Origin of the sequence: Amycolatopsis sp. lyj-346 (assembly GCF_046548975.1) — a bacterium.
Classification (GTDB): domain Bacteria; phylum Actinomycetota; class Actinomycetes; order Mycobacteriales; family Pseudonocardiaceae; genus Amycolatopsis.
This window is the reverse complement of the sequence record NZ_JAJPWT010000025.1, coordinates 1-54,149: the sequence shown is the minus strand read 5'-3', so window position 1 is coordinate 54,149 and position 54,149 is coordinate 1. Positions and strand designations below refer to the sequence as shown.

Here is a 54,149-nt window from a genome sequence, read left to right as displayed (position 1 = left end):
GATCCGCCGCCTGGCCCCGCTGGCCGGCCAGGACACCGCCGAAGTCCTCGCCGAACTGGCCTGACCCACCCCGAGCTTTCACGTGAAGGCTATCCGGAGGCACCTCCTCCGGAACACTTTCTCGGGGAAAGTGGCGTAAAGGAAGTGTGAAGTCATGAGTGCAGTGCGTACTGAACGGGTCGGCAGCACCCTGCTGATCACGATCGATCGGCCGGAGGCTCGCAACGCGGTCGACGCCGCCGTTGCGGCCGGGCTGGCCGCCGCCCTGGACGAGCTGGAGAACGATCCGACGCTCCGGGCAGGCGTCCTGACCGGCGCCGAGAACACCTTCAGCGCCGGCATGGACCTCAAGGCCGCGCTGAAGGGCGAGTCGCCGGAGATCCCGGGACGCGGGTTCGGCGGCCTGACCGAAGCCGAGCTGTCCAAGCCCCTGATCGCCGCCGTCGAAGGGTTCGCCATGGGCGGCGGGTTCGAACTGGCGCTGGGCTGCGATCTGATCGTCGCCGCCGAAAACGCCCAGTTCGGCCTCCCCGAGGTCAAGCGCGGCCTGATCGCCGCCGGTGGTGGCGTCATCCGGCTGCCAAAGCGGATCCCGCACCACCTGGCGATGGAGTTCCTGCTCACCGGCGAGCCGGTGAGCGGCCGCCGCGCCGGGGAGCTGGGCCTGGTCAACCGCGTGACGCCGAGCGGGGACGCCGCCGCGGTCGCACTCCAGCTGGCCGAGAAGCTGGCGGAGAACGCGCCTCTCGCGCTCGCCGCCGTCAAGAAGATCGTGCGCGGCTCGGAAGCCGAGGCGTTCGCCGTGCAGCGCGAAGAGACGAAGAAGCTGATGCAGTCCGCCGACGTCCGCGAGGGCATGACCGCCTTCGCCGAGCGCCGCGCTCCGAAGTGGACAGGCGAATAACCATGAAGATCGACGAAGTCCGGCAGCACGTGACGACCCCGCTGACCGCCCCGGCGTTCGCACCGGTGGTCCCGAGGTTCACCAACCGCGAGTACCTCAACATCGTCTACCGCACCGACGCCGCCGCCCTGCGCGCGGTCGTCCCGGAGCCACTGCAGGTCGAGGAACCGCTGGTGCGCTTCGAGGTCATGAAGATGGGCGACGTCTCCGGGTACGGCCCGTACACCGAGTCCGGCCAGGCGATCGAGGTCAGCTTCGACGGCGAGCGCGGCGAGTACCTGCACGCGATGTACCTCGACAACTTCCCGGCCACCGCGTCCGGGCGCGAAGTCAGCGCCTACCCCAAGACCGTCGGCAGCCCGAAGCTCTACGTCGACAACGGCGTGCTCGTGGGCACTCTGGACCACGGGACCCTCCGGGTGGCCACGGCGACCATGGGCTACAAGCACCACGAGCTGGACGCCCGCGAAGCCGAACGCCAGATCACCGTCCCGACGTTCATGCTCAAGACGATCCCCGGCTACGACGGCGCCCCGCGCGTCCAGGAGCTGGTCCGCACCGAGATCACCGACGTCGTGGTCAAGGAGGCCTACACCGGCCCCGCCCGGCTGCAGCTGTTCCAGCACGTCCTGGCCCCGCTGGCCGACCTGCCGGTGCTGGAGGTCGTCTCCGCGAGCCACCTCCTCACCGACCTGACGCTCGCCCCGGTCAAGCCGGTCTTCGACTACCTGAAGGGAGCGCGATCATGACCTTCCGCAACGCCGCCGTCATCGGCGCCGGCACGATCGGCCTGTCCTGGACGGCGCTGTTCGCCCACCACGGCCTGACCGTCCGGGTCACCGACCCCCGCCCCGACCTCGAAGAGGCCGTCTCGCAGGCACTGGCCCAGTTCGCCCCGCACCTCGGCACCACCGCCGAAGAACTCACGAGCCGCGTCCACCTCGCCGGAGACGTCACTGAATCAGTGAAAGATGCGGATGTGGTGCAGGAGAACGGGCCGGAGAACGTCGAGTTCAAGAAGGACCTGTTCAAGCGGCTGGTCGAGGAAGCGCCGGAGCACGCGCTGCTGCTGAGCTCGTCGAGCGCCATTCCCTCGACGGCGTTCACCGGGGAGATCGACGGCAGCCGGGTCCTCATCGGACACCCGTTCAACCCGCCGCACCTGATCCCGCTGGTCGAGGTCGTCCCCGGCGAGCGCACCAGCGAGGAATCCGTGCAGCTGGCCGTCGGCTTCTACACGTTCCTCGGCCGCACGCCGGTCGTGGAGCGCAAGGAGATCCCCGGGTTCGTCGGCAACCGGCTGCAGAACGCGCTGAGCCGCGAGGCCATCTACCTCGTCGAGCAGGGCGTCGTGACGCCGGACGAGCTCGACCGGGTGATCACGAATTCGCTCGGCATCCGCTGGGCCACGGTCGGGCCGTTCCTCGGTTCGCACCTGGGCGGTGGCCCCGGTGGCTACCGGCACATGGCCGAGCACATCGGCAAGTCCATGAAGAAGATGTGGGCCGGCCTGGGCACCCCCAGCCAGAGCCCCGAAGAGCAGGAGCGGCTCATCGAAGCCGTCGAAAAGGCTTACGGCTCCTCCACGTACTCGGAACTCGCCGAGACGCGCGACCGCAAGCAGCTCGCAGTGTTGACCGCAGTGGAGGAGAACTGACATGGAACCGCTCAAGGACAAGCTGGCCGCCGACTTCTACGACTTCGAGGCGCTGCTGCCGGACGAGGAGCGCAAGCTGCTGGTCCAGGCCCGCGAGTTCATGACCAACGACGTCAAGCCGCTGGTGAACGACAACTGGGAGGCCGGCACCTTCCCGAAGGAACTCATCGGGATGTTCCGCGACAGCGGCCTCGCCGGCCTGCCCTACGAGGGCTACGGCGAGCACAAGCCCGCGGTCAGCAACCTGCTCACCGGCATGATGGCGATGGAGATGAGCCGCACGGACGCGTCCGTGGCGACGTTCTTCGGTGTCCACAACGGACTCGCGATGTACTCGATCCACAGCGGTGGCAGTCAGGAGCAGCGTGACCGCTGGCTGCCCGAAATGGCCGCGATGGACAAGATCGGCGCGTTCGCGATGACCGAACCGCTCGGCGGCTCCGACGTCGCGGGCGGCATGCGCACCACGGCCAAGAAAGACGGTGACGCCTGGATCCTCAACGGCGCCAAGAAGTGGATCGGCAACGCGACCTTCGCCGACTACGTCGTGGTGTGGGCGCGCGACGTCGACGACAACCACGTCAAGGGCTTCGTCGTCGAGAAGGGCATGCCCGGCTTCGTGCCGGAGAAGATCCAGGGCAAGACCGCGTTCCGGATCGTCGAGAACGCCGAGATCACGCTGACCGACGTCCGCGTGCCGGAGGCGAACCGCCTGCAGGGCATCAACTCCTTCCGGGACGTCGCCGAGATCCTGCGTGCCACCCGCGGCGGCGTCGCCTGGCAGGCACTGGGCGTGATGATCGGCGCCTACGAAGCCGCACTCGCCTACGCGAAGGAGCGTCAGCAGTTCGGCCGCCCGATCGCGCGGTTCCAGCTGGTGCAGGACCTGCTCGTGAAGAGCCTCGGCAACATCACCGCGTCCTGGGGCATGCTCGTGCAGCTCGCCCGCCTGCAGGACGCCGGGATCTTCAAGGACGAGCACTCGTCGCTGGCCAAGGCGTTCGTCACGTCGCGGATGCGCGAGGTCGTCGCCTGGAGCCGGGAGATCTTCGGCGGCAACGGGATCGTGCTGGGCTACGACGTCGCGCGGTTCTTCGCCGACGCCGAGGCGATCTACTCCTTCGAGGGCACGCGCGAGATGAACACGCTGATCGTCGGGAAGGCGATCACCGGGCAGTCCGCGTTCGTGTGATCGGCTAATTGACGCAGCCGGCGGCCGTACTGGCCGCCGGCTGTTTCGCGTCCGGAGTGCCCGCGGTCCCCGGCGCCTTCGTGCCGGTGGCGGCCACCGGCTTGACGCCGCCGCTCGTGTCGTCACCGGAGGCCTGCACCGCCGGCGTGCTGATCGCCGTGCGGACGAACTGCTGGACCTGCGCCGGGTCGACCTTGACCGCGTCGCCGTCGGACGGCGTCGGCAGCGACAGGCTCTGCACCGGGATGGTGGCGAAGGCGATCGCGCCCGAGGTCATCCCCCGCAGCTGCTGCGCGAAGCTCAAGATGTCCCAGCCCTTGTCCAGCACCACCGAGCCCTGCACCGCGCTGACCAGCGAACCCAGCTTCGACGGGTCGGTGAACGTCCCCGCGCTCAGCACCTTCTTCGCCATCCCGGACAGGAACGCCTGCTGCCGCGCGATCCGGTCGAGGTCGCTGGTCAAGCCGTGGCGCTGCCGGACGAAGGCGAGCGCCTGCGCGCCGGACAGCGTCTGCGGGCCGGCCGCGAAGTTCGCGCCGGAGTAGCGGTCCTGCACCGGCGCCTTGAGGCAGACCTCGACGCCGCCGACGGCCTGCGACAGTGCGTCGAAGCCGGCGAGGTTGATCGCCGCGTAGTGGTTGATGGTCAGCCCGGTGAACTTCTCCACGGTCTGGATCGCCGTCTTCGCGCCCGCCTCGTTCGCCGCCACCTCCAGCTGGGCGCCGGAGAGCCCTTGAGCCCGCAGACCGGACATCGCGGCGTTCTTCCCGCGGCTGTACGCCGAGTTGATCTTGTGCTTGCCGTACCCGCCCGCGATGTCCACATAGGAGTCACGCGGGATCGAGATCGCGGTGGCCGCCGCGCCGCCTGCCGGGATGTGGACCACGATGATCGTGTCGGTGGTGTCACCGCCGTCGTCACCGCCACCGGCGTGGAGGGCGTCGAGCACGTTCTGCGGCAGGGGGTTGCCGTACGTGTCGGTCCGCGCGTCGATCCCGACGAGCAGGAGGTTCTGGGCGACCTTCAGCGGTTCGCCGGGCGGGGTGTCGTCGTTGTCGACCTGCGCCGCCGGCGGGATGACGTCGGCGGTGACGATGCCGTCGTCGAGGGAACTCAGCTGCGTCCACAGGTAGCCGGTGGCGCCGAGCACCACCGTCGAGACGACGCCGAGCGCGACCCGGCCGCCGATCCGGCGCCCCCGCGACGACAACAGCACGACGTTCCCCTTGCTTCCCTGGTGGTTCCCCTCTTCGAGGATCACCGGGTTTGCTGGGAATCAGCTGAGAAAGTTGTCGGAAACCTGTGACGCTGCCCGATCGGCCGAGCGGAATCGGGCCTATCGGCCGGTTTTGCCACGCACCGTAGGGAGGTGCGCACAGCCGCGTGCTGTGGCACCGGCCACAGTGGCCCGGCGCTTTCGCGTCACCGCGGCAGTTTGCGCCAGATCGCGCGCGGCAGAAGGCGCATCGCGAAGAAGACCGGACGGAGCATTCCGGGCACCCAGACGACGCCGCGGCCGCGGCGCAGCGCCGCGACCGTCGCCTCGGCGACCTGGTCCGGCGTGCTGGAGAACGGCGCGGGCGTCATGCCTTCCGTCATCCGGCCGATCACGAAGCCGGGGCGGACGAGCAAAAGGTGGACGCCGGAGCCGTGCAGGGCGTCGGCGAGGCCGCTCGCGAAGCCGTCCAGTCCGGCTTTGGCCGAGCCGTAGACGTAGTTCGCCCGGCGCACGCGCACCCCGGCCACCGAGGAGAACACGACCAGGCGGCCGTGTCCCTGCGCGCGCAGCAGGTTCGCGGCGTGGGTCAGCACGCCGACCTGGGCGACGTAGTCGGTGTGCACGATGGCGGCGGCGTGCGCGGCGTCGCGCTCCGCGCGGGCCTGGTCGCCGAGGATGCCGAAGGCGAGCACGACGGTGTCGAGTGGCCCGTGCTCGGCGGCCACCTTCTCCAGGAACGGGCCGTGCGCGGCGAGGTCGTCGGCGTCGAACTCGGTCGTTTCCACCGTCTCGGCGCCGGCCTCGCGCAACGCGGCCACCTCGCCGGTCAGGTCAGCGCCCGGCCGCGCGGCCAGCACGAACCGCCGGACGTCGCCGCTGACCAGGCGTTTCGCCACGGCCAGGCCGATTTCACTGCGTCCGCCGAGTACCAGCACCGTTCCGCTCACCGCCACATCCTGTCAGCCCGGGTGCGCTAGCGTGCCGGGGTGGGCCACGCTCCGGACTTCGAGACGCTCGTCGAACGGCACCGGCGGGAAATCCAGGTGCACTGCTACCGGATGCTCGGTTCGCTCGCCGACGCCGAAGACCTCACGCAGGAGACGTTCCTGCGCGCGTGGAAGGGCCGGGACGGGTTCGAGGGCCGGGCGAGCGTGCGCACCTGGCTCTACCGGATCGCGACGAACGCGTGCCTCGACGTCCTCGCCCGTCGCCCGCGGCGCGTGCTGCCCGATCAGCTCGGCCCGGCCGGGGAGCCCGCCGGGCCGATCGCGGCCGCCGACCTGCCGTGGCTCGAGCCGTACCCGGACCGGCTGCTCGACGGCGCGGCTCCCGGCGGAACAGACGACACGGGTGCCGCCGTCATCGAACGGGAAACCATCGAGCTGGCCTACCTCGCCGCCGTCCAGTACCTGCCGCCGCGCCAGCGGGCGACGCTGATCCTGCGGGACGTGCTCGGCTGGCCGGCGAAGGAGACGGCGGCGTTGCTGGAAACGAGCGTGGCGTCGGCGAACAGCGCCCTCCAACGGGCGCGTGCGACGTTGCGTGAGCGGTTGCCCGCGCGGCGTGCAGAGTGGACGGTCGGCAACGCGACGGCCGAGGAAACGGCGCTGGTCAAGCGGTTCATCGCCGCGTACGAAGCCGCCGACCCGGGCGCGGTGGCCCGGCTGCTGCACGAAGACGCCCAGGCGATCATGCCGCCGTACACGCTGTGGTTCGGCAACCGCGCTTCGATCGTCCACGCGCTCTCGCTGTCGCTGGATCCGGCGTCACCGGACTGCGTGGGACGGTTCCGGATGCGGCCGGTGCACGCCAACCGCCAGCCCGCGGTGGCCGCCTACCTGCGGCGCCCGGAAGAGCACGATCATCGGTGGTTCGGGGTCACCCTCCTCACGATCGAGGACGGGCTGATCACGGCGATGGCCGCGTTCGAGTCGCTCACGGCGGCGGCGTGGGGCCTGCCGGAGACGTGGCCCGCCGGGCACGACGACCACGCGTCGACGGCGAAGATTCAAAGCGGCGCATAAGTATTACGCCAATAAAAGCCCGGGTGGGTGATTCACGAGGAATCACCCACCCGGGCGCGCGCACACGGCCGGAATCGATTTCTTCCGGATTCGGTGTGGTGCTCGGGTCCGCCGGGAAGAGGTCACCGGGCGGCGCGTTCAGGCTGCTCGGTGCCGCTCAGGCGCGGTGCGCACCAGCCGGCGGCGTTCGTCCGCGGTGATGCCGCCGAAGACGCCGTGGTCGAGGCCGTTGTCGAGCGCGTAGCCGAGGCATTCGGCGCGCACGGGGCAGCGCGCGCACACGGCCTTCGCCTGCGCCGTCTGCCGGGCGCCGGGACCGACCTCGGAGATCGGGAAGAACAGTTCCGGGTCCTCGTCCTTGCAGGCCGCGAGTTCCGCCCAGCCCGTCATCGTGGCTTCCATTTCCTTCGTTCACCTCCTCGCTCTACTCTTACTGCTTCCCATTGTTGGGGCGCGTCAACCGACTTGATCCCGGCGGGCGCGCGAGCGTATCCGCCTGGGTCAAGGGGGTTTTGGCTTCGGTCCCCGGCTCACCCTCCGGGCAACCAAGACTGCAACACATGAGAGTACGCCTTTCTTCCGGGGATCTCGATGTCGATCACGTCACCCGATCGGCGAAGCCCGGGCGCGGCAACCGCCCGCCAACCGGTACCGGGCCGGCCGTCACCGGTCCGCTTCTGCGTTGTCCAGTGGGGGTTTCCGGGTCGGCGGAGATCGAAACACGATGGCCGGGGGCCGCGCCTGCCGCGTGTCCGGAATCCGCCGTTCGCGGACCTGGAGGTCGTCGATCGCCGACCTCCCTCGATCATCTTCGCGGCCATCGTCACCAGCCGTCACCAAGGCAACGCGGTCCATTACTCCTACCGGGCAGTCTTGATCGAATCGTTACACGTAGCGGTCGCCTCAGTGCACCTGTCCTAGTGAGGGCGAGGGGTGGTGGGGATCCGTGTGCGGTCATGACGAGTTCGACGCGTTCTTCCGCGCCGACTTCCCGGCCCTCGTGGCGTTCCTCTGCAAGGCCGGGTTCGAGGTCGAGACGGCACGCGAAGTCGCCGCCGAGACGATGCTGCACGCGCTGGAGGCGTGGCCGACCACGGAGGATCCGCGGGCGTGGGTGCGCCGGGTCGCCGGGCGGCTGATCGACGCGCCGGGTGACGTGCGGGCGGACTGGCCCACGGCGGGCGACCCGCCGGAGGACGAGGAGCTCGCCGGCCTGGTCGAGCAGCACGCGGGGCTGATCGACCTGCTCGCCTCCCTGCCGGGGAAGCAGCGGATGGTCCTGGCGTGGTCGCTCGACGGGTTCACGCCGTCCCAGATCGCGGAGGCGCTCCGGATCGCCCCCGCGACCGTCCGGTCCACCCTCCGCCACGTGCGGGAACGCCTCAGGCGACTCCAGGCCGCTCGGCCCGGAGACGAGCGGGACAGGGAAAGGTGAGCGAAATGCCGGCAACCGAGTACGGGGATCGGGTGATCACCGAGCAGCTGCGGGAGTCCAACGCCGCCCTGTACGACTCGCTGCGCACCGGGCTCGACGTGGAGGGCACGCTGCTGCGCGTGCGCAGCCGGGCGCTCGTCCGGGAGATCGCCGCGACGCAGCCCGCCGAAGCGTTCCCGCCGCACTGGCGGCGCCACGACGAGCCGGTCGCCGCCGCGATCGCCGGGGACGACGCCGCCACCGCGCGCCTGCTCGCCACCATCCGGCCGCTGGTGGTGCGCTACTGCCGGGCCCGCGTCGGGCGGCAGGAGCGGTCGTTCGCTTCGGCGGACGACGTCGCCCAGGAGGTCTGCCTCGCCGTCCTCACCGCGCTGCCGTCCTACCACGACCAGGGCCGCCCGTTCCTCGCGTTCGTCTACGGCATCGCCCAGCACAAGGTGGCCGACGCGCACCGCGCCGCGGCCCGCAACCGCGCCGACCCGGTGCCCGAGGTGCCCGACGGGGTCAGCGACACGGCCGGCCCGGAACAGCGGGCCCTGCGCTTCGAGCTGAACGAGCGGCTGGCCCGGCTGCTGGACGTGCTGCCGCCGAAACAGCGGGAAATCGTCGTGCTGCGGATCGTGGTCGGCCTGTCGGCGGAGGAGACCGCCGCGGCGGTGGGCTCGACGCCCGGCGCGGTCCGCGTCGCCCAGCACCGCGCGCTGGGCCGCCTGCGCCGCCTGCTCACCGGGGAAACAGGGGTGACAGGGGTGACCGGCAGCGAACGCTAGCGCCGGACCCGCTCGAGGATGAACTCCGCCAACGCCGCCGCCGGGCCCTCCATCGACTCCCGGGCCAGCAGCATGAACTCGATTTCACCGGGTTCGGGCAGGCCGTCGAGCTCGGTCAGGTCGGCCGGGACGAGGCTGCGCGCGTGCAGGGTGACGCCCAGGCCGGCCGCCGCCGCGGCGCGGAGGCCGGTGAGGCTGGACGTCTGGCACGCCGCCCGCCACTCGAGGCCCGCGCGCTCGAGGACCTCCACCGCCAGCTGCCGCGTGATCGACGGCATCGGGTACTGCACCAGCGGCACCGGCCGGCCGGGTTCCAGCACGGTGGCGGCCGACCCGATCCAGACCAGCGGCTCCCGCCAGAGCAGCCGGCCGTGGTGCGCGCCCGGGCGGCGTTTGCCCAGCACCAGGTCCAGCTGCCCGGACCGCAGCCGCTGGGTCAGGACGTCCGACAGCTCGACGGTCAGCTCGACGTCCACCAGCGGGTGACTGCGGCGCAGCCGGTGCAGGATCTCCGGCAGCTCGCCGAGCGCGAAGTCCTCGGAGACACCGAAGCGCACGCGGCCGCGGAGTTCGGCGCCGCGGAAGTGCCGCTGCGCGCGCTCCTCGGTGTCGACGACGGTCTGGGCGAACCCGAGCATCGCCTGCCCGCGCGCGGTGAGTTCGACGGTGTGGGTGTCGCGGGCGAACAGCAGCCCGCCGGAGTCGCGCTCGAGCCGCCGGACGTGCTGGCTGACGGTCGGCTGGCCGACTCCCAGCCGCCGCGCGGCCGCGGTGAAGCTGCGCGCCTCGGCGACGGCGAGGAACGAACGGCACAGGCGGGGGTCCAGCACCGGGTCAGCTTATCGCGATCCGCGATGACAGTCAGTTCGGTCATCGGGGTTCACAATGAACGTGGGGGCGCCGAGAATTGCCGTGGAAGGAGATCCATGTCCCGGTTACGTCTCGACCCGTTCGTCCTCGCCATCCTCGCCACCGTCGGCGTCGCCACCCTCCTGCCCGCCTCGGGCGCGGTGGCCGGCGGCTTCGGGGTGGCCACCACGCTCGCCGTCAGCCTGCTGTTCTTCCTGTACGGCGCCCGGTTGTCGACGCAGGAAGCCCTCGACGGGCTGCGGCACTGGCGGCTGCACGCGGTGGTGCTCGCGGTGACGTTCGTCCTGTTCCCCCTGCTCGGCCTGGCGCTGTTCCTGCTGCCGGCGTCGGTGCTGCCCCCGCAGCTGGCGGCCGGGGTGCTGTTCCTGGCCGTGCTGCCCTCGACGGTGCAGTCGTCGATCGCGTTCACCTCCGTCGCCCGCGGCAACGTCGCCGCGGCGATCTGCGGCGCGTCGCTGTCCAACCTGGCCGGGATAGTGCTGACGCCGCTGCTGGTGGCCCTGCTGCTGGCCGGCGACGGCGCGGGCGTCGACGGTTCGGCCGTGCTCGGGATCGTGCTGCAGCTGCTGGCGCCGTTCGTGGCGGGCCAGCTGGCGCGCCGCTGGATCGGCGGCTGGATCAAGCGGCGTTCCGCGCCGCTGAAGCTGGTCGACCGCGGTTCGATCCTGCTGGTGGTCTACACGGCGTTCAGCGCGGGCATGACCGAAGACATCTGGCACCGGCTCGACCTCGGTCACCTGCTGGTGCTCGTCGTGGTGTGCTGCGTGCTGCTCGCGGCGGTGCTGGCCGCGACGGGCCGGGCCGCTCGCCTGCTGGGCTTCGCCCGCGCGGACCGGATCACCATCGTGTTCTGCGGGTCGAAGAAGAGCCTGGCCAGCGGCCTGCCGATGGCGACCGTGCTGTTCGGGCACGCGCAGGTGGGGCTGATCGTGCTGCCGCTGATGCTGTTCCACCAGATCCAGCTGATCGTCTGCGCCACGCTGGCACGGCGTTACGCCGCCGAGGCGGAGCGGGAGCTCGTGCCGGCCTGATTCCCGTGTGGACGGAGAGAAATCACCCCACCAGGACGTTCTTGTAGAAGAGGTTGGCGTAGCGGTTGGCGTTGTCCATGCTGCTGCGCGAACCGAACCCGAGGAACAGGCGCGTCTCGCCGTCGGCGGTGCGGTAGACCGCCAGGCCCTCGGGTTCGCGGAAGACGAGCGTCGAGCCCGCCCTGGTGATGTCGCGGGCCTGCACCGTTCCGGTGTTCATGTCGATGCGCGTCACGTACGAGTCGATGTCCGCCGGATCCGCGTGACCCGAGCCGTCCAATGTGTACAGGCTGCTGCCGAGGATCGTGTAGCCCTGGAAGACCACGCTCGTCGTGCTCAGGGCGGGCTGCGGGAAGTGCGCCAGCGGCTTCGAGAAGTCTCCGGCGGCCGCGCTCGCGAGCGGGTACACGCTGTACCACATCCGGCCGCCTTCGCTGCGGCGCACCGCTATCCGCTGGTACACCGGGTCGGTCGCGCAGGTGATCGTCTTGCTGCCGGTGAGGAACTTCTTCATCGACGGCGTCCCGCCGTTGACGAACTTGAAGCGCGCCAGCGCGGTGCCGCGGGCGTCGGTGGTCGTTCCGTCGGCGTCGCACTCCAGCCAGATGTAGGACGCGGTCCCGACCGGCTCCACGCCGATCGACACACCGTGCCCGGCGTGGGGCACGTGCATCGAGCCGAGCAGCTCGCCACCGAAACCGAGCTGGCTGATGCACAGGTCGTCGCCGGAGGTGCCGTTCTGCAGCTGGACGACGAAGAGGCGCCGGTTCACGTTGTCGAAGGCGAAACCCTGCATCACGTGGTGCGACTCGTGCAGCATCTTGCTGCGGAACAGGTCCGAGGACGGCTTGGTGATGTCGATGTGGGGCGACACCGGAATGCCGTCGCCCTCGGCCGCGGCGGTGCCGGTGAGCAGGACACCGGTCCCCAGCGCGGCGGCGGTCGCGGCTCCCGCGCGGAACAGCGAGCGCCGGGAAAGCGCTCTCGAAGTGAAGCACTGGACGGGGTTCTGCGGCACGGCTCGCCTCCTGGTTCGAACGTCGGGCGAGAGCGTCCACCGGCGGCGTACAGAGGCCGTACAAAGCGGGATCCCGGGTAACGGCGGAGACCGGTGCGGCGATGCCGGGTGCATCACCACTCAGGAAGGATCTTCATGGGGAACAAGACTCGTGCCGCGCTCGCCGCGCTGGCCGGCGCCGCGGCGGTCACCGCGGGCGCAATCGCCTTCGCGGACGCGTCGGCCGCCGCCGGCCCGTCACCGGCACCGCTCGTCCAGGCGGGGCTGGCGAGCTGCGTGACCGACGGCAGCGGCTACTGCACGGTCCCGCACCACCTCGGCCTGGTGCCGGAGGCGATCCTGGTCTCGGCGGTCACGCCGGCCGCGGCCAACAGCTACCTCCTCAGCACGGTGCAGGGTTCCTACACCCCGGCGACGTTCCGGGTGCGGGCGATGGTCAGCCAGGCCACGCCGAAAACGGCCGGTCAGATCTGGTTCAACTACGCGGCCTATGTCCCGGCGTCCGCGCAGGGCTCCCCGACGCCCACGCCGCCGCCCCACACCTCCGAGACGCCGACGTCACCGCCCTACACCTCGGTCGACCCGACGCTGCCCACCCACACATCGGTCGACCCCACGCCGCCGCCCCACACATCTCTGGAGCCCACTCCCGCCCCCAGCAGCCGCTGAGCGGAATCCGCGGTTTCGCCTCGCCCGCCAAGACTTTCCGTCACGGCGGGCGGGGCGAAGGCTTTTTTCCCAGCTCGTCCGCGAAAATGGCGTCGATGCGCGAATTCGCGCGGCGCAACGCCCGCAGGGCCATGCGGACCAGGTAACCGGAGGCGAACACGAGCAGCAGCGTCAGGCCGATGATCCCGGGGTTCGCCACGACGACCTCCCGGTACTCGTGCGCGAGGTAGCCCAGGCCCGCCCCCGCGGTGAACGCGTCCAGCAGTGCCAGCCGGGTCGCCCGGGAACGGGACGAGGTGGCAGGCCCCATCGCTTCCTCCCGCCGTTCCGGTCAGCGGTGACGCCCTTGCAACCTAGACGAGCCTGCGCCGGACGGCGGTCACTTCAACCTGTTTGGCCTACCGGATCTGCCCGGATGGCCGCTGTGATAACTTGAAGCGAACTGAGTGTTCTGTGCACATGCAAACCTCGGCTTGCTTGTGCACGCCGAGGCGAGGGGGCGGTAGCTCAGTTGGTTAGAGCAGGGGACTCATAATCCCTTGGCCGCGGGTTCGAGCCCCGCCCGCCCCACCTTTCGTCAGCCGGCGAAACGTCACCCGGCGCAGAGGCAGCGTCCCGCTGGTAGATCCGCGCGTTGCCCCGCGGAAAGCAGCACGAGGCCCAGCCCGGAACCGACGGCTTCGAAGGATTCCTCGGCCGTTTCGGCCTCGGCGACGACCCGCGCCGGTGCCGCACGCCGGTCGTTCCCCAGCCAGAATTCCCGGAGCGGTCCGGCAGCGCGATGAACGGCTCTTCGGCCAGCTCGCTCAACGGGACCGCTTCCCAGCAGGCGAGCCGGTGCCCGGACGGCAGGGCGACCCAGCGGTCTTCCGCGGCAACGACCTTCCGCGCGAGCCCGGCCGGGACCGGCAGCGCTGGGCCCGGCCGAGACGGTCCGGCCGGGCTCGACGACCTGCCCCGCCACCTCGCCGGGCTGCGGCGGGCCGCGGAGGAGGTCGGCCGCCCGGCCCGGCCCGAGATCAGGTACCAGCCCTCGATCCGGTGGAGGTGACCTCCCGCGACGCCGAGCGCTACGCCGCCCTCGGCGTCGACCGGCTCGTGGTTTACCCGCTGCCGCTGGAAGATCCGTCCGACGTCGCCCGCTTCCTGGAACGCCACGCCACGATCCGTTAGTGCCCGCCGTGGCCGGGCATGCCCGGGTGGTGGCCGGGGTGGGGGTGGAACCGGCTGACCTCCGGCGGGTGGACGACGAACGGGCGCATCATGCCGTCGTCCTCGTGGTCCAGGATGTGGCAGTGGTACATGAACTGGCCGGTCGCGCCCTCGAAGCGGCCGGCGACGCGGAGCCACTCCCCCGTCCACACGGCGAACGTGTCCTTCCAGCCCTCTTCGTGCTTCTGGATCGGGGGGCCGTCGGACGGCACGGGCAGGGGCCGGACCGTGCCGCCCGCCGCGATGTCGAACGCCGTCAGGTCGGCGAACTTCCGCCGCGTCAGCAACTGGAAGCGCGCCATGTGGATGTGCATCGGATGGGGCGCCCCGCCGAGCAGGAGCAGGTTCCACACCACCCACCGGCCGCGGTCGATGAAGATCGTCGTCGTGTCGTCGAAGAGGCTGGCCACCTTCCGGAACGTCCGCACGTGCCCCGTCGCCGGGTCGGTGAGCTGGATGACACCCTCCGCCGGGAAGTGCGCGGGCAGCTGCGCCGGCTCGGTGATCTCCGCCAGCTCCCACATCTCCGGGTGCGCCCGGCCCGCCACCCCCGCCGGAGTCGTCACCACGAACACCTCGTCGTGGTCCTCCGGCACGTTCACCCTCTCGGCGAGCCGGACGTAGGAAGCGGACAGCCGGGCCGGCGGCCGGAACGGTTCGGGGCGGCGGCGGCTCTCGACGCGGAACTCCATGATGTCCGGCTCGATCGAGGCACCCGTGTTGACCAGCCGCAGGCGCTGCCCCGGGAACCGGCTGAAGTCGATCAGCAGGTCGGCGCGTTCGGCCGGGGTCAGGGTCAGCCCACCCGGCGGCACCGCCGCCGGCGCGGGCAGCAGGCCGGCGTCCGTGCCGGCGATCCGGACCGCGTCGTTGTGCACGGTGCCCGCCTCGTCGACCAGGTCGAGGCGGAAGAACCGGCCGTTCGCCATGTTGAGCACCCGGAAGCGGTACCAGCGCGCGTCGACGTCCAGGTGCGGCCAGACGACGCCGTTGACGAGCGTGAACGGGCCGGTCACCGGCGCCGTCGTGCCGGATGCGGGCAGGTACTGGAACTTGAACAGCAGCCGGCCGGTGAGCGCGCCGGTCGCCGGGTCGGTGTCGAAGTTGCGGTCGGCGAGGATCAGCGGGATTTCGTGGTCACCGCCGGGAAGCCGCAGGCGGTCCTCTTCCTCGTCGCGGATCAGGTACAGCCCCGCGAGTCCGGAGTGGACGTTGAAGCGCGTCACGGCCATCGCGTGGTCGTGGTACCAGAGCGCGGTGGCGGCCTGGCGGTTCGGGTACTCGGTGAGCTGCGTGTCCCCCGGCGAAATCCCGTTGTGCGCCCAGCCGTCGTTGCCGGCGTTCGTCAGCGCGCCGTGCAGGTGCACGACGTTCCACGGCGGCAGCTCGGCCACGCCTTCGATCAGCTCCACCCCGGCGGGCAGGCTGCCGTCGGCGGCGCGGTAGCCGGGCCGGTTCGCCGGCGTCGGCACCGCGTACGGTGCCCGCACCGCCACGAGCGGGACCGTGCCGCGGAGCTCGTTGGCCCACGCGACCCGCAGCCGCTGGTCGGCGCGCACCTCGATGGTGGGGCCGGGGAAGTGGCCCTCGTACGTCCACAGTGCGGTCTCCGGCAGCTGTGAGTGCAGCCGCCTCCGCGCGGTGGTCATGGTGATCGTGAGCTCGCCCCGGTACCGCCGCGAATGCGCCTGGATCACCGGCGGGATCCGCAACGGGTCGAGGAACTTGGTGAGCCCGAAGGTCGGCGCGGCGGACGACGCCGGCGCGCCGGTCGCCGCCGACGCCGACGGCGGAGCACTCGGACCGAGCAGGTTCACCCCCGCCACGACGCCCGCGGAACCGAGCGCCGCGGCGGCGAGGAAGGTGCGCCGGTCGACGGAATCGTCCACTTTCCCCTACCAGGCAACCGGGAGTTCGTTCAGCACGTGGAAACCCGCGGTGGGGTTGAACGGGATCTCGTCCGCGGGGACCGCGAGCCGCAGGCCGGGCAGGCGCGCGAGCAACGTGCCGATGGCGATCTCCATCGTGACGCGGGCGAGGTTCTGCCCGAGGCACTGGTGGGCACCGAAGCCGAACGAGACGTGGTCCCGGGCGGTGGCGCGGTGCCAGCCGAGCGAATCCGGTTCCTCGTGCACGTCTTCGTCGCGGTTGATGAGCGAGGTGATGAAGAACACGCCGTCGCCCTTGCGGATGGTGGTTCCCGCGACCTCGATGTCGTCGATCGCCAGCCGGGAAACGCCGTCCGGGATGGACAGCACCCGCAGCAGCTCGTCCACGGCGATGGGCAGCAGGGACGGGTCGGCGCGCAGTTCGGCGAGCCGGTCCGGGTTCTGCAGCAGGACGAACGTGCTGAGCGAGATCATCGTCCCGGTGGTGCCGTGGCCGCCTGCCACCTGCAGGACCAGCGTCGAGATCAGCTCGTCGTCGGTACCGCCCTTGGCGCCGCGTTCGGCGACGAGGTCGTCGAGGACGCTGTCGCCGGGGTTCCGCCGCTTCGCCGCGATCAGTTCGGCCATGTAGGGCATGAGCTCGTCGTAGGCCGCATTGGCGTCCGGGCCGGCCGCGAGCTGGTACGTCTTCTTCTCGAAGTACTCGTGATCGCTGTCCGGGATGCCCATCAGCCGGTACAGCACGGTCACCGGCACCGGCCCGGCGAACGCGGGGATCAGGTCCGCGGGCGGCCCGGTCGAGACCAGCTCGTCCAGCTGCCGGTCGACGATGGCCTGGATCTGCGGGCGCATGGCGTTGATCCGCCGGGTGGTGAAGCTCGGGATCAGCAGTTTGCGCCGGGCGTTGTGCACCGGGCCGTCCACACCGACCAGCGCGGTGACGATCTTCATCACCTTCTGCTGGACGTCGCTGACGGTGGCGGCGATGCTCGCGAACATCATGGGCCACGCCGGATTGGTGCGGTCACTGGAGATCCGGGGATCGATCAGGAGCCGGCGGGCCACGTCCCGGCTGGTGATCGCCCAGACGCGCCGTCCATCGTAGAGCGCGACCTGGGCGAGCGGCTTCTGGTCGGCCAGCGGCAGGTAGGCCGGCGCGGGCCGGTAGGGGCAGGTGCGGTCCTGTGGGAACACAACGGTCTCGGTCATGCGGGAACCCTCCGGGCGCGGGGAATACCGGCGATCCGCACGACGTGGAACCTCATCGTTGCGGCTCGGATCCGGAACGTTAGCCAAGCCCCGGCCGCGCGCGCATCCCCTCACTTGGTATTCCTCGCCGGCCCGGCGCGCCGGGCCGGCACCGGGGCGCGCAGCAGAAACCCCGCCGCCGCAGGGGCACTTCCTGCGGAAACCGCTGCCTCAAGTCCTCAGTGGACGGTAGCAGTGGTGCGTGGACGCCGGGTCCACGCGCAGGATTTTCCTGCGGACGGCGGGGTGCCGAGCGTCCCTAGTTCGTGAAGTCCGCCTTGTGGTCCTCCGCCCACTCGGCGAAGGTGCGGGCCGGCTTGCCCAGGACCTTCTCGACCGTGCGGTCGATCTCCTCGGGCCCGTCGAGAGCTTCTTCGTAGTAGCGGATCCGCGTCTCGATGATGCTCGACGCGTCCCCGCGGCCGACGGTCCCCTCGGCGACCAGCTCTTCGAACCGCCCGCCGATCCGGGCCCGGAAGTCGGCACGCGCAGCGTCGCCGGTGAGGTCCACGAAGGCCAGTTCACGGCCGATCGCCCGGCCGATCAGGGCGAGTTGCTCGGCCTGGGTGATGCTTTCACCCCCGGTGATGTGGTATTTCGCGCCGGCGTGGCCGTCCTGGAGCAGCGCGCAGGTGCTCACCTCGGCGATGTCCCGCTCGTGGATCGACGACAGGTAGGAGTGGGCGTAGAGGATCGGCACCGGCTCCCCCTTCTTGACGAACTCGGCCCACTGCAGGGAGTTCACGGCGAACGCGCCCGGCCGCACGAACGTCCACGCCAGCCCGGACCGCTCGATCGCCGCCTCTTCGGCCAGGTGCCACCGCGCGATCCAGTGGTCCGGATCCCGCCCGGCGGCCGCCAGCGAGGACAGGAGGACGACGTGCCCGACCCCCGCGGCCTTCGCGACGTCCAGCACCCCTTCGACCCCGGCCGGCTGGGTGTACAGGAAGAGTTTGTCCACGCCCTGCAGGGCTTGCTCGAAGGTCTTCGGCTCGGCGAGGTCCGCCCGGCGGACGTCGACGCCGGCCGGCACGTCGAGCGCGTCCGGGTTGCGCGAGGTCGCGCGGACGTCGGCACCCGCCCGCACCAGCAGGTCTACGACGTTTCGGCCGACGTTTCCGGTCGCGCCGGTTACCAGGATCGTCATGATTTCCCCAGGTAGCTTGACTGGCAAGGGCTTCGCGCCCCACGAGACGTCCATTGTGGACGTTGACTGACGGTGCCTCCGGTGAGCAAGTATCGGCCAGCCGTCCGATGCCGTCAACCGGTCCCGGCTGCCGCGCTGGTCAGCGCACGCGGTCGCAGCCCGGCTCGCGCTGCTGTTGACGAGGATGTCGCCCCCGCCTCGGCCAGCGTCGTCGAGAAGACCAGGAACCCTCCGCGTTGCGGCGGCCGAGGACGCCGTCGTCGCCCCTTCCCAGATCCTGGTCAGGTGGCGCCGCGCGACTTCCGTGGTCGCGGTGATGCGCAGCCGCAACCGGGCGCCCGTCCGCTCACCGGTCCCGGTCAGCTCGGCCAGCTCCCCGACCGAGCGGGGCCACTCGGCGAGCAGTTCGACGATGCGCCACCGCGCGGCGCCCCCAGTGCTGCGGCAATCCGGTCCACGCAGGGAGTATTCATATCGGGGAATATTCGCGTCAAGGAATATCTTGGGCCGGCAGCCAGCGCAGCCCGTAGGCGTAGCCCAGCTGTGGCGCGGCGAATCCCTGCGCCACCTCGCACGCGCCGTCCAGCGGCAGCGGTTCCCCCGGCTGGGGCGGGTCGGCGAGCACCGAGGGCGGGACGCGGTCGAGCCGCCACACCACCCGCGGCGGCCGCCGCGGGTCGAAGCGGACGCGCACCTCGAACGACTCGCACGTCACCAGCGGCACGAACACGTAGGACGGCCGGATCGGCAGGCCGTCGCGGATGCGGTAGGTGAGCGAGTACGTGTGGCTGTCGCCGCGGTCCAAGGCGCGCGGCAGGTCGAGCAGCCAGCGGAAGTGCCGCTGGCCCTCCCGGGTGCCCGCGCTGATCCGGACGCCGTGCCGGGCGTCCGCGACGACGTCGCGCTCGCCGTCCCGGCCGTCCTCGGTGCGGGGCACCGTGAACTGCGCGGCAATCCGGGCGAGGGTGTCGCGGGTGGCCACGACCAGCCGTTCCTCGGTGACCTCCGGCTCCGCGGTGTCGAGCCGGACGAGCACGTTGAGCCGCTTGACGAACCAGCCCTCGTCCGGGCCGGGCCCGCCGCCACCGGATCGGGCGCCGGCCTCGATCTCCGCGGCGAGCCGGGCGAACGACCGGTCGACGCGGCGCCGGGCCGTGCGTTCCGAGACACGCAGCTGATCCGCGAGCACCCCGATCCGGTCGCTCAGCAGGGCGTGCTGCGCGCCGGGGGCGATGCCCAGCGCGACGTTCACCGCCAGCCGGTCGTCGGCCGGGAATTCCGCGATCGCGGCCGAAATCGCTTCGCGCAGAACGCGGCGCGCATCGCGGTCGCTCGTCGTCCGGTGGATTTCACACCAGCCGGAAACGAGCGGCCCGAGCCGGCTGCGCAGCCGGTCGGCTTCCAATCCCCAGCCACGCCGCAACGTGGCGAGTTCCCGGAACAGCCCGTCCTCGTGTGCCATGGATTTCCATTGTGACACGGTCACTTCGCGGCGATCGGCGGCACCGGCTGCGCCGATCAGGTGATTCCGCGGTGGCCAGGCATTGGCCAGTTCCCGGCGATTTCGGCCCGCCACCGGCCTTTTCCGCTTCCCCGGCTGCCCGACCATTTTCCCGTCGGCTATCCGTCGGCATCGGGGAGGAAGGGTGCTCGACACTACCGGACCGCCTGACGTCGCCGGCGTCCGGCGACTGGCCCGTGACGGCCTGCTCGCCGGCTCGGCGGCGGCCGCGCGGCCCTGCGCCCTCGCCCGGTTGCGCGGCGGGGTCTACACGGTGGCGTGGCCGTTGGTCTTCACGCGGATCACGAAGCCGCTGGAGCACCGGCGCCGCCACGCGGACTGCGCCCGCGGGCTCCCGTGGCTGCGGCCGGACTGCCTCGACCGCTTCCACGACGACGTCGAGGCGGTGGTGGACCACGCACTGCGGCGCGCGACGAGCCCGATCGAGAACCTCGAGGGCTGGCTGGCCACCCGCCTCACCCCGGCCACGGTCGACGCACACCGGCGCCGCCGCGGCGAAATCGGGGCACTGCAACGGCCACGCCTCCCGTCGTGGCTGGCCGGCGCGCTCGACGGCGACCCCTGGCTGTGCGACCTGGCGGTGCAGATCCTGGTCTGGGCGGGGGTCCCGGCCACGGCGGGTGCCGAGCTGTGGCCCCTGGACGGCTGGGCCGCCCGGCGCACCGAGGTCACGGGCGAGCCGCCGGCCACTCGCGACACGCTCGACCGCGAAGTCGGCCGGGTCCTGACGGCGATGCGCACCCGGCCGGCGTGGCACGCGGAGCACGTCGAGCGTCCGCTGGGGCACAAGCAGGCCCCGGTCGCCCCGATGCCGCCGGAGCTCCCGGCACTGGAGCTGGTCGCCGGGCACGAGCTGGCGGACGCCCGGCTCGCGGGCCTGGCCGAGCAGGCCCTGCGGGCGATCGAGACACGGCTCGACCGAGGCGAAGTCCCCACCGCGGCGGTGACCACGGTGGTCCGGAAGGTGTTCGGCGAACAGGCACCGGAAGGCCCGGCCCACGACGACTGGCTGGCAAGGGCACTGGCGGACCCCGGCCGCCTGGAGGCCATCGTGGCGACGGTCCTGGCCATCCTGAACCGCTGACCCCGGCCACCACCCCGGCCGCGCGCCCCGGCAAGCGCCCCGGCAAGCGCCCCGGCAAGCGCCCCAATGTGGCCTTCGGTGCGCCCAACGCACCCAATGTGGCCTTCGGTGCGCCCAACGCACCCAATGTGGCCTTCGGTGCGCCCAACGCACCCAAGGTGGCCTTCGGTGCGTCTCGGGTGGCGGGCGGGAAACCGGTCAGCCGTTCTCGAGCGAACGGCGGCGGGCCTCGAAGAGGGCCGTCAGCGCCTCGGGGGTGCAGCCCGCGGCCCGTGCGCGCCGGCCTGCCGCCGTCAGCTCGGCCAGCAGGACGGCGCGCACCGCCGCGCGGGTTGCCTCCGGGAGTCTCGGAAGCGGGTCGGTCACCCTCGGCCTCCTCTCCTTCGGCACCAGCCTTCACCTGACGGACACGCCCGTCAGCGCCACCACGGCGGCGGGGGCACCGGGAGCCGCAGGGGGCAGCCGGTGTGGCGGCCCGTCCAGCAGTCGGCCAGCCAGCGGGCCAGCGCCACCGGGCCGAGCAGGCTGTCCTCCCACACCGGCGTCAGCTCGCCCGCCCGGCGCAGCATCGCTTCCGCCGTGCCGCAGAAGGAAACCACCGCCCCGATCGCCGCGTCGGCCCGTTCGGCGGGCCAGGCGACCGCGGCTCCCGGCAGCCGGGCCGGGATGGCCAGGCCGGTGCCGACGGTGCAGTTCCGCGCCAGCTGCACGGCGAGATCGAACTCGACCGCTTCGGCGTGGCGCTGTCTGGCCCGCCATCGGGGCGAAGCGACAGCGGCGTACAGCCCGGCCAACCGGGCGGCGACCAACCCGTCCCACACCGTCAAGAGCGCTGCTCGCGTGTCGGCCGGATGGGCGTCGGCGAGCTCGTGGGTGACGGCGCTGAGCCAGGCACACGGGTCCTTGACTTGACGATCAGCGGCGACGGTCACGGCAGTCAGTTTCCCACCACCACGCGGAAGCAACCCCAAGATGATCATGGTTCACCCGAGGACCACCCGGTCGGTGGCGGACCGTTGAGCGGCGCCGTAACCCAATCGGGCACTGGGCGTGACCGAATCGTCACTGCTGTGCGATCATGTCCGCGCTCAGTGCCGAGCACGCCCCCGAAAACCCGTTCCTCGAAAGGCCCCACGAGTGATCAAGATCAGCAAGAGCCGGGCCGGCACCCAGCGCGTGACCTTCAGCCTCCCGATCGGCGCGCCGCCCGGCCGGGTGAGCGTCGTGGGCTCGTTCAACGACTGGACCCCCGGCCGCCACCACCTCACGCCGCGGTCCAACGGCCGCCGCTCGACGGCGATCGACGTGACGCCGGGCACGGTCCTGCAGTTCCGCTACCTCGGCGAGAACGGCCACTGGTTCGACGACCCCGACCTGCCCGACCGCGCCGACGGAAACTGCGTCTGCACGACGTCGTAACGGCTCAGCCCCGGCGGCGCCGCTTCCCCGCGCCCCCGCCGCGCCGCGCCGGTTTCGCCGCGGCGGGCTTGCGTTCCGGGCGCTTGCGCTCCGCCGGCGCCTGCGTGCGCCCGCGCGTGCTGTTCACCGTCCGGCCGCGGACGATCCCGATGAACTGCTCCATCAGGTCCGTCGTCTCCTCGTCCAGCCACGAGAGCGCGACGCTAGACTGCGGCGCGTCCTCGACCGGCCGGTAGGTGAGGTCACGGCGGTGGTGCAGCCGGGCGAGCGACTGCGGGACGACGAGCACCCCGGCCCCGGCCGCGACCAGCTCGATCGCGTCCGCCGTCGTCTCGGGCCGCGAGACCGCCGGGCGCCCCGGCCGCGTCTCCCACTCCAGCGTGTCGTCGAGGGGGTGCAGCACGACCTCGTCCGCCAGGTCCACGGTGGACACTGCGTCCGCCGCCGCAATCAGGTGGTCCTTGGGCACCACGACGACCGTCGTCTCGGTGTAGAGCGGGATCGCGTGCAGGCCGTCCCGGTCGATCGGCGACCGCAGCAGCGCCGCGTCGGCCTCCCGGGCCCGCAGCAGGCCGGTCGCGTCGGCGGCGGCGACCGGGACGAGGGTCAGCGGCACCTCCGGCACCCGCTCGGCCCAGGTCCGCACCCACTTGGCGGGCGTCGCTCCCGGAACGTACGCGAGCTTGAAAGAGGTCACCGGGTCAGGTTACCGGGAGTGACGCTGGCTACCCTGGACGGCATGACGTCGCACAAGACCACCCAGACGATGAAGCCCGCGACGGCGGCGAAGAAGCTGGGTGTGTACCTCGAAGCCACCCCCGCGGAGTTCCAGGAGGGCGTGGTCACGCGCGACGAGCTCAACGCGCTGCAGGCCGACCCGCCGGAGTGGCTGCGGGAGCTGCGCCGCACGGGCCCCCACCCGCGGCCGGTGGTCGCGGCGAAGCTGGGCATCTCCATCGGCGGCCTGACCCGCGGCGGCATCACCGAGCCGCTCACCACCGAACAGATCGAAGCGCTGAAGGCGGAGAGCCCGGACTGGCTGGTGCGGGAGCGCGAAATCCAGGCCGACGTGCGCAAGGAAGCCGTGCGGGTGAAGGAAAAGAAGGACTGAGCCGGGCCACGCGGACATGACGACCGACCTCTCGTCCGAGGCCGCGGACCGCCTCGACGCCGAAGACGAGCTCGCCCCCCTCCGCGAGCGGTTCGTGCCGATCACCGATCCCGGCGTCGTCGCCTACCTCGACGGGAACTCGCTCGGCCGTCCGCTGCGGGCCACCGCCGAGCGGCTCCAGGAGCTCGTCACCCACGACTGGGGTGCCCGGCTCATCCGGTCCTGGGAGGAGCGCTGGCTCGCGCTCCCCGAAGAGATCGGGGACGACCTCGGCCGCGTCGCGCTCGGGGCCGCGGCCGGGCAGACCATCGTCGCCGATTCGACGTCGGTGTGCCTCTACAAGACGCTCCGGGCCGCCGTCGCGCTGCGGCCCGGGCGCGACGAAATCGTCACCGACACCGCGAACTTCCCGACCGACCGGTTCCTCGTCGAGAGCGTCGCCGCCGAACTCGGCCGGACCGTCCGGTGGCTCGAGGACGACGACGTCGCCGCGGTCACCGGGCCGCGGACCGCCGCGGTCGTGCTGTCCCATGTGGACTACCGGACGGCCGCGATCACCGACCTGGCCGCCGTCACGCGGGTGGTGCACGAGCGCGGCGGGCTCGTCGTCTGGGACCTCTGCCACAGCGTCGGTTCGATGCCCGTCGAGCTGGACGCGGCCGGCGCCGACTTCGCCGTCGGCTGCACCTACAAGTTCCTCAACGCCGGACCCGGCGCGCCCGCGTTCCTCTACGTCAACGCCCGCCACCACGAGGCGTTCGGCCAGCCCATCACCGGGTGGATGGGCGCGGCCGACACCTTCGGCATGGCCGCGAAGTACGTTCCCGCGCCGGGCGTCCGGCGGGCGCTCTCCGGCACGCCGCCGGTGCTCGGCATGGTCGGCGTCCAGGACGGCGTGGCGCTGCTGGCGGAAGCGGGCATCGACCGCGTGCGGGCCAAAGCCGTCGCGCTGGGCCGGTGGGTGCTCGCCCTCGCCGACGCGTGGCTCGTCCCGCTGGGGTTCACGATCGGCTCACCGCGCGAAGACGACCGCCGGGGCGCCCACGTCACCCTCCGCCACCCGGACGCCGAACGGCTGTCCCGCGTCCTCATCGACCACGGCGTGCTCATCGACTTCCGCCGCCCCGACGGCATCCGGATCGGCTTGAGCCCGCTCACCACCGGCTTCGCCGAGGTCCGGCGGGCCATGGCGCGCATCCGCGAGCTCGCCGGCTGAACCGCGCCACACCGGCTCGCCCGGGCCTGCGCGAAATAGTAGCCATGTACTTAGTAGCCATGTACTGTATCTGCCATGAGCACTCCCGGTCACCTCGTCTGGCGGCTGTCCATGAAGTGGCGGGTCGCCGTGGACCGCGCCCTCGCCCCCGTCGGGCTGACGCACGCGCAGTACGTCTTCCTGTCCTCGCTCTACGGCGTGGAGCGCGCCGGAGGAAGCCCGAGCCAGCGCGAACTGGCCGACCACACCGGGCTCGAAGCGCTCTACGTCTCCAAGCTCGCCCGCGCGCTCGACGCCGAAGGGCTCGTCGAGCGCACCCGCGATCCCGCCGACACCCGGACCGTCCGGCTGCGCCTCACCGCCCGCGGGCGCGAGGTGACCGAGCCGGCGATCGCCACCGTGGCCGAGCTGCTCGACCGGCTCCTCGCCCCGCTCGGCGGCCGGCACGGCGCCCGCACGGCGGCGCTGGCGCGCGAGCTCACCGTCCTCCTCGACACCCCCTTGGGGTCCTGAAAGCCATGCTGCACCACGAAGAAGCCGGCACCGGCACCCCGATCGTCTTCCTGCACGGCAACCCCGGTTCGTCGCACAGCTGGCGCAATGTCCTCCCGCACGTCGGCGGCGGACGGCTGCTGGCCCCCGACCTCATCGGCATGGGCCGCTCCCCCAAGCCGGACCTCGAGTACACCTTCGCCGACCACGCCCGCCACCTCGACGCCTGGTTCGACGCGCTCGGCCTGGACGACGTCGTCCTCGTCGGGCACGACTGGGGTGGCGCGCTGGCCTTCGACCGGGCCGCCCGGCACCCGGACCGCGTCCGCGGGCTGGCGTTCTTCGAAACCATCGTGAAGCCCATGGCCTGGGCCGACCTGACCCCGCAGGCGGCCGAACGGTCGCGCAGGATCCGCACCCCGGGCGTCGGCGAAGACCTGGTGCTGACCCAGGACTTGTTCATCCGCCAGGCGTTCACCGGCGGCGTCCGCACCCCGGTCGGCGACGACGACCTGGCCGCTCACCTCGCCCCGTTCCCGACACCGGAAAGCCGCCGCCCGGTGCTCGCCTGGGCACGTCAGCTGCCCCTCGGCGGCGACCCGGCCGAGCTGGTCGCGCGCATCGAGGCCTACGACGAGTGGCTGGCCGCCGCCGACGGCACGCCGAAGCTGCTCATGACGTTCGAGGGGTCACCGACGCTGCTCATCGGCGAGAAGATGGCACGGTGGTGCGCCGGGCACATCGCGGCGCTGGAGATCGTCGCCTGCGGCGAAGCCGGGCACCACGCCCAGGAGGACCGGCCCAAGGAGATCGCGGCGGAGATCGCGGCGTGGCTGGACCGGCACGGGCTGCGCTAGGTGTGGCGGAGCGGCGGGCTCGCCGCCACCCCGAGGACACGCGCGACCACCCACGCCAGGGCGTCCGCCGTGCGCGCCGGGGTGTCCGACGGCTGCATGACGTGGCTGAGGACCGCGCGGACGACCAGGTCGATCACCACCGCGACCTGGTCGTCGGCCAGCGGGGGCCGGTAGGCCGCCACGCGGACGGCCAGTACGGCCTTCGCCTGGGTGAACAGTGCGCTCGCGTCGGTGGTCAGCAGCGGCAGGAACTCGGGCGCGGTGCCGTGCGTCGCGGAGGCGACGGCGCGCAGCAGCGTGTTGTCGTCGGCGAGCTCGAGGACCGCGCGGACGGCGTCGTAGATCGCCTCGACCAGGTCGTCCGGGTGGCGGTCGAACGCGGCGCCGACGACCGAGAGGAACCGGTCGAGTTCGTGCGCGACCATCGCTTCGGCCAGCGCGGGCTTGGAGCCGATCTCGTTGTACACCGTCTGGCGGCTGACGCCGGCCAGCTCGGCCAGCCGGGCCATCGTGACGGCCTGCCAGCCGGACCGCGCGGTCAGCTCGATCGCCGCGGCGATGATCGGCCGCCGGTGCTGGCCACCTTCCGGCGGCACCGGAACTGCCCCGCTCATGATCGGCATTCTAGGCCGGGCCCACCCGTCCCGGCGCGACGAAGTCGACCTTCTCGCGCACGCCGCAGTCCGGGCAGCACCAGGTGTCCGGGATCGCCGCCCACGGCGTGCCGGCCGGGAAGCCTTCCCGCGGGTCGCCGCGCTGCTCGTCGTAGACGTACCCGCAGCCGGGGCACCTGCCGCCTTCGGTGGCGTCGCCGCGGGTGTCGGCGAGGACCCGCCCGGCCGCGGTGGCGCGGGTTCCGTAGCGGGCCAGGACTTTCGCCCGCTTGCCGGGCTGGATGTTGGCGCGCGAGAGGTCGCCGCCGTAGTGGGCGAGCACCCGCGGGTCCATCACCCGGCGCCACAGCGGCGGGACGAGGGCCAGCACGATCATCCCGGCGTACCCGGTGGGCAGCACCGGCGACTCGGCGAAGTCGCGCAACGTCTGGTAGCGGCGCGTCGGGTTGGCGTGGTGGTCGCTGTGCCGCTGCAGGTGGTAGAGCAGGACGTTCGTGGCGATGTTGTTGGAGTTCCAGCTGTGGCTGGGGTCGACGCGCTCGTACCGGCGCCGACCCGGCACGCCGACCCGCTGCCGCAGCATGCCGTAGTGCTCCATGTAGTTGACGACCTCCAGTAGCGAGAACCCGACGACCGCCTGGATCACCAGGTAGGGCAGGATGCCCGCGCCGAGCCAGGCGATCATCGCCGCCCACAGCACCGCGGACATCAGCCACGCGTTGAGCACGTCGTTGCCGAGCCGGTAGGGGTGGCGGCCACGCCGGGCGTAGCGCTTGCGCTCCAGCCGCCACGCCGACTTCAGCGAACCGAACACCGTCCGCGGCCAGAAGCGGTAGAAGCTTTCGCCGACGCGGCTGCTCGCCGGGTCCTCCGGCGTGGCCACGCGGACGTGGTGGCCGCGGTTGTGCTCGATGTAGAAGTGCCCGTACCAGCTCTGCGCGAGCGCGATCTTCGACAGCCAGCGCTCGTGGCTCTCCTTCTTGTGGCCCAGTTCGTGCGCGGTGTTGATGCCGATCCCGCCGACGCAGCCGATGGAGATCGCCAGCCCGATCTTGTCGGCGACGGTCAGGTCGCCGCGGGCGATCAGCCAGCACGCGGCGGCGAAGCCGAGGTACTGGATCGGCAGGAAGGCGAAGGTGATCCAGCGGTAATAGCGGTCCTTCTCCAGCCGTTCGAGGACGTCGTCCGGCGGGTTGCCGCGGTCGAGCCCGGCGACGAGGTCGACCAGCGGCACGACCACGAGGATCACGACCGGCCCGATCCAGAACCAGGCGCCCCAGCCGGTGGCGGCGTGCAGGCCGATGGCGAGGAACGCCAGCGACGGCACGACCAAGCCGATCAGCCACAGGTACCGCTTGCGGTCGCGCCACAGCTCGGCCGACCCGGCGGGCACGGTTGCGGTCATGACACCCTCCTCCGTTGGCGGGGTTTACAGGACTGTAGGAGATGTCCATCTCACTTGACAAGAGGCATACCGATGTAAACTCTTGCGTGGCTCACTACCCTGGAGAACGGGTGAGGAGCAGTGACGGACGAACCGGTGATCGTGCCGAACTTCCGGGGACGGCAGGCGCTCGACGCGTGGCTGTCCGGCCACGACGCGGGATTGCTGTTGCAGGGACCCGATCCCGACGGCCCGCACCCGCTGATGAACGGCCTGGTGGTGGCCCAGCTGCCCGCCGCGGGCGCGCGCGTGGCCCGCTGGACGACGGTGACGGTGTGGGTCCGCGGCGGCGGAGACCCCGGCGGAGTCCGCGAACCGCGGCGGCCGTTGCCGCCGATGCGGGAGGACGCCGGGTTCGGCGAGCCGGCCGACGGCTGAGCCCGGACCTCCACCTCCACCTCCGTGCGCGGCCGGAACTCCGGCACCGTGACCGGGTGTCGCGCACCGGGCGCACTTCCAGGCAGCCGCCGTGCCCGTTTTTCCGCCCCGCGAATGCCTCGGCGCCACGCACCGGCCGAATTCACTTTCACCCGTTCGGCCCAGTGCGCAACACGGCGAAATCTGCCTCGGGGCCGTTACCAGAGGAAATGCGGGTAATCGACCGGATGCGGTCGGTAAACACCGTTCGCCGCCCCGCCGGCGGGTGTTCGGAAGCCGGGTCGCGCCGAACGGGTGTCAGGGGTTCGTGGTAAAAAACGGACCCTGATCGATTCTGCGGCAACACGGAGGGTGAGGCGAAGACGCGTGACGGCGGCCGCTGTGTCCCATCGTCGTGTTCGCTTCCTCGTCCGGGTCCCCATTCCTCGCCGACCGTCACTCAGGAGTTCGTGAACCGCCGTGCTGAACAAAGACCCCCGGGACGAGTCGGACAAGCCGTACGACAAGTCGATCCGCAAAAGGCTGACCAGGACCGTTCTCATTCCCAGCGTGACGCTGCTGGTCCTGTGGATCGCGGTCTCCTCCTACTTCCTCTTCAACGGCGTTTATGTCCGATTGGTCGCGGCTTCCGTGCGCGAGGTGTCGATCCCCGCCGCCACCGCGCTGGCCGAGTTCCAGAAGGAACGCCAGAGCGCCCTGCAGTACCTCGATGACCCGGCGCTCGGCCCGGCCCGGCTCCAGCAGCAGCAGAAGGCCACCGACGAAAAGCTTTCCGCGCTGAAGGACGCGTTCGCCGCGACGATCTCCAACGCGCCGGACGAGATCGCCTCCAAGGTGAACGCGCTGAAGTCCCAGTTCGACCAGCTGCCCGTGCTGCGCTCGCAGATCAGCTTCCGCAGCATCGACCGGGCCCAGGTGAACACCTACTACAACGGCGTGATGGACACCGCGTCCAACCTCTTCGACACCCAGGCGCGGATCGTCCCCGACTCCGAAGCCGCGACCGGCGGCATCACGGCGACGACGGTCTTCCGCGCGGGCGACATGATGTCGCGCGAGACGTCGCTGGTTTCGACCGCCTTCGCCGCCGGGACGTTCGCGCCGGACGACTTCGCCCAGTTCGCGCAGCTGTCCGGGATCTACCGGACGCAGCTGGCGCAGGTCGAGCCGTTCCTCGACCCGGACGTCCGCCAGAAGTACCAGGCGCTGGCCACCAGCACGGCCTGGCGGCAGCTGGCGACCGCCGAAGAGGCGATCGTCAAGCACGGCCCGTGGTCCGCCGGCGAGCAGAACTTCGTGCCGGTGTCCGAACCGGACTGGGAGAACGCGACGAACCAGGTCGCCCACAGCCTCAACGACCTCGCGATCACGCAGGCGGACAAGGTTTCGGCCACCGCGATCGACGCCGGCGACGCGCAGCTGCGCAACGTCATCATCGGCAGCATCGTGGCCCTGCTCGCGTCCCTGGCGGCGATCATCGTCGCGGTGCGGGTGTCCCGCTCGCTCGTCGACCGCGCGCTGATGACGCGCCTCGCGCGGCTGCGCAACGACTCCCTCGACCTCGCCCGCAACCGGCTGCCGGACATCGTGGAGCGGCTCAAGAACGGCGAACCCGTCGACCTGAAGGAAGAACTCCCCCGGCTCGACCACGGCCGCGACGAGATCGGGCAGGTGGCCGAGGCGTTCAACGTCGCCCAGCTGACCGCGGTCAACGCGGCGGCCAGCGAGGCCAAGGCCCGCAGCGGCGTGCACAACGTGTTCCTCGGCATCGCGCACCGCAACCAGGTCCTGGTCCACCAGCAGCTGCAGATCCTCGACGAGATGGAAGCGCGCGAAGACGACTCGACGCAGCTGGCGTCGCTGTTCCAGCTCGACCACCTCGCCGCCCGCGCCCGCCGCACCACCGAGAACCTGATCATCCTCGGCGGGAAGCAGCCCGGCCGCCGCTGGCGCAAGCCGGTTCCGCTGATGGAGGTGCTCCGGGCCGCCGTCTCGGAGACCGAGCAGTACGCCCGGGTCCAGGTGGAGCAGGTCGCCGACGTCGCCATCGTCGGCGCCGCGGTGGCCGACACGATCCACCTGATCGCCGAGCTGGTCGACAACGCGACGTCGTTCTCGCCGCCCGGCTCGCCGGTCGAGGTGACCAGCCGGATGGTCGCGCGCGGCGTCGTCGTCGACGTGTCGGACCAGGGGCTCGGCATGAAGGACGGCGTCCGCGAGTGGGCCAACGCGATGATGGCCGAAGCACCCGAGTTCGACGCCATGGCCCTGCGGGCCGACTCCAGCCTCGGCCTGTTCGTGGTCGCGCGCCTGGCGGCCCGGCTCGGCATCACCGTCACCTTCGACCCGTCCCGCTACGGCGGCCTCCGCGCCACCGTCCTCATCCCCACCCAGCACCTGGCCGGCGAGCACGCCGACCGGGCCGACGGTCCCGGGTCCACGCCGGCGGAGGACACCGCGGTCCTCGCCCCGGTGGGCGCCCCGGCGTCGCAGGCAGCAGAAAGCCCGCTCCACACGATGGACACGCCCAGCTCGTTCAGCGGCCAGATCCCGATGAAGCGAGACGCCAAGCCGAGGCCGTACCCGGCACGCGCCCTCACCCCGCCCGATGCCCTGCCCGATGCCCTGCCGTCCGTGCCCGCGGCGGTGCCGGAGGGGAAACTCCCCGTCACGCCGGCAACGGACGTGCGGCCGACCGACGACCGGCCCCGGCTGCCCCGGCGCGAGCCGCAGCAGAACCTCGTCGCCCAGCTCGAGACCGAACCCGACGACAGCGCCGACGACGTCGTGGCACCGGGGGAAGGCACCGCGCGCACGCTCGCGGCGTTCCACAAGGGCACCCGCCGCGGCCGCGGCGGACCGGACGACGACTCGTAATCCCCCAATCCCCGGCCACACAGGAAAGTCCACACAGGAAAGTCAGGGTCTGAAGTCGAATGAACGAGTACGGGAACCCCAAACCCGATCTCAACTGGCTGCTCGACGACATGGTGAACCGCGTGGTCGGCGCGCAGAATGCCATCGTGCTGTCCGCCGACGGGCTGCTGATCGGCAAGTCGGCCGGGATGAGCAAGGACGACTCGGACCAGCTTTCGGCCATCGCCTCCAGCTTGCAGAGCCTGGCCAAGGGGGTGAGCAAACAGTTCAACCGCGGTCCGGTCCTGCAGAACATGATCGAGATGGAGCGCGGTTACCTGTTCGTCTCCGCGGCCGGTCAGGGTGCCTGCCTCGCGGTGCTGGCCGCGGACAACGTCGACGTCGAGATGATCGCCTACGAGATGAGCCGGCTCGTCAAGCGCGTCGGCGACTACATGGCGTCCGCGCCGCGCGAAGCGGCGTCGGTCCTGCGGGAGGCCACATGAGTTCCGACGACGGCTGGTACGACGAAGCCGCCGGGCCGCTGGTCCGGCCGTACACGATCACGAGCGGCCGGACACCGGCCGCCACCGCCCGGCTGGACCTCTCCACGCAGGTGATGACCCTGCGGTCGGAGCAGGAACCGACCGGGCTGGGCCCGGAACACGTGGCGATCGTGCAGCTGTGCCGCCACCCGGTGTCCATCGCCGAGATCGCCGTCTACGTCAAGATCCCGCTGGGGGTCGTGCGCGTGCTCGTCGGTGACCTGATCGAGCGCGGCCTCGTCATCACGCGGTCCCCTGCCCACCACCCGGCGCAGGCGCCGGACCTCGAAACACTCCAGGCGGTTCTCGATGGCCTCATCAAGTACTGAAGGCACGGGGGCGGACATGGTCCCCACGCCGGTCAAGATCATCATCGCGGGCGGGTTCGGCGCGGGGAAGACCACGATGGTCGGTTCGGTCAGCGAGATCCCGCCGCTGACCACCGAAGAGGTGCTCACCGAGGCGAGCGCCGGCGTCGACGACCTGTCCGGCGTCGAACGCAAGACGACCACGACGGTCGCGCTCGACTTCGGCCGGATCACCATCTCGCCGCGGCACGTGCTGTACCTGTTCGGGACGCCGGGGCAGGCCCGCTTCTGGTTCATGTGGGACGACCTGGCGCGCGGGGCGATCGGGACGGTCGTGCTGGTCGACACCCGGCGGCTGGAGACCAGCTTCGCCGCGATCGACTTCTTCGAGCGCCGGAAGATCCCGTTCGTCGTCGCGGTGAACTGCTTCGACAACGCGCCGCGCTACACCGCCGACGAGATCCGCGAGGCGCTGGTGGTCCCGGACCGTGTGCCGATCGTCATGTGTGACGCACGCGACCGCGACTCGAGCAAGCTCGCCCTCATCCGGCTGGTGAAGCACGCGATGACGGCCGTGCCTGCCGCCCGGGTCTGAGACCTGCGCGTTGTCCGGTTTTGTCCGGACTGGACGCCGCCGGTGTCCGTTGTGGCCCTGCGTGGCCGCGGCGGGCACCGGCCAACCCACATGGCGCAATTGACTGGACCACCTGGGTGCAGACTTTTAGTTGAGCAAGCATCCAACTGATAGCATCCGCTCGTGACGAGTCGCGTGCCGAAGTTTCCTGAATATATAAGGGAAAACTATCCGCCGCAGGGTCGTCTGTTCGGTGACTTTCTGGGTGGGCTGTGGTCCACCGCGTGCGAAGCGCTCGACGTCCCTTTGGAGCAGTCCGTCCGGACCACCCGGATGCTGCGGGCCCTGCTGCCGCCGTGGGCGCACGAGCGGATCGGGCCGTCCCCCGCCCAGCCGTCCTATGTGGCGGACGACGGCTTCCCGGCCGAGATGTCGGTCAACTGGTCCGGCGCGCGGCCGGAACTGCGCGTGCTGTTCGACAGCCTCGGCCACGACGTGGTCTGGCCTGGTGACAGCGTTTTCCACACCCGGCGGCTCGCCCACGTCCACGAGACGTTCACCCCGCGGTCGGGCCGGCCGTCACCCGCGCCGCTGTGGCATTCGATTGCCTGGCGGCCACCGTCCGGAGTGGTCCACAAGACCTACTTCGGGCTGTACTCGTGGCCGCACGCACACCGCGAGGCCGCGGTCGCCGAGGCCATGGCCCGGCTCGGCCTGGCCGAAGCGTGGGCCGGCACCCGCCGCCGCGTCGAATCCGTCGAAGGCCGCCGCGAGATCGAGTTCTTCGCCGTCGACCTGACCGACGAAGCACAGGCCCGCGTGAAGATCTACTACCGCAACCACGAGGCGGGCCTCGCCGAGGTCGAGCGCGTCGCCGCGGTGGCACTGCACCACGACTCCGACCGGGCGCTGGCCGCCTACCGGACGCTGGCCGGCGAAGGTGACGGCGCCGGCGAAGCGGCGTTGAGCTGCCTGGCGTTCCGGTCCGGCCTGGACCGCGCCGCCGAGTCCACGACGTACCTGCGGCTGCCCGCCCTCGCGTCCGACGACGGCGAAGCCGTGGAGCGCACGGCCACGCTGCTGCACGGCCAAGGCGTCGACCCCGGCCGGTTCCGCGCCCTCGCCGCCGCGCTGGCGCCCGGGCCGCTGAGCGGCAGCAAGGGCATCCTGGAACTGGTCAGCTTCCGCGCCGCGGGCCGGCCCGGCGACGTGACCACGTACTTCCGGTTCCCCGTCTACGACCGGCCCCCCTCGTCCCCCCTTTCGCCCGTCGATCTCGGATAGCCGAACCCAAGGAGCAGATCGTGACCGAGCAGGACGTCGAGCGCATCGCCCGGCACAACGAGCAGCGGCAGCGGGAGTACGAGGCGTCGGACCTGATCCGGCTGCTGACCGACGAAAACACCGCGGCCGAAACGAAGAAGGCGGTGCTCACCTACCTCCAGCCGTGGTCGAACGCCTTCCAGCGGATGATCAGCGCCCGGGTGACCTTCGAGAGCGACCCGGAGCTGCGTGCGCTCGCGTGCGAGCACCAGGCCGAAGAGGTCGGCCACGACAAGATCCTGGCCCGCAGCCGCGCGGACGACCGGCAGCTGGTCTGGGACCCGGTCATCGAGATGGGTGCGTCCTGGTTCGTCGACCAGTTCGCGATCCTGCCCGGCGTGCAGCGCGCGGTACTGGCGCACCTGGCCCTCGAGGCAGGCAGCCTGGTGTTCAGCCAGGCGGGCACGAAGGCGTTCCCCGACGACGAATACTTCGAGCTGCACGACGAAGCGGACGTCGAGCACCTCGAGATGGGCTACGAAGTGCTGCGGCGGCGCGACGACTGGACGCCGGACGCGGTGATCACGGTGCTGGACCGGGCGTGGCAGGTGATCGGCGTGGTGTCCGACCGCATCGCGGAGTGCGCCCGCCGCGACACGGTGGCCGGGTGACGACCACCGAACCGGCCGACGCGGCCCGCGAAATCGCCGCCGAGGCCGCTCGTGCCTACCAGGAAGCATGGGGAGAGCGCCTGATCGGCGCCTACCTGCTGGGCAGCCTGTCCTACGGCGGCTACTCCGCGGCCGCGAGCGACATCGACCTGGCGCTGGTCCTCGCCGACATCGGCGACGGCGACCGTTCGGTGGTCGAGCGCACGACGCAGGCGCTGCAGGAGCGGAGCCCGTTGCACCGCAAGCTTTCGGTGTTCTGGGCGTCCCTGCCGGCGTTGCGCGAAGGCCGCGACGACGGCCGCTTCCCGGCTCTGGACCGCTTGCAGCTGGCCGACGACGGCCGCGTCCTCGCCGGCGACGACGTCCGCGCGGAGATCGCCCGCCCGGAGGCGCCGGAGCTGCTGCTGGAGAGCGCGGGCTTCGCGATCGCGGTCCTGGCGACGGACGAGGTGACCGCGGAGTTCCGCGCGCCGAAGCGGCTGCTGGTGGACAAGGTGTGGTTCACGAAGGCGGTGCTGTTCCCGGTCCGGTTCCTGTATTCGGGCACGACGTCGACGGGCCGCGCGGCGAACAACGACGAGGCGATCGACTGGTACCTGGCGCAGCCGGACGCCCCGGCGGCGTCGCTGGTGCGGCTGGCGCGGGCGGTCCGGGCCGGGCACCCGCTGGAGCCGGCCGAGGTGGCGCCGGAGCTGGCGGCGGGGCTGGTTCCGCTATACCGGCACTACATCGAGGCGGAGACCGGCCGGCTCCGGAAAACCGGGGCACCGGCGGATCTGATCGACGCGTTCGCCGGCTGGGACAAGCGCCTGGCGTGAGCCGGACCCGGCGGTGTGCGGGGAAGCACGCCGCCGGCCGCTCCCGGTGGATCCGGACGCATCCCCGCCGGTCCCTCAGCGCAGGGTCAACTGCGTCGCCGACGCCACGCGGTTCAGCTTCTCCGGGTTCCGGACGAAGTACAGGCCACTGATCCGGCCGCCCTCGACGCGGACCGCCATGATCCCGTCGAACGAACCGTCCACGTTCAAGGCCAGTGCCGGATTCCCGTTCACCACCACCGCGGCGAGGGTCACCTCCACCTCCGCCTTCCCGATGCCGCCGACGATGAAGCGGCCCACCTTGTCCGCCCCCGACACCGGGCGCAGGGCCGCCTGCTTGACGCCGCCGCCGTCGCTCATCAGCACCACGTCCGGGGCGAGCAGATCCAGCAGCCCCTGCAGGTCCCGGCCCTCGATCGCCCGTTGGAACGACGCCAGCACCGCCCGGGTCTCCCGCGCCGAAACCACCTCACGCGGACGGCGCGCATCGACGTGCCGGCGCGCCCGGTGCGCGATCTGCCGGACCGCCGCCTGGCTCTTCCCCACCGCCTCCGCGATCTCGTCGTACCCGACGTCGAACACCTCGCGCAGCACGAACACCGCGCGCTCGGTCGGCGCCAGCGTCTCGAGGACCAGCATCAGCGCCATCGACACGCTTTCCGCCAGCTCGACGTCCTCGGCCACGTCCGGCGTCGTCAGCAGCGGCTCCGGCAGCCACGGCCCGACGTACGCCTCCTTGCGGCGCTTCATCGTGCGCAGCCGGTTGAGCGCGAGGCGGGTCGTGATGCGGACCAGGTACGCGCGCTCGTCGCGCACCCCGGCCGGGTCGACCTCGGCCCAGCGCAGCCACGTCTCCTGGAGGACGTCCTCGGCGTCGGCCGCCGATCCGAGCATCTCGTAGGCGACGGTGAACAGCAGGTTCCGGTGGGCGACGAAGGCCCCGGTCGCGGTGTCGCTCATGATGTCCCCTTCGCTCACGCGGTGATGTCGCGGGCGTGGGTGATCATCGCACCCACCATTTCGACAGTGTCCGGCCTCAAGACACCGCCCGGCGGAAAGCTGTGACACGTTGATTCTGTACCTACTAGTATGTACAGTCACGTCTCATGGGAACCCGGGACGAGCTCATCGACAGCGCCCGCGAGCTGCTGTGGGAACGCGGCTACGTCGGCACCAGCCCCAAGGCCATCCAGCAGCGGGCGGGTGCCGGCCAGGGCAGCATGTACCACCACTTCGCCGGCAAGAAGGACCTCGCGCTGGCCGCCGTCCGGCGCAGCGCCGAAGAGCTGCTCGCCGCCGCCGACGCGCAGCTGCGTTCGCCCGGCACCGCCGTCGAGCGCATCACCGCCTACCTGCGGCGCGAGCGCGAAGTGCTCAAGGGCTGCCCCATCGGCCGGCTCACCCAGGACCCCGACATCGTCGCCGATCCGGTCCTGCGGGCCCCGGTCGACGAGACCCTCACGCGGCTGCGCACCCGGCTGAGCGAGGTCCTCGACGAAGGCCGCGACGCCGGCGAGCTGCCCGCCACGCTGGACACCGCCGCGCTGGCCGCCACGATCGTCGCCGTCCTGCAGGGCGGCTACGTGCTCGCCCGCGCCGCCGGCCGCCCCGAGCCGTTCGACCAGGCCGTCTCCGGCGTCCTCGCGCTGCTCGCCACCCACTGAACCGTCAGGAGAACTCCGTGCACGTCCGCCACGTTCCGGCCACCAGCACCGCCGCCCCCGCCGACGCGGTCACCGGCAGCGCCTGGATCACCTCGCTCGCCGTCCCCGAAGGTCCGTCCCGCACCCGCGTCGACCGCGTCCAGTTCGCCCCCGGGGCCCGCACCCACTGGCACCGGCACCCGCTCGGCCAGGTTCTCGTCGTCACCGAAGGCACCGGCTACGTCCAGCGCCGCGGTGGCCCGGCCCAGCTGATCCGGCCGGGCGACACGGTCCGCGTCGCCGCCGGCGAATGGCACTGGCACGGCGCCACCGACACGTCGTCGCTGACCCACCTGGCGATCGAGGAACTGCCCGCCGACGGCACCCCGACCGAGCTCGGCGAGCCCGCCGGCGTCGGCGAACCGGCCGTCGTCCCCGCCATCACCCGCACGCTGCTGCTGAACCAGCAGCTCCCGGCACCCCGCGTGATCGACCACGTCGAGGTCCGGCGCATCACCATCGCGCCGAACCAGCACCTCGGGCTGCACGTCCACAACGGACCGGTGTTCGGCAGCATCGAAACGGGCTCGGCCGTTTACCGGATCGAGGGCGAGCCCGAATCCGTGCTCGGCCCCGGCGACGTGTTCCACGAGCCCGAATCGACCCGGATCGCCCAGTTCGAACCCCTGGACGAAGGGGTCACCTTCCTCGCCTACTTCCCCGCCGGCCCAGGCGAAACCCCCACTCTGACGCTGCTGGACAGCTGACTCCACACTGCACGCCCCACTCGGGTACACGGCTGCGGGTTCATTGCGGTTCACCACATTTCCAAACTCTTTCCTCACGGGACAAAGCTCTGGACAACGAGGGGCGCACAGGTCACGATTACGCCGTGCCCGCCCTTCGTTGAACCCCCGGAAAGAATCGGTGAACATTTCACCGGACGGACATTGTTACCGCTAACAGAGAACCGCTCCACTGGTGTCGGGCCAGTGGATTCTCTTCCCTTTGAACCCCTCGGAGTGACTTCATGCCCGGAAACACGGGAAAGCACCGCATCTCCCGACGAACCAAGATCGCCACCGGCGTTCTCGCTCTGGCCGTCGCCGCCGGCGGCATCGCGGTGTCGACCACGTTCGGCGACCCCGGCCAGGCCAGCGCCGACGAGGCCGACGCGGCGCTCTACATCGACATCCTCAAGGTCGCCCCGAACAACACCGAGCCCGCGAACGCCCGCGGCGCGTCCACCGGCACCTTCACCGTGGACTGCGGCCGCAACGAGAACCAGCACTTCAACCCGGACAACTTCGTCGCCCAGCCCGGCATCCGCAACGGTGCCCAGCACCTGCACGACTACGTCGGCAACCTCTCGTCGAACGCGGACTCGAACAACAAGAGCCTCGAAGCCGCCGGGACCACCTGCAAAAACGGGGACAAATCCGCCTATTTCTGGCCGGTTGTCCGTATCGACACCGAAGACGAAGAGCAGAACCCGCCCGCGAAGTCCCCGGACGGCGACCGCGACCAGGCGGCCGATGCCGCCGCCTCGCCGGTGATCACCTGCCCGGACGTCGCGAGCAAGCTCCCCGACGTCCCCGACTCGGCGATGGCCGAGGTCAACCGCAACCTCGACCTGCTCGACACGCAGCTCGACGAGGCCAACCAGCGGCTGATCAGCACCCGCGGCCAGGGCGGCCCGAACTTCGTCCAGAACGCCATCCTCGGCCCGCTCAAGGACAAGCGCGTCGCCACCATCGACCGGATGGCCATCGCCATCGGCCGCACCGCCGCCAAGCCCCAGGGCCTCGCCGCCCTCGCCCCCTGCGCGCTCAAGGAGCAGGCCGGCACCGGCGGCAACCCCGCGAGCAACGGCGGCGGCGCCCCGGCCGGCGCGGCGCAGCAGATCACCTGCCCGGACGTCGCGAGCAAGCTCCCCGCCGTCCCGGCGTCGGCCAAGGCCGAAGTGGACCGCAACCTCCAGCTGCTGAACACGCAGCTCCAGGAGGCCAACCAGCGGCTGGTCGGCACGCAGGGCCAGGGCGGCCCCAACTTCGTCCAGAACGCCATCCTCGGCCCGCTCAAGGACAAGCGCGTCGCCACCATCGACCGCATGGCCATCGCCATCGGCCGCACCGCCGCCAAGCCCCAGGGCCTCGCCGCCCTCGCGCCGTGCAGCCTCGGCCAGGCGGGCGGCAACGGTGGCAACACCGGGAACAACGGCGGTGCGACGGCGACGCCGCCACTGCCCGGCCCGGACGCCAACAACGAGCTGCCGGAGAACGACGGCGAGATCCAGCGTCCGGCGAAGGTCGGCATCACCTTCCACGGCAGCGCCGCGGGCAAGGTCGTCGCGATGCCGAAGTTCCTGCGCGCCCTCACCGGTGACGCCAAGCCGTCCATCAACGGCACCAAGAACACCCGGGCGGCGTGGACCTGCACCGGCTTCGAAAACCGGCTGACCGACAAGTACCCGATCTGCCCCGAGGGCAGCAAGGTCGAGCGGTTCCACACCTTCCCGAGCTGCTGGGACGGCAAGAACACCGACAGTGCCAACCACCGCACCCACATCGTCTTCCCGGACAAGGCAGGCCGCTGCGCCGCCGGGTTCACGGCGGTGCCGCAGCTGCGGATCACGCTCGTCTACGACATCCCGCGCGACATCCAGGTCAAGAAGCAGTACAAAGTGGACTCGTTCCCGTCCGAAGAGCACAACCCCTTGTCCGACCACAACGACTTCGCGAACGTGATGTCGCAGAGCATCATGAACCAGGTCGTCAACTGCATCAACCGCAACAAGACCTGCAACGCCTGACCCGCGCGGGTGCCCGCCGCGGACGGCGGCGGGCACCCGTGAGGAGACACCGATGACGGTCCCGATCGTTCCGGGATTCCACCCCGACCCGTCGATCTGCCGGGTCGGCGACACGTACTACCTGGCGAATTCGAGCTTCGAGTACGTGCCGGGCGTCCCGATCCGGCGCAGCACCGACCTCGTCTCCTGGGAGCTCGCAGGCCACGCGCTGACCCGGCCCAGCCAGCTGCCGCCGAGCGACGGGGCCGCGAACACCGGCATCTACGCCCCGACGCTGCGTCACCACGACGGCCGGTTCCACCTCGTCACCACGAACATCCTCGAAGCCCACCGCGGCCAGCTGATCGTGACCGCCGAGGACCCGGCCGGGCCGTGGTCCGAACCGGTGCACGTGCCCGGCACCGACGGCATCGACCCGGACCTCTGCTGGGACGACGCCGGCGGCTGCCACCTCACGTGGGCGTCGTTCCGGCCGGACCTGCCGGGCATCGCCAGCGTGCCGATCGACCCGGCCACGGGAGCCGTGCTCGGCGAACCGCGGCTGCTGTGGAACGGCACCGGCCTGGCGGCGCCCGAGGGCCCGCACCTGTACCGCGTCGGCGGCTGGTGGTACCTCCTGCTCGCCGAAGGCGGCACCGAACGCGGCCACGCCGTCACCCTCGCCCGCGCCCGCACCCTGGCGGGCCCGTACGAGCCGGCGCCGGCCAACCCGATCCTGACCCACCGCAGCACGACGCACCCGGTGCAGAACACCGGGCACGCCGACCTCGTCGAGTGCGCCGACGGCAGCTGGGCGATGGTGTACCTGGGCGTCCGGCCCCGCGGCAAGACACCGCAGTTCCACGTGAACGGCCGCGAAACCTTCCTGGCCGGCGTGGACTGGGTGGACGGCTGGCCCGTCGTGGCCGAGGACCGGTTTCCGGTCGCGCCCGCCGACCACGGTTTCACGGACGGGTTCGCGACGGCGGAGCTGCACCCGCGCTGGGTGGCCCCCGGCGCCGGGCCGGAGACCTTCACGCGCTGGGCGGGACCGGGCGAACTGGTCCTGGCCGCGGGGCGCCCCTTGCTGACCCGCGCGCTCGACGAACACTGGACGGCGGTGGCGCACCTCGACGTTTCCCGGGGCGCCGGCGCGTTCGTCGTGCGCATCGACGACCGGCACTGGTACGGCCTCACGGCCGGCGGCGGCGAGGTCACGGCGACGCTCGCCATCGGCCCGGCCCGCGACGTCGTCACGACCGTCGCGGCCGGTTCGGTCGTGACGCTGCGGATCCGGGCTCTCCGGCCGCCGGCGTCCGGCCCGTTCCACGAGGTCACCGAGCCCGACCTCGTCGAACTGTCCGTGCTCGGCGAAGACGGCCGGGGGCAGGTCCTCGGCACGTTCGACGGACGTTATCTGTCCACGGAGGTGGCGGCCGGCTTCACGGGCCGCATGATCGGGGTGGAAGCACTCGACGGAACCGTGACACTGCGGGAGTTCCGGTACTCGACCGACCGGGACGAACATCGGCAGAACTGATCGAGTTGAGTGGATTTCATTGCTTTTCGCGATGAGTCCCGGTCCGTAGCGTCACCGGCATGACCCCGCAGCACGCGCTCTGGCTCCCGCTCTTCGACGACCTGGCCGATCCGGCACTCGTCGCCCACCTCGCCGCCGAAGCCGAGGAGGCGGGCTGGCACGGCTTCTTCGTGTGGGACCACCTCCGCTGGCGCGAGCCGGTGGCCGCCGTGGCCGATCCGTGGATCGCACTGGCCGCGATCGCCACCACGACGTCGGACCTGCGCTTCGGGCCGATGGTCAGCGCGATCACGCGCCGCCGCCCGGCCAAGCTCGCCCGCGAGACCGCCACCCTCGACCGGCTCGGCGGCGGCCGGCTCACCCTCGGCGTCGGCCTCGGCAGCGACCGGTTCGGCGAAGAGTTTTCCCGCACCGGCGAAGAATGCGACGACCGGGTGCGCGCCGGCATGCTCGACGAAGCACTGGACGTCCTCGCCGCCGCGTGGTCCGGCGACGTCGTGCACCACCACGGCGAGCACTACACGGTGGACGGCATCCGGTTCCTGCCGACGCCGGTGCGCCGGATCCCGGTCTGGGCGGCGGGCTTCCCCGGCAAGCTCCGCCCGATGCGCCGGGCCGCGCGTCTCGACGGCTACTTCCCGGTGAACCTCGGTTCCGCCGAGCGGTTCGCCGAAGCCGTGGCCCAGGTCGAGGCACTGCGTGGGGGAACGGGGCCGTTCGACTACATCGCGGAGGTCGGGCCCGGCGAAGACAGCGCTCCATACGCGCGGGCGGGGGCGACCTGGGTGTTGACCGGTTTCGATCCCGAATCGCTGTCGGTCGATCACGTGCGCGGCGTGCTGCGCGACGGCCCGCCCTCCTGAGCGCCGGGCCTGCTCGGCCCGGGGCGGAGGCGGTGCGGCCGCTACCGCGCCGGTGTCATCGCCGGGTGCGGCGGCCGGACGGGTCGTGGGCCTGCTTGCCGGGCCGCCGGGACGCGGCGGGTTCGGTACTGCCGCCGGACGACGGCTCCGGGGTGTACACCGGCTGGCGGAACAGGCTTCCGTACCGGCTTTCCTGGGGCGTGGTGAGCGTCCCGGGCCGGGGCTCCTCGGCGACGGGGTGGCTGAACAACGAAATGTCCAATGTGGAAGTAATGGGGTTTTCCTTTCGTGGTGCCACCCGGGGTGGCGTGGGTCATGCGGGCAGCGGTACGCCGCTCTGGGTCCGCCCGGCGGCGCCGCGGCCCGCAAGCAGCTGCGCGCTGTCGTCGGTACCGCCCTCGGCCGCGGCGGCCGCGAGGGCCTGCCGCGCGAGGTCGGCACCGGTTTCCGGTGGGACGACCAGCAGGGTCAGCCGTCGCCGGTCCCAGCCGATCACCGTCACGGTGTCGGCCGATTGCGACCGGAACCCCTCGAGCCGGACGGTACCGCCGTCGAAGACGAGCCGCCGGTTCGGCACCGGCCACTCGCCGAGCCGGTAGGTGACCCGGTCGAGCCGCCCCAGCCGCGATTCCAGCGCCGCGAGCAGCGTGGGCAGCTCGGCGGACAGGTCATCACCGCGGGGCCACCAGGCGCCGTCGACGTATCCGGTGGCGGGCGCAACAGGCTTGAGCTGCAACCGTACTTCGGCGGTCAAGGTGGTTTTCGGGCCCGACGGCATGCCGGTGCTCCGTCCCCCGGCTGGACGATCGGCCGGATCGGGACCGAGGACGGCGCAGGTTCGACCACTTGCGCGCGAAATGCTCTCGGACAACACCCAGCGTACACGACGGCTGCGCCGGGTGTGTTAAGACTGGTGTTTTAGCGAAGGGGCCCCCGTGCACCAGCTCAGCCTCGGCGTCGTCGCGCGTTCCCGCAAGGAGAACGAACAGCGGTTGCCGATCCACCCGCACCACTTCGACCGGATCGACGCCGATCTCCGGGACCGCATCCACCTCGAACACGGCTACGGCGAACCGTTCGGCGTGCCCGACGAACAGCTGGCGAGCGTGGTCGCGGGACTGCGCACGCGCGAGCAGCTTATCGCCGAGTGCGACGTCGTCCTGCTGGCCAAACCCCTGCGGGAAGACGTCGCCGAACTGCGGCCCGGCCAGGTGCTGTGGGGGTGGCCGCACTGCGTGCAGGACACCGAGCTGACCCAGCTGGCGATCGACCGGCGGCTGACCGTGATCGCCTTCGAGGCGATGAACCACTGGCGGTCCGACGGCTCGTTCGGGCTGCACGTCTTCCACAAGAACAACGAACTGGCCGGCTACTGCTCGGTCCTGCACGCCCTGCAGCTGATCGGCTCGACCGGCGACTACGGCCGGCGGCTCCGTGCGGTGGTGATCGGCTTCGGCGCGACCGCCCGCGGCTCGGTGACCGCGCTGAACGCCCACGGGATCCACGACGTCGAGGTCCTCACCGCCCGGGGGCTCAGCGCGGTCGGCTCCCCGATCCACTCCGCGACGATGGTCCACTTCGACCACGACAAGAACAACCCCGGCGACCCCCGGCGCAGCCACGCGCACACCGATCACGGCCGGGTGCCGCTGGCCGGGTTCCTCGCCGAGCACGACATCGTCGTCAACTGCGTGCTGCAGGACACCGCGGCGCCGCTGACCTTCCTGATCGAGGAGGACCTCGCCGCGTTCGCTCCGGGCAGCCTGATCGTCGACGTCTCCTGCGACGAAGGTATGGGCTTCAGCTGGGCGCGGCCCACGACGTTCGCCGAGCCGGCGTTCCCGGTCGGCGACGGCATCACCTACTACGCCGTCGACCACAGCCCGTCCCACCTGTGGAACTCGGCGACCTGGGAGATCAGCGAAGCCCTGCTGCCCCACCTGCGGGCAGTCCTTTCCGGACAGTCCACATGGGACGAGCACGAGACCGTCCGGCGCGCCGTGGAGATCCAGGACGGCACGATCCGCAACCCCGCGATCCTGTCCTTCCAGCACCGCGCCCCGGAATACCCGCACCACCGCCGGAGCGCCGGCTGAGCGTCAGCGCACCGGGACCGTCCACAGCAGACAGGTGCCGCCGCCGTCCGGCCGCCGGAGCCGCAGTGACCCGCCCGCTTCCGCGGCCCGCTGCTCGAGGTTGCGCAGCCCGCTGCGCGCCACGGCTTCCGGCAGCCCGATCCCGGTGTCGGAGACCTCGACGACCAGGTCCCCGGCCACGGACACGGTGACCGCCAGCTCCGCTGCCCGCGCGTGCCGCAGGACGTTGCTGACCGCTTCGCGCACGACAGCCTCGGCGTGTTCGGCCAAGCCGGCGGGCACCCGGTCGAACGCGCCGGACAGCCGGACCGTCGTGCGGATGGCGGAGTCGGCGCAGGCGTCGGTGATGGCGTCCTGCAGGCGCGCCCGCAGCCCCCGCCCGGCACCCGGCCGGCCGTGCAGGGCGAAGATCGCGCTGCGGATCTCCTCGATGACGTCCTGGAGCTGGTCGATGTGCTGGACGAGCCGGGCGGCGACCGCGGGTGAGTCCGCCCGGCGGCGGGTGCCCTCGATGCCGAGGCCGACCGCGAACAGCCGCTGGATGACGTGGTCGTGCAGATCGCGGGCGATCCGTTCCCGGTCCACCACCACGTCCAGCTCCCGGCGGGCGGCCTGGCTTTCGGCGTCGCGCAGAGCCAGCGCGGCTTGGTCGGCGAAGGCGGCCACGAGCTGCAGCTCGTGCTCGCCGAACCGCGCCGCGCCGGGAGCGCGGATCGCCAGGAGCACGCCCGCGGTGGACTCACCGGAGCGCAAGCGCACCGCCAGCGCCGGTCCGAGGTCCACGCCCAGGTCCTCGGCCAGGCCGGGCACGCTGCGCGGCACGTGGTCGCGCAGCACCGCGCCCGAGGTCGACCCGTCGAGCGGGATCCGGCGGCCGGTCAGCACGGCCGCGTCCGGGCCGGCGCACACCGAGACGGCCAAAGCGCCGCCGGGCGACCCGGGCAGCGCGATGAGCGCGTGGTCGGCGCCGGTGAGCTCGGCGGCCCGGCTCGCGACCAGGCGCAGCACCGCGTGCACGTCGGCGCCGCCCAGCAGCTCGGCGGAGATCTCCCCGGTCGCTTCCAGCCACCGCTGCCTGCTCCGGCTCTCCTCGTAGAGCCGCGCGTTGTCGACGGCGATGCCGGCCGCCGCCGCCAGCGCGACGATCGCCCGTTCGTCGTCGAGGGTGAACGGCCGCTCGCCGGTGAGGTACAACCGCCCGAGGACCACGCCCCGGACCAGGAGCGGGACGCCGAGGAAGGCCCGCATCGGCGGGTGGCCCGGCGGGAAGCAGCGCGCGTCCAGTTCGCGCAGGCGCACCGGAGCCCGGCCGGTCACGAGCGCGCCGAGCAGCCCGTGCCCCGCCGGTGGCGGGCCGATCCGGTGCCGCGTGGCGTCGTCGACGCCGGTGACGGCGAACGCGGTCGTCCGGCCCTCCTCGTCGAGCAGGGCCAGTGCGCCGTACCGGGCGCCGGCCAGTCCGGCGGCGGCGACGACGATCCGGTGCAGCACGGCCTCGAGCTCCAGACCGGCGGAGAAGGCGAGCACGGCCGCCGGCAGCGCGCCCATCCGGTCCCGGCCCGACGTCGTTTCCTCGGGCATGTCCCCACAGTGGCACGGGCGGTCCGGCTCGTGGCGGATCCGGGGGAACCGCACCACGTTTCGCAACCGGCGACCTTCGCCCGGCCACGGGTGCCGTTCGGCACTTGGCCCAGGCCGGCGCCCGGGCGGACGGTGAAGGCACCAGGAACCCACGAATTCGGAGCCGTCCATGAAGACCGGTGTCATGCCCGTCGGGCACCTCAACGCGAGCCAGATGCGATCCGTGCTCCTCGCGGCCACGGCTCCGCCGCCGCTGGGTCACGGACGGCCGTGGCGGTTCCAGTGCACCCCGGACGCCGTCGAGCTGTACGCGGATTCGCTCACCACCGGCACCGACAGCGACCAGCGCGAACGAATGCTGGACTGCGGGGCCGCCCTGCTGAACCTCCGGCTGGCGATCAAGGCGCAGAGCAGCCACGCCGACGTGCGGCTGTTCCCCACCGCGGACCGGCCCGAGCTGCTCGCCGTCGTGCGGCCGAACGGCTACGAGACGATCGCGCCGCAGGACCGTGAACTCGTGGCGGCCATCGCCGGACGGCAGAGCAACCGGCGTCCGTTCACCACCGCGATCGTCCCCGAGGCGGTGCAGCGGCAGCTCCGGCGGGCCGCCGAAGTCGAACGCGCCTGGCTGGCCACCATCACCGACGACCAGGTGCCCCAGCTGCGCGACATCATGCACCGCACGGAGGTCCCGCCGGCCACGCCCGGCCCCGGCGGCGGGAGCGACCTCGACCTCGAACCCGGCCGGCTGGTCGTGGTCGTCGGCTCGCTGCACGACACCGCCCTCGGCCGGCTCCAGGCCGGCCAGGCCCTGCAGCGGGTCCTGCTCACGGCCACCGCCGCGGGGCTCTCCGCCGCGCTGTCGGCACAGGCGATCGCCGTGCCGTCCACCCGGCGCGAGCTGCGCCGGCTGCTCGGCGGCGGGCTCTGGCCCCAGATCATGCTGCGCCTCGGCCACGGCACCGCGGTACCGTCCCCGGCCCAGGCCCAGCTCGAGGACGTCGTGATCAGCGACGAGCACCCGTTCGGCCGCTAACCGCCCGGACGGCGGTGCGCGCCGTGGATCCCGGTCACCAGCACCGCCGCCTGCGACCGCCGCTCCAGCCCGAGCTTCGCCAGCAGCCGCGACACGTAGTTCTTGACGGTCTTCTCGGCCAGGAACATCCGCTCGGCGATCTGCCGGTTCGTCAGGCTCTCCCCGAGCAGGTCCAGCAGCACCAGCTCCTGCTCGCTCAGCCCCGCCAACGGGCCGGGTTCCCCGGTCTTGGTCCGCAGCTCGGTCACCAGCGCGGCGACCGCCCGGCCGTCCAGCAGGGTCTCGCCCGCCCCCACCCGGCGGATGGCGTCCACCAGCTGCAGCCCCTTCACGTCCTTGATCACATACCCCTCGGCGCCGGCCAGCACCGCTTCGACCATCGAATCCTCGTCGGTGAAGGACGTGAGCATCAGGCACCGGAGGCCGGGCAGCGCCGCGCGCAGGTCGCGGCACAGCTGCACGCCGTTGCCGTCCGGCAGCCGGACGTCCAGCACCGCCACGTCCGGGCGCAGCGCGGGCACCCTCGCCAGGGCTTCGGCCACCGACGAAGCCTGCCCGACGACGGTCAGGTCGGGTTCGTCGCCGACCAGTTCGGCGATCCCGCGCCGCACGAGTTCGTGGTCGTCGACCAAGAAGACCGTGATGACGGGCGTAGCGTGCTGCGGGCTGTCATCCACCACTCCACGCTACGCCCGGTCGCGCCGAACGACCCCCGGACAAAGGCCTCGTGCCTCTAGGTCGCGCGGCGCGGGCCGACCACCGTGGAGGGATGACACAGATCCAGCACCGGCCCGATCACCACCTCAAGACGGCTGTCACCGATGAACTCGCCTGGACCCCCAGTGTCAACGCCGAAGGAATCGCCGTGACCGTCGCCGACGGCGCCGCGACGCTGGCCGGACACGTCGGCACCTATCCCGAGAAGGAAGCGGCCCTGCGCGCCGCGACCCGGGTCCACGGGGTGACCACCACCGTGGACCGGATCCTCGTCCGGCACGGCCACGCGGTTCCGGACGACGTGGATATCGCCCGGGAAGCCATGGCCGTATTCGACCGCCGCACGGTTCTCGTGCCGAAGGATTCGGTGCAGGTCGACGTGCGCGACCGGGTGGTCACGCTGCGCGGCTCGGTGGACTGGCACCACGAGCGCGAAGCCGCCCGCCGGGCGGTGGCCGTGCTCCCCGGGGTCAGCGGGGTGCGGAACCTGATCACGTTGCGGCCCGCGCCGGGAGTCACCGCGGCCGAGACCAAGGCGCAGCTCGTCGCGGCGCTGGCCCGGCACGCACCGGGGTTCGCGCAGCACGTCGAGGTCGCCATCGACGATGGTCACGTCACGCTGACCGGGCAGGTCCTCACCCCGGCCGAACGCCGTTCGGCCGAGCAGACCGCGTGGTTCGCCCCCGGGGTGACCGCCGTCGACAACCAGGTGCAGCTCTCCGGCTGAGCCTTTCCGCCGGCCTCGACGGCGCCCGGCCCGGAGAGCGCCGAGCACGGCCGGCGGATTCGCCGGCCGGAACCCGGGACGCCGCCGCAGCGCTCGCGCTGCGGACCCGGCTTTCCGGCCGCGACCGCGGCACCGGCGTTCTCCGGCCTCGGTGTGGCCGGGCCTCAGTCTGCTTCGCCGCCGGGCGCAGGTGGCGGCGTGGCGAGGCGGGCGTGCAGCCGTTCCCGGATCTCGTCCGGGGTGTAGGCCCGGCGCCGTCGCTCCTGGCGCGCGATCACCGCCCCGGTCGCGGCGACCCCGACGAGCCCGGCCAGTCCCACTGTCTTCCACCAGCGCATGGGCCTAGGCTACTGCCGTGCCGGGGACCGAGCTCGATCTCGACGAAGCCGTGGCCGTGACGCGCACGGGCGACCTGTGGTTGTTCCGGGGACGGTCCGCGGCCGACCGCACGATCCGCGTCGTCACGAACAGCCCGGTCAACCACGTCGGCATGGCCGTGGTGATCGAGGACCTGCCGCCGCTGATGTGGCACGCGGAACTGGGGCGGAGCCTGCCGGACGTCTGGTCGGGCGCCCACCAGCGCGGCGCCCAGCTGCACGACCTGCGCCAGGCCGTGCTCGTCTGGGCCGAGCGGTACCACCAGCGGGTCTGGCTGCGCCAGCTCGTCCACCCCGTCACCGCGGAGATGGAGGACGCCGTCCTGCGCACGATCGCGCGGCTCGACGGCACCCCGTTCCCGTCGACCGCGCGGCTGGCGTCCCGGTGGCTCGGCGGACGGCTGCCGTCCCGGAAGCGGAACGCCGATGACGCCGGTCTCGAGTCCGGTTACTGCGCCGAGATCGTCGCGCTCACCTACGAGGCCATGGGCCTGCTGCCCCGGAGCCGCCGTCCGAACTGGTACGACCCGGGGCGCTTCTGGAGCGGAGACCAGCTCGAGCTGGCGGACGGCGCCACCCTGGGCGACGAGATCGCCGTCCGCCTGCCGGGCTGACCCCGGCGCACGTCAGCGGGGCACCTCGGTCGGCAGGCGGGGTTCGCGGTGCAGCAGCTCGAGCGCCTCGGTGCCGTCGATCGCCGGGAACTTCCGGTAGCTGTTGCGCACCGCGTGCAGCCAGCGCACCGGGCGCAGGCAGACGACCTGGTCCACCTCACGGGCGAGCCGGTCGAGCACGCCCGCCTCGGCGACCGGAACCGCGAGCACGATCCGGCGCACCTGACGGGCGCGCAGGACACCGATCGCCGTGTGCGCGGTCGTGCCGGTGGCGGCGCCGTCGTCGGCGAGCACCACGGTCCGGCCGACGATCGGCACCGGTGCGACGTCGCGCCGGTAGACGGCGACCTGCCGGGCCAGGCCGGCACTCGCCTCCTCGGCGAGCCGGGTGAGCCCGGCCGCCGCGACGTCGAACCGCCGGATGGCGTCGTGGTCCCAGACGATCAGGCCGCCCTCGCCCACCGCGCCGAGCAGCGCCGGCGGCGGCCCGGCGGCCTCGATCCGCTGGGTGAGCAGGACGTCCAGCGGCGCACCGAGGACGTCGGCGATCTCGCCGGCCACCACCAGCCCGCCCTCGGACAAGCCGAGGACCACGGCCCGGTCGCCACGGAGCTGACGCAACCGGAGCGCCAGTCGCTCACCGGCTTCCCGGCGATCACGGAACCGCATGGGCGCTCCTGGGGGTCGAAAGCCGATCGGCCGTCTTCCAGCATGACCACACCGCGTCCACGGGCGCGAGGGCCGTTGGTCACCGCGGAGCGGAGGCGTTCGGCACGTTCCGCGGATTCCGGCCCCCGCGCCGGGCGGCCTCGCCGGTCCACAAAGGACTGACAATACGGCCCGGCTCACCGGCGGCGACGCGCGGCTCCTGGTGTGCCGTCCGTTCGGAAGCCCTCTAGCGTGGCAGGCATGGAGCACACCGAACTCGACACCCGTACCCTCGAGCGCGCCCTCGGCGACTACGTACGGGAGGTGGCGGCCGCGGTCGGCGTCCCGGACGAGAGCACCACCGTGGAGATCAGCGACACGGCCACCGCCTACCTCGGGCTGCCGCGGCGGTGGCCCGGCCGGCCCGACCACGACGTCATGCTGGTGTGGAACGAACAGCGGGGGTGGTCGCTCGCCGTGGAAACCGACCCCGCCACGGCCCCGATCGTCCTCGCCCGCCAAAGCGACGACCTCGTCCCCGCCCCGGCCGCGGTGGCGCGGTTCGTCGCCGACACCGCGGCCGGGCGCCCCGCGCGCCAGGTGCCGGCCGCGGTGTCGGCGATCGAGGTGACGCGCAGATCGCTGGCCGCGCGGCTGAGGCCCTACCTCCGCGACGCCCCGGGCGGCTGACCGCGTTCCGCGTGGAGTCCGCCAAGGACGTTCGGCTCCCTCGGACGCGCCGCGCGGGAGCCCGCCCGGCGGTAGGCTGGGGAAGACAGCGCCCAGACCCTGCTTTCCCCCTCGATCGGCATCGTGGCCGCAGCCGGCCGTTCACCACCAAGAGCAGGATCTTCATGACCGCCGAGGAAACCACCCCGCAACACCCCGCCGACGCCACGGTGCGTGACGCCGGGGCTTCTGCGGTGCCGTACGGGCTCCGCGTCGCGGCCGCGGTCTCGTGGCGCCTGCTGGTCGTCGCGGCGGCACTGACGGTACTGGGGTTCGTGGCCGTCCGGCTGGCCTCGGTGCTCGTCCCGGTCGCGGTGGCGCTGCTGCTCGCCGGGCTGTTCTCGCCCGCCGTCTCCTGGCTGGCGGGCCGGAGGGTCCCCCGCGGACTGGCCACCGCGATCGTGCTGATCGTGGGTATTGCGCTGGCCGGCGCGGTGGTGACGTTCGTGGTCATCACCGTCACCGTGGGCATGCCCGAGCTGATCGACCAGGTCACCGTGAGCCTGACCGAGCTGCACACCTGGCTGCGGACCGGCCCGCTGCACCTGAGCCAGGGCCAGCTCGACTCGATGCTCGGCAACCTGACCGCCATGCTGGACCGGAACAAATCGGCGATCGCCTCGGGCGCTCTCACCACCGCGGTCACCGTCGGCGAACTGCTCGCCGAGGCCCTGCTCGCGGTCTTCTGCCTGATCTTCTTCCTCGCCCAGGGAAACACGATCTGGGCGTTCATCATGCGAGGGGTACCCGCCCGGCTCCGCGACCGCGTCGACGTCGCCGGGCGCAGCGGATTCACCACCCTCGCGCACTACATCCGCGGCACCGCCGCCGTCGCCTTCGTCGACGCCGCGGGAATCGGCCTCGGTCTGGTGATCATCGGGGTCCCCTTGGCGGCGCCGCTGAGCACGCTGGTCTTCCTCGGCGCGTTCGTCCCCGTGATCGGCTCGGTGCTCGCCGGCGGCATCGCCGTCCTCGTGGCACTGGTGGCCAACGGCGTCTGGGCGGCCGTCATCGTGCTCGCCGTCGTGGTCGGCGTCATGCAGGTCGAAAGCCATGTCCTGCAACCACTGCTGCTCGGGCGGGCGGTCCGGCTGCACCCGCTGGCCGTCGTCCTCGCCCTCGCCATCGGGCTCGTCACCGCCGGAGTCGTCGGTGCCCTGCTCGCCGTGCCGCTGCTCGCCGTCTTCAGCTCGGGCGTGCGGAGCCTGGCTGCCCGGCCGGAGAACCCCTCGGCCGGGCGGCAGGCTTCCGGTACGCCCCCTGCCGAGCCGGCGGCCGATGACGGTCACGTGCGCCCGTCCTGATGCCGGATGGAGTCCCCGCCCTTGTGGTGGTCCGCGCGGCCGTAAACGCTTTCGAGCAGGTGCTCGAGTTTCTGCGCGGCACCCCGGCACGCCTCGGTGAGCGAGCCGGCGTGATGGCTGACGGCCACCGGCCGCCGCCCGGCCGGCCGGGCCTCGAGCAGGCAGCGCCGGTCCTGTCCGTCGCCGGCATGGGTTTCGTCGCTGAAATGGGCGTCCAGCCGCGTGAGGTGGTCGCTGAACCGCGACAGCCTGGTGGCGAGCTCCGACTCGACGTGCCGGATCAGCTCGGCGCTGCCGTGCAGGGTCCGGTCCGTGCTGATCTGGATCAGCATGCGTTTCCGTCCTTTCGGCGGCCTACGGCCCGGGGCCGCGTGAAACGGGTCCCGATGACGAGTCGGCCTGCGACGATCGTGCTCGCCGACGTCTCCGCCCGCCAGGGTCATCCGTCGTCTGCCGGCGGCCGAACGAACTTTTTCGCTGCCTGAACGCCCCGCCGCCGTCGGCTGCTTCCCCCGGGCGGGGTATCGTGGGCAGTGTCGAGAGCACCTCGTACGTGAGTGGCCAAGCCCGCGTCGTCCTCGGCAATCAGAAGTGGGTGTGCCATGACCGCCGAAACCCCGTTTGTCTCCCGTTATGAACGACGGGTGAAGATCGCCCAGGATGTCGTGCAGAGCCGCACGGAACTCGACGACAAAGCCGCCTTCGACCTCGCCGTGCACGTGGTGCGCGTGCTCGACACGGTGCCCGAGAAGACACGCTGACCGGTTCACCGGCGCCCTCTTCGCGAAGAGGGCGCCGGTGAAGGCGGGCGTGCCCGTGCGGCCCGCGTGAACGAGCTGCCGAGCCGGAAAGGCAAAGCCGGCTCACAGGGTCCGCACACCAGGCACTTACCTTGGCATTACAAGCTCAAGACCATGAGCAAACCCGAACCGGCTTACCAGGGCCGCCCGTTGCCCCGGCCGCAGGACGAGGTCGTGGACCAGGGCCTCGGCTTCGACCTCGAAACGCTGTTCGACCGCCGCCGGGCGTTGCGGTTCCTCGGCCTCGGCGCGGCCGGGGCCGTGCTGACCGCGTGCGGCGCCTCCTCCGGCGGTTCCTCCGCCACCACGACGACCACGTCGCCGGCTTCGGCCGCGTCGGGCGAGATCCCGGACGAGACCGCGGGACCGTACCCGGGCGACGGCTCCAACGGGCCGGACGTGCTCGAACAGAGCGGGGTCGTGCGCAGCGACATCCGGCCCGGCTTCGGCACCGGCAGCGGCACCGCCGAAGGCGTGCCCATGACCCTGGAACTGATGATCGCCGACCTGGCCAACGGCGGCTCGCCGTTCGCCGGAGCCGCCGTCTACGTCTGGCACGCCGACCGCGCCGGCCGGTACTCCCTCTATTCGAGCGGGATCGAGAACGAGAACTACCTGCGCGGCGTCCAGATCGCCGGCGCCGACGGCCGGGTCCGCTTCACGAGCATCTTCCCGGCCTGCTACGACGGCCGCTGGCCGCACATCCACTTCGAGGTCTACCCCGACCAGGCGAGCATCACCGACGCCACCAAGGCCATCGCCACGTCGCAGGTCGCCCTGCCGCAGAACGTGTGCGAAACGGTCTACGCCCAGACCGGCTACGAGCAGTCCGTGGCCAACCTCCGGAAGGTGAGCCTGAGCGCCGACAACGTCTTCGGCGACGACAGCGGCGCCTTGCAGCTCGCGACCGTGACCGGAGACGGCGCGGGCGGCTACACCGCGACTCTCAACGTCGGCGTGGACACCTCGACGAAGCCGTCCGGCGGCGCGCCCCCGTCCCGCTGATCCCGGCGCGACCGAGTCCGTCCCCTGTGGACGGCGGCCTTGACGGGTGTTCAGGCGCCGAGGCGGCTGTAGAGGCGGCTGGCCAACGACGCCGCCAGCTGGTTCACCGTGGCCAGCGGATCGAGCTGCGCGAACTGCCCCAGCAGCTCCGCCGCCGCGTAGGCCTCCTCGGCTGAGAGCACCGCCACGCACTGTTCCCGCCGTCCGCGCTCCAGCAGCCG

The 54,149-nt window shown here is 71.8% G+C and carries 62 protein-coding genes and 1 tRNA gene (1 of these 63 running past the window's edge); 40 read left to right on the top strand and 23 right to left on the bottom strand.

Annotated features, from left to right (window positions below; all coding sequences use genetic code 11):
- From ACLJQE_RS42335 to ACLJQE_RS42315, 5 genes are all read left to right on the top strand, one after another.
- Window positions 1-64: the 3' end of a CaiB/BaiF CoA transferase family protein gene (locus ACLJQE_RS42335; RefSeq protein ID WP_410645466.1), read on the top strand. Its footprint begins 1,076 nt before the window's first position; only the last 64 of its 1,140 coding nucleotides appear in the window; its start codon lies beyond the left edge, outside the window; its stop codon occupies window positions 62-64.
- A 90-nt stretch (window positions 65-154) separates the two neighbouring features.
- Window positions 155-904: a crotonase/enoyl-CoA hydratase family protein gene (locus ACLJQE_RS42330; protein ID WP_410645465.1), complete on the top strand. Its 750-nt coding sequence runs from the start codon at window positions 155-157 to the stop codon at window positions 902-904.
- Window positions 905-906: 2 nt separating this feature from the next.
- Window positions 907-1,653, top strand: a complete 747-nt coding sequence (locus ACLJQE_RS42325; RefSeq protein WP_410645464.1) for an acetoacetate decarboxylase — start codon at window positions 907-909, stop codon at window positions 1,651-1,653.
- Window positions 1,650-2,561, top strand: coding sequence for a 3-hydroxyacyl-CoA dehydrogenase NAD-binding domain-containing protein (locus ACLJQE_RS42320; protein ID WP_410645463.1), 912 nt, complete (start codon window positions 1,650-1,652; stop codon window positions 2,559-2,561). Before ACLJQE_RS42325 ends, ACLJQE_RS42320 begins: the two co-directional genes overlap by 4 nt.
- 1 nt (window position 2,562) lies before the next feature.
- Complete coding sequence (locus tag ACLJQE_RS42315; protein ID WP_410645462.1) at window positions 2,563-3,753, top strand: acyl-CoA dehydrogenase family protein; 1,191 nt, start codon at window positions 2,563-2,565, stop codon at window positions 3,751-3,753.
- A gap of 4 nt (window positions 3,754-3,757) precedes the next feature.
- On the opposite strand, the gene ACLJQE_RS42310 is transcribed toward ACLJQE_RS42315, so the two are convergent.
- Both ACLJQE_RS42310 and ACLJQE_RS42305 read right to left on the bottom strand, forming a co-directional pair.
- Window positions 3,758-4,969, bottom strand: a complete 1,212-nt coding sequence (locus tag ACLJQE_RS42310) for an LCP family protein (protein ID WP_410645507.1) — start codon at window positions 4,967-4,969, stop codon at window positions 3,758-3,760.
- 206 nt (window positions 4,970-5,175) lie between these two features.
- Window positions 5,176-5,919 carry an SDR family NAD(P)-dependent oxidoreductase gene (locus ACLJQE_RS42305; RefSeq protein ID WP_410645461.1) on the bottom strand — a complete coding sequence of 248 codons (744 nt, stop codon included), beginning with the start codon at window positions 5,917-5,919 and terminating at the stop codon, window positions 5,176-5,178.
- Between the two features lie 39 nt (window positions 5,920-5,958).
- Here ACLJQE_RS42305 and ACLJQE_RS42300 point away from each other — a divergent pair, with 39 nt between their 5' ends.
- Complete coding sequence (locus tag ACLJQE_RS42300; protein WP_410645460.1) at window positions 5,959-6,996, top strand: RNA polymerase subunit sigma-70; 1,038 nt, start codon at window positions 5,959-5,961, stop codon at window positions 6,994-6,996.
- Window positions 6,997-7,134: 138 nt separating this feature from the next.
- Here ACLJQE_RS42300 and ACLJQE_RS42295 read toward each other — a convergent pair whose 3' ends face one another.
- Window positions 7,135-7,398, bottom strand: a complete 264-nt coding sequence (locus tag ACLJQE_RS42295; protein ID WP_043776205.1) for a WhiB family transcriptional regulator — start codon at window positions 7,396-7,398, stop codon at window positions 7,135-7,137.
- Between the two features lie 544 nt (window positions 7,399-7,942).
- On the opposite strand from ACLJQE_RS42295, the gene ACLJQE_RS42290 reads away from it, so the two are divergent.
- Together ACLJQE_RS42290 and shbA are read left to right on the top strand one after the other, a co-directional pair.
- Complete coding sequence (locus ACLJQE_RS42290) at window positions 7,943-8,431, top strand: RNA polymerase sigma factor (protein WP_410645458.1); 489 nt, start codon at window positions 7,943-7,945, stop codon at window positions 8,429-8,431.
- A 5-nt stretch (window positions 8,432-8,436) separates the two neighbouring features.
- Window positions 8,437-9,201: an RNA polymerase sigma factor ShbA gene (shbA, locus tag ACLJQE_RS42285; RefSeq protein ID WP_410645456.1), complete on the top strand. Its 765-nt coding sequence runs from the start codon at window positions 8,437-8,439 to the stop codon at window positions 9,199-9,201.
- Here the strand turns inward: shbA and ACLJQE_RS42280 are convergent.
- Window positions 9,198-10,031: a LysR substrate-binding domain-containing protein gene (locus ACLJQE_RS42280; protein ID WP_410645455.1), complete on the bottom strand. Its 834-nt coding sequence runs from the start codon at window positions 10,029-10,031 to the stop codon at window positions 9,198-9,200. The genes shbA and ACLJQE_RS42280 overlap by 4 nt on opposite strands.
- Before the next feature lie 96 nt (window positions 10,032-10,127).
- Between ACLJQE_RS42280 and ACLJQE_RS42275 the strand changes: the two genes are divergently transcribed.
- Window positions 10,128-11,102 (top strand): bile acid:sodium symporter family protein, encoded by a 975-nt coding sequence (locus ACLJQE_RS42275; protein ID WP_410645453.1) that lies wholly within the window; start codon window positions 10,128-10,130, stop codon window positions 11,100-11,102.
- A gap of 22 nt (window positions 11,103-11,124) precedes the next feature.
- Here the strand turns inward: ACLJQE_RS42275 and ACLJQE_RS42270 are convergent, their stop codons facing one another.
- Window positions 11,125-12,120: a teichoic acid biosynthesis protein C gene (locus ACLJQE_RS42270; RefSeq protein ID WP_410645452.1), complete on the bottom strand. Its 996-nt coding sequence runs from the start codon at window positions 12,118-12,120 to the stop codon at window positions 11,125-11,127.
- 135 nt (window positions 12,121-12,255) lie between these two features.
- Between ACLJQE_RS42270 and ACLJQE_RS42265 the strand changes: the two genes are divergently transcribed.
- Window positions 12,256-12,789 carry a hypothetical protein gene (locus ACLJQE_RS42265; protein ID WP_410645451.1) on the top strand — a complete coding sequence of 178 codons (534 nt, stop codon included), beginning with the start codon at window positions 12,256-12,258 and terminating at the stop codon, window positions 12,787-12,789.
- A 40-nt stretch (window positions 12,790-12,829) separates the two neighbouring features.
- Here the strand turns inward: ACLJQE_RS42265 and ACLJQE_RS42260 are convergent, their stop codons facing one another.
- Entirely contained in the window at window positions 12,830-13,099 is a 270-nt protein-coding gene (locus ACLJQE_RS42260) for a hypothetical protein (RefSeq protein WP_410645450.1), read from the bottom strand.
- Between the two features lie 186 nt (window positions 13,100-13,285).
- Between ACLJQE_RS42260 and ACLJQE_RS42255 the strand changes: the two genes are divergently transcribed.
- From ACLJQE_RS42255 to ACLJQE_RS42245, 3 genes are all read left to right on the top strand, one after another.
- Window positions 13,286-13,359, top strand: a tRNA-Ile gene (locus ACLJQE_RS42255).
- A gap of 64 nt (window positions 13,360-13,423) precedes the next feature.
- Entirely contained in the window at window positions 13,424-13,840 is a 417-nt protein-coding gene (locus ACLJQE_RS42250; RefSeq protein ID WP_410645449.1) for a hypothetical protein, read from the top strand.
- Window positions 13,837-13,962, top strand: coding sequence for a hypothetical protein (locus tag ACLJQE_RS42245; protein ID WP_410645448.1), 126 nt, complete (start codon window positions 13,837-13,839; stop codon window positions 13,960-13,962). The genes ACLJQE_RS42250 and ACLJQE_RS42245 overlap by 4 nt, the downstream gene beginning before the upstream one ends.
- On the opposite strand, the gene ACLJQE_RS42240 is transcribed toward ACLJQE_RS42245, so the two are convergent.
- From ACLJQE_RS42240 to ACLJQE_RS42225, 4 genes are all read right to left on the bottom strand, one after another.
- Entirely contained in the window at window positions 13,959-15,890 is a 1,932-nt protein-coding gene (locus ACLJQE_RS42240) for a multicopper oxidase family protein (protein WP_410645447.1), read from the bottom strand. The two genes, ACLJQE_RS42245 and ACLJQE_RS42240, sit on opposite strands and share 4 nt — an antisense overlap.
- A gap of 6 nt (window positions 15,891-15,896) precedes the next feature.
- Entirely contained in the window at window positions 15,897-17,099 is a 1,203-nt protein-coding gene (locus ACLJQE_RS42235) for a cytochrome P450 (protein WP_410645446.1), read from the bottom strand.
- A gap of 298 nt (window positions 17,100-17,397) precedes the next feature.
- The gene (locus tag ACLJQE_RS42230; protein WP_410645445.1) at window positions 17,398-18,285 is read right to left on the bottom strand and encodes an NAD(P)H-binding protein; all 888 of its coding nucleotides are present in this window, start codon (window positions 18,283-18,285) and stop codon (window positions 17,398-17,400) included.
- Window positions 18,286-18,775: 490 nt separating this feature from the next.
- Entirely contained in the window at window positions 18,776-19,747 is a 972-nt protein-coding gene (locus ACLJQE_RS42225) for a hypothetical protein (RefSeq protein ID WP_410645443.1), read from the bottom strand.
- Window positions 19,748-19,931: 184 nt separating this feature from the next.
- On the opposite strand from ACLJQE_RS42225, the gene ACLJQE_RS42220 reads away from it, so the two are divergent.
- On the top strand, window positions 19,932-20,891 hold the full coding sequence (locus ACLJQE_RS42220) for a hypothetical protein (RefSeq protein ID WP_410645442.1): 960 nt from the start codon (window positions 19,932-19,934) through the stop codon (window positions 20,889-20,891).
- Between the two features lie 198 nt (window positions 20,892-21,089).
- Here ACLJQE_RS42220 and ACLJQE_RS42215 read toward each other — a convergent pair whose 3' ends face one another.
- Both ACLJQE_RS42215 and ACLJQE_RS42210 read right to left on the bottom strand, forming a co-directional pair.
- On the bottom strand, window positions 21,090-21,257 hold the full coding sequence (locus ACLJQE_RS42215) for a hypothetical protein (protein ID WP_410645441.1): 168 nt from the start codon (window positions 21,255-21,257) through the stop codon (window positions 21,090-21,092).
- A 50-nt stretch (window positions 21,258-21,307) separates the two neighbouring features.
- Window positions 21,308-21,823, bottom strand: a complete 516-nt coding sequence (locus tag ACLJQE_RS42210) for a hypothetical protein (protein WP_410645440.1) — start codon at window positions 21,821-21,823, stop codon at window positions 21,308-21,310.
- A 205-nt stretch (window positions 21,824-22,028) separates the two neighbouring features.
- Between ACLJQE_RS42210 and ACLJQE_RS42205 the strand changes: the two genes are divergently transcribed.
- Complete coding sequence (locus ACLJQE_RS42205; RefSeq protein ID WP_410645439.1) at window positions 22,029-22,310, top strand: isoamylase; 282 nt, start codon at window positions 22,029-22,031, stop codon at window positions 22,308-22,310.
- A gap of 4 nt (window positions 22,311-22,314) precedes the next feature.
- On the opposite strand, the gene ACLJQE_RS42200 is transcribed toward ACLJQE_RS42205, so the two are convergent.
- The gene (locus ACLJQE_RS42200) at window positions 22,315-23,007 is read right to left on the bottom strand and encodes a LysR family substrate-binding domain-containing protein (RefSeq protein ID WP_410645438.1); all 693 of its coding nucleotides are present in this window, start codon (window positions 23,005-23,007) and stop codon (window positions 22,315-22,317) included.
- A gap of 42 nt (window positions 23,008-23,049) precedes the next feature.
- Here ACLJQE_RS42200 and ACLJQE_RS42195 point away from each other — a divergent pair, with 42 nt between their 5' ends.
- From ACLJQE_RS42195 to ACLJQE_RS42180, 4 genes are all read left to right on the top strand, one after another.
- Window positions 23,050-23,421 carry a DUF5997 family protein gene (locus ACLJQE_RS42195; RefSeq protein ID WP_410645437.1) on the top strand — a complete coding sequence of 124 codons (372 nt, stop codon included), beginning with the start codon at window positions 23,050-23,052 and terminating at the stop codon, window positions 23,419-23,421.
- 16 nt (window positions 23,422-23,437) lie between these two features.
- Window positions 23,438-24,637: a kynureninase gene (locus ACLJQE_RS42190; RefSeq protein ID WP_410645436.1), complete on the top strand. Its 1,200-nt coding sequence runs from the start codon at window positions 23,438-23,440 to the stop codon at window positions 24,635-24,637.
- A 75-nt stretch (window positions 24,638-24,712) separates the two neighbouring features.
- Window positions 24,713-25,150, top strand: coding sequence for a MarR family winged helix-turn-helix transcriptional regulator (locus ACLJQE_RS42185; protein ID WP_410645435.1), 438 nt, complete (start codon window positions 24,713-24,715; stop codon window positions 25,148-25,150).
- Between the two features lie 5 nt (window positions 25,151-25,155).
- Entirely contained in the window at window positions 25,156-25,986 is an 831-nt protein-coding gene (locus ACLJQE_RS42180; RefSeq protein ID WP_410645434.1) for a haloalkane dehalogenase, read from the top strand.
- On the opposite strand, the gene ACLJQE_RS42175 is transcribed toward ACLJQE_RS42180, so the two are convergent.
- Together ACLJQE_RS42175 and ACLJQE_RS42170 are read right to left on the bottom strand one after the other, a co-directional pair.
- Window positions 25,983-26,609 carry a TetR family transcriptional regulator gene (locus ACLJQE_RS42175; RefSeq protein WP_410645432.1) on the bottom strand — a complete coding sequence of 209 codons (627 nt, stop codon included), beginning with the start codon at window positions 26,607-26,609 and terminating at the stop codon, window positions 25,983-25,985. The genes ACLJQE_RS42180 and ACLJQE_RS42175 overlap by 4 nt on opposite strands.
- 1 nt (window position 26,610) lies before the next feature.
- Window positions 26,611-28,005: a fatty acid desaturase gene (locus ACLJQE_RS42170; RefSeq protein WP_410645431.1), complete on the bottom strand. Its 1,395-nt coding sequence runs from the start codon at window positions 28,003-28,005 to the stop codon at window positions 26,611-26,613.
- Between the two features lie 120 nt (window positions 28,006-28,125).
- Between ACLJQE_RS42170 and ACLJQE_RS42165 the strand changes: the two genes are divergently transcribed.
- From ACLJQE_RS42165 to ACLJQE_RS42130, 8 genes are all read left to right on the top strand, one after another.
- On the top strand, window positions 28,126-28,422 hold the full coding sequence (locus tag ACLJQE_RS42165) for a PASTA domain-containing protein (RefSeq protein WP_410645430.1): 297 nt from the start codon (window positions 28,126-28,128) through the stop codon (window positions 28,420-28,422).
- Window positions 28,423-28,881: 459 nt separating this feature from the next.
- A complete protein-coding gene (locus tag ACLJQE_RS42160; protein WP_410645428.1) occupies window positions 28,882-31,299 on the top strand; it encodes a nitrate- and nitrite sensing domain-containing protein in 2,418 nt (805 codons plus the stop codon).
- 59 nt (window positions 31,300-31,358) lie between these two features.
- The gene (locus ACLJQE_RS42155; RefSeq protein WP_086851216.1) at window positions 31,359-31,784 is read left to right on the top strand and encodes a roadblock/LC7 domain-containing protein; all 426 of its coding nucleotides are present in this window, start codon (window positions 31,359-31,361) and stop codon (window positions 31,782-31,784) included.
- The gene (locus ACLJQE_RS42150) at window positions 31,781-32,152 is read left to right on the top strand and encodes a DUF742 domain-containing protein (RefSeq protein WP_410645426.1); all 372 of its coding nucleotides are present in this window, start codon (window positions 31,781-31,783) and stop codon (window positions 32,150-32,152) included. Before ACLJQE_RS42155 ends, ACLJQE_RS42150 begins: the two co-directional genes overlap by 4 nt.
- Before the next feature lie 16 nt (window positions 32,153-32,168).
- A complete protein-coding gene (locus ACLJQE_RS42145) occupies window positions 32,169-32,726 on the top strand; it encodes a GTP-binding protein (RefSeq protein WP_387051976.1) in 558 nt (185 codons plus the stop codon).
- Window positions 32,727-33,038: 312 nt separating this feature from the next.
- Window positions 33,039-33,989 (top strand): hypothetical protein, encoded by a 951-nt coding sequence (locus tag ACLJQE_RS42140; RefSeq protein ID WP_410645425.1) that lies wholly within the window; start codon window positions 33,039-33,041, stop codon window positions 33,987-33,989.
- Between the two features lie 20 nt (window positions 33,990-34,009).
- On the top strand, window positions 34,010-34,639 hold the full coding sequence (locus ACLJQE_RS42135) for a hypothetical protein (RefSeq protein WP_410645424.1): 630 nt from the start codon (window positions 34,010-34,012) through the stop codon (window positions 34,637-34,639).
- Window positions 34,636-35,457: a hypothetical protein gene (locus ACLJQE_RS42130; RefSeq protein ID WP_410645423.1), complete on the top strand. Its 822-nt coding sequence runs from the start codon at window positions 34,636-34,638 to the stop codon at window positions 35,455-35,457. The genes ACLJQE_RS42135 and ACLJQE_RS42130 overlap by 4 nt, the downstream gene beginning before the upstream one ends.
- 75 nt (window positions 35,458-35,532) lie before the next feature.
- Here ACLJQE_RS42130 and ACLJQE_RS42125 read toward each other — a convergent pair whose 3' ends face one another.
- Window positions 35,533-36,417 (bottom strand): RNA polymerase sigma-70 factor, encoded by an 885-nt coding sequence (locus ACLJQE_RS42125; protein ID WP_410645422.1) that lies wholly within the window; start codon window positions 36,415-36,417, stop codon window positions 35,533-35,535.
- Window positions 36,418-36,563: 146 nt separating this feature from the next.
- Here ACLJQE_RS42125 and ACLJQE_RS42120 point away from each other — a divergent pair, with 146 nt between their 5' ends.
- The 5 genes from ACLJQE_RS42120 to ACLJQE_RS42100 all read left to right on the top strand — a co-directional run bounded on the left by ACLJQE_RS42120 (window position 36,564) and on the right by ACLJQE_RS42100 (window position 42,294).
- Entirely contained in the window at window positions 36,564-37,121 is a 558-nt protein-coding gene (locus tag ACLJQE_RS42120) for a TetR/AcrR family transcriptional regulator (RefSeq protein ID WP_410645421.1), read from the top strand.
- 17 nt (window positions 37,122-37,138) lie between these two features.
- On the top strand, window positions 37,139-37,867 hold the full coding sequence (locus tag ACLJQE_RS42115) for a cupin domain-containing protein (RefSeq protein WP_410645419.1): 729 nt from the start codon (window positions 37,139-37,141) through the stop codon (window positions 37,865-37,867).
- 263 nt (window positions 37,868-38,130) lie between these two features.
- Window positions 38,131-39,912: a DUF1996 domain-containing protein gene (locus ACLJQE_RS42110; RefSeq protein ID WP_410645418.1), complete on the top strand. Its 1,782-nt coding sequence runs from the start codon at window positions 38,131-38,133 to the stop codon at window positions 39,910-39,912.
- A gap of 52 nt (window positions 39,913-39,964) precedes the next feature.
- Window positions 39,965-41,431: a family 43 glycosylhydrolase gene (locus tag ACLJQE_RS42105; RefSeq protein WP_410645417.1), complete on the top strand. Its 1,467-nt coding sequence runs from the start codon at window positions 39,965-39,967 to the stop codon at window positions 41,429-41,431.
- Window positions 41,432-41,490: 59 nt separating this feature from the next.
- Entirely contained in the window at window positions 41,491-42,294 is an 804-nt protein-coding gene (locus ACLJQE_RS42100; RefSeq protein WP_410645416.1) for an LLM class flavin-dependent oxidoreductase, read from the top strand.
- A 55-nt stretch (window positions 42,295-42,349) separates the two neighbouring features.
- On the opposite strand, the gene ACLJQE_RS42095 is transcribed toward ACLJQE_RS42100, so the two are convergent.
- Window positions 42,350-42,556 carry a hypothetical protein gene (locus ACLJQE_RS42095; RefSeq protein WP_410645414.1) on the bottom strand — a complete coding sequence of 69 codons (207 nt, stop codon included), beginning with the start codon at window positions 42,554-42,556 and terminating at the stop codon, window positions 42,350-42,352.
- A 51-nt stretch (window positions 42,557-42,607) separates the two neighbouring features.
- A complete protein-coding gene (locus tag ACLJQE_RS42090) occupies window positions 42,608-43,072 on the bottom strand; it encodes a DUF5994 family protein (RefSeq protein ID WP_410645413.1) in 465 nt (154 codons plus the stop codon).
- 157 nt (window positions 43,073-43,229) lie between these two features.
- On the opposite strand from ACLJQE_RS42090, the gene ACLJQE_RS42085 reads away from it, so the two are divergent.
- Window positions 43,230-44,390, top strand: a complete 1,161-nt coding sequence (locus ACLJQE_RS42085) for a N(5)-(carboxyethyl)ornithine synthase (protein WP_410645412.1) — start codon at window positions 43,230-43,232, stop codon at window positions 44,388-44,390.
- A gap of 3 nt (window positions 44,391-44,393) precedes the next feature.
- Here the strand turns inward: ACLJQE_RS42085 and ACLJQE_RS42080 are convergent, their stop codons facing one another.
- Window positions 44,394-45,971, bottom strand: a complete 1,578-nt coding sequence (locus tag ACLJQE_RS42080) for a GAF domain-containing protein (RefSeq protein WP_410645411.1) — start codon at window positions 45,969-45,971, stop codon at window positions 44,394-44,396.
- Between the two features lie 169 nt (window positions 45,972-46,140).
- Between ACLJQE_RS42080 and ACLJQE_RS42075 the strand changes: the two genes are divergently transcribed.
- Complete coding sequence (locus ACLJQE_RS42075; protein WP_410645410.1) at window positions 46,141-47,007, top strand: hypothetical protein; 867 nt, start codon at window positions 46,141-46,143, stop codon at window positions 47,005-47,007.
- Here ACLJQE_RS42075 and ACLJQE_RS42070 read toward each other — a convergent pair.
- Window positions 47,004-47,684, bottom strand: a complete 681-nt coding sequence (locus ACLJQE_RS42070; protein ID WP_410645409.1) for a response regulator — start codon at window positions 47,682-47,684, stop codon at window positions 47,004-47,006. The two genes, ACLJQE_RS42075 and ACLJQE_RS42070, sit on opposite strands and share 4 nt — an antisense overlap.
- A 92-nt stretch (window positions 47,685-47,776) precedes the next feature.
- Here ACLJQE_RS42070 and ACLJQE_RS42065 point away from each other — a divergent pair, with 92 nt between their 5' ends.
- Complete coding sequence (locus ACLJQE_RS42065; RefSeq protein WP_410645408.1) at window positions 47,777-48,451, top strand: BON domain-containing protein; 675 nt, start codon at window positions 47,777-47,779, stop codon at window positions 48,449-48,451.
- 164 nt (window positions 48,452-48,615) lie between these two features.
- On the opposite strand, the gene ACLJQE_RS42060 is transcribed toward ACLJQE_RS42065, so the two are convergent.
- The gene (locus ACLJQE_RS42060; protein WP_410645407.1) at window positions 48,616-48,789 is read right to left on the bottom strand and encodes a hypothetical protein; all 174 of its coding nucleotides are present in this window, start codon (window positions 48,787-48,789) and stop codon (window positions 48,616-48,618) included.
- Between the two features lie 17 nt (window positions 48,790-48,806).
- Between ACLJQE_RS42060 and ACLJQE_RS42055 the strand changes: the two genes are divergently transcribed.
- Window positions 48,807-49,442 (top strand): hypothetical protein, encoded by a 636-nt coding sequence (locus tag ACLJQE_RS42055; protein WP_410645406.1) that lies wholly within the window; start codon window positions 48,807-48,809, stop codon window positions 49,440-49,442.
- Window positions 49,443-49,454: 12 nt separating this feature from the next.
- Here ACLJQE_RS42055 and ACLJQE_RS42050 read toward each other — a convergent pair whose 3' ends face one another.
- On the bottom strand, window positions 49,455-50,111 hold the full coding sequence (locus ACLJQE_RS42050) for a phosphoribosyltransferase (RefSeq protein WP_410645405.1): 657 nt from the start codon (window positions 50,109-50,111) through the stop codon (window positions 49,455-49,457).
- 240 nt (window positions 50,112-50,351) lie between these two features.
- Here ACLJQE_RS42050 and ACLJQE_RS42045 point away from each other — a divergent pair, with 240 nt between their 5' ends.
- A complete protein-coding gene (locus ACLJQE_RS42045; RefSeq protein WP_410645404.1) occupies window positions 50,352-50,780 on the top strand; it encodes a DUF6292 family protein in 429 nt (142 codons plus the stop codon).
- Window positions 50,781-50,944: 164 nt separating this feature from the next.
- Window positions 50,945-52,123 (top strand): AI-2E family transporter, encoded by a 1,179-nt coding sequence (locus tag ACLJQE_RS42040; RefSeq protein ID WP_410645403.1) that lies wholly within the window; start codon window positions 50,945-50,947, stop codon window positions 52,121-52,123.
- On the opposite strand, the gene ACLJQE_RS42035 is transcribed toward ACLJQE_RS42040, so the two are convergent.
- The gene (locus ACLJQE_RS42035) at window positions 52,105-52,455 is read right to left on the bottom strand and encodes an HPF/RaiA family ribosome-associated protein (RefSeq protein WP_410645402.1); all 351 of its coding nucleotides are present in this window, start codon (window positions 52,453-52,455) and stop codon (window positions 52,105-52,107) included. The two genes, ACLJQE_RS42040 and ACLJQE_RS42035, sit on opposite strands and share 19 nt — an antisense overlap.
- A 270-nt stretch (window positions 52,456-52,725) precedes the next feature.
- On the opposite strand from ACLJQE_RS42035, the gene ACLJQE_RS42030 reads away from it, so the two are divergent.
- Window positions 52,726-52,884, top strand: coding sequence for a DUF6307 family protein (locus ACLJQE_RS42030; RefSeq protein WP_410645401.1), 159 nt, complete (start codon window positions 52,726-52,728; stop codon window positions 52,882-52,884).
- Between the two features lie 153 nt (window positions 52,885-53,037).
- Entirely contained in the window at window positions 53,038-53,928 is an 891-nt protein-coding gene (locus ACLJQE_RS42025; protein ID WP_410645400.1) for an intradiol ring-cleavage dioxygenase, read from the top strand.
- Window positions 53,929-54,149: the final 221 nt, after the last annotated feature.

Coding starts and splice junctions, on each gene's coding strand:
- ACLJQE_RS42330 (WP_410645465.1), top strand. CDS start 155: ATGAGTGCAGTGCGTACTGAACGGGTCGGCAGCACCCTGCTGATCACG.
- ACLJQE_RS42325 (WP_410645464.1), top strand. CDS start 907: ATGAAGATCGACGAAGTCCGGCAGCACGTGACGACCCCGCTGACCGCC.
- ACLJQE_RS42320 (WP_410645463.1), top strand. CDS start 1,650: ATGACCTTCCGCAACGCCGCCGTCATCGGCGCCGGCACGATCGGCCTG.
- ACLJQE_RS42315 (WP_410645462.1), top strand. CDS start 2,563: ATGGAACCGCTCAAGGACAAGCTGGCCGCCGACTTCTACGACTTCGAG.
- ACLJQE_RS42295 (WP_043776205.1), bottom strand. CDS start 7,398: ATGGAAGCCACGATGACGGGCTGGGCGGAACTCGCGGCCTGCAAGGAC.
- shbA (WP_410645456.1), top strand. CDS start 8,437: ATGCCGGCAACCGAGTACGGGGATCGGGTGATCACCGAGCAGCTGCGG.
- ACLJQE_RS42275 (WP_410645453.1), top strand. CDS start 10,128: ATGTCCCGGTTACGTCTCGACCCGTTCGTCCTCGCCATCCTCGCCACC.
- ACLJQE_RS42265 (WP_410645451.1), top strand. CDS start 12,256: ATGGGGAACAAGACTCGTGCCGCGCTCGCCGCGCTGGCCGGCGCCGCG.
- ACLJQE_RS42260 (WP_410645450.1), bottom strand. CDS start 13,099: ATGGGGCCTGCCACCTCGTCCCGTTCCCGGGCGACCCGGCTGGCACTG.
- ACLJQE_RS42235 (WP_410645446.1), bottom strand. CDS start 17,099: ATGACCGAGACCGTTGTGTTCCCACAGGACCGCACCTGCCCCTACCGG.
- ACLJQE_RS42230 (WP_410645445.1), bottom strand. CDS start 18,285: ATGACGATCCTGGTAACCGGCGCGACCGGAAACGTCGGCCGAAACGTC.
- ACLJQE_RS42225 (WP_410645443.1), bottom strand. CDS start 19,747: ATGGCACACGAGGACGGGCTGTTCCGGGAACTCGCCACGTTGCGGCGT.
- ACLJQE_RS42195 (WP_410645437.1), top strand. CDS start 23,050: ATGACGTCGCACAAGACCACCCAGACGATGAAGCCCGCGACGGCGGCG.
- ACLJQE_RS42190 (WP_410645436.1), top strand. CDS start 23,438: ATGACGACCGACCTCTCGTCCGAGGCCGCGGACCGCCTCGACGCCGAA.
- ACLJQE_RS42185 (WP_410645435.1), top strand. CDS start 24,713: ATGAGCACTCCCGGTCACCTCGTCTGGCGGCTGTCCATGAAGTGGCGG.
- ACLJQE_RS42180 (WP_410645434.1), top strand. CDS start 25,156: ATGCTGCACCACGAAGAAGCCGGCACCGGCACCCCGATCGTCTTCCTG.
- ACLJQE_RS42175 (WP_410645432.1), bottom strand. CDS start 26,609: ATGCCGATCATGAGCGGGGCAGTTCCGGTGCCGCCGGAAGGTGGCCAG.
- ACLJQE_RS42170 (WP_410645431.1), bottom strand. CDS start 28,005: ATGACCGCAACCGTGCCCGCCGGGTCGGCCGAGCTGTGGCGCGACCGC.
- ACLJQE_RS42155 (WP_086851216.1), top strand. CDS start 31,359: ATGAACGAGTACGGGAACCCCAAACCCGATCTCAACTGGCTGCTCGAC.
- ACLJQE_RS42150 (WP_410645426.1), top strand. CDS start 31,781: ATGAGTTCCGACGACGGCTGGTACGACGAAGCCGCCGGGCCGCTGGTC.
- ACLJQE_RS42145 (WP_387051976.1), top strand. CDS start 32,169: ATGGTCCCCACGCCGGTCAAGATCATCATCGCGGGCGGGTTCGGCGCG.
- ACLJQE_RS42140 (WP_410645425.1), top strand. CDS start 33,039: ATGCTGCGGGCCCTGCTGCCGCCGTGGGCGCACGAGCGGATCGGGCCG.
- ACLJQE_RS42125 (WP_410645422.1), bottom strand. CDS start 36,417: ATGAGCGACACCGCGACCGGGGCCTTCGTCGCCCACCGGAACCTGCTG.
- ACLJQE_RS42120 (WP_410645421.1), top strand. CDS start 36,564: ATGGGAACCCGGGACGAGCTCATCGACAGCGCCCGCGAGCTGCTGTGG.
- ACLJQE_RS42110 (WP_410645418.1), top strand. CDS start 38,131: ATGCCCGGAAACACGGGAAAGCACCGCATCTCCCGACGAACCAAGATC.
- ACLJQE_RS42105 (WP_410645417.1), top strand. CDS start 39,965: ATGACGGTCCCGATCGTTCCGGGATTCCACCCCGACCCGTCGATCTGC.
- ACLJQE_RS42100 (WP_410645416.1), top strand. CDS start 41,491: ATGACCCCGCAGCACGCGCTCTGGCTCCCGCTCTTCGACGACCTGGCC.
- ACLJQE_RS42090 (WP_410645413.1), bottom strand. CDS start 43,072: ATGCCGTCGGGCCCGAAAACCACCTTGACCGCCGAAGTACGGTTGCAG.
- ACLJQE_RS42080 (WP_410645411.1), bottom strand. CDS start 45,971: ATGCCCGAGGAAACGACGTCGGGCCGGGACCGGATGGGCGCGCTGCCG.
- ACLJQE_RS42075 (WP_410645410.1), top strand. CDS start 46,141: ATGAAGACCGGTGTCATGCCCGTCGGGCACCTCAACGCGAGCCAGATG.
- ACLJQE_RS42065 (WP_410645408.1), top strand. CDS start 47,777: ATGACACAGATCCAGCACCGGCCCGATCACCACCTCAAGACGGCTGTC.
- ACLJQE_RS42060 (WP_410645407.1), bottom strand. CDS start 48,789: ATGCGCTGGTGGAAGACAGTGGGACTGGCCGGGCTCGTCGGGGTCGCC.
- ACLJQE_RS42050 (WP_410645405.1), bottom strand. CDS start 50,111: ATGCGGTTCCGTGATCGCCGGGAAGCCGGTGAGCGACTGGCGCTCCGG.
- ACLJQE_RS42045 (WP_410645404.1), top strand. CDS start 50,352: ATGGAGCACACCGAACTCGACACCCGTACCCTCGAGCGCGCCCTCGGC.
- ACLJQE_RS42040 (WP_410645403.1), top strand. CDS start 50,945: ATGACCGCCGAGGAAACCACCCCGCAACACCCCGCCGACGCCACGGTG.
- ACLJQE_RS42035 (WP_410645402.1), bottom strand. CDS start 52,455: ATGCTGATCCAGATCAGCACGGACCGGACCCTGCACGGCAGCGCCGAG.
- ACLJQE_RS42030 (WP_410645401.1), top strand. CDS start 52,726: ATGACCGCCGAAACCCCGTTTGTCTCCCGTTATGAACGACGGGTGAAG.
- ACLJQE_RS42025 (WP_410645400.1), top strand. CDS start 53,038: ATGAGCAAACCCGAACCGGCTTACCAGGGCCGCCCGTTGCCCCGGCCG.